Raw genomic sequence first — 55,267 nt, forward strand, 5'->3', positions numbered from 1 at the left:
GGCGCGGGGTGCGCGGGGCGCGCCCACCCCCCCACGGGTTACCCCGGCGGGGGGGGGGGGCCGCCCCCCCCGGCCCCCCCGGGGCGGGGGGGGGGGGGGGGGGGGGGGCCACCCCCCCGCCCCCCCCACCACCCGGGCCGGGCGGCCGGGAGTGCCCGGCCGCCCGGCTCACGGCTTGATGAGGACCTTCAGCGCGGTGCGCTCGTCCATCGCCCGGTAGCCGGCCGGGACCTCGTCGAGGCCGATGGCCAGGTCGAAGACGGGCGACGGGTCGATGGTGCCGGACAGGACGTCGGGGAGCAGCTCCGGTATGTAGCTGCGCACGGGGGCGACCCCGCCGCGCAGGGCGATGTTCCGGTCGAACATCACGCCGAGGTCCAGTCCGGTGCCGCTGCCGTGCGGTACGCCGACGTAGCCGATCGAGCCGCCGTCGCGGGTGATGCCGACGGCCGTGCGCATCGACTGCTCGGTGCCGACGGCCTCGATCACCGCGTGGGCGCCCTCGCCGCCGAGCAGTTCCCGTACGGCGGCGACGGCCGCGTCGCCGCGCTCGGCGACCACGTCGGTGGCGCCGAAGGTGCGGGCGATGTCGGTGCGCGCGGTGTGGCGGCCGAGCGCGATGATCCGCTCGGCGCCGAGCCGTTTGGCGGCCATGACGCCGCACAGGCCGACGGCGCCGTCACCGACGACGGCGACCGTGGTGCCGGGCTTCACACCGGCGCCGACGGCCGCGTGGTGGCCGGTGCCGAGGACGTCGGAGAGGGCCAGCAGCGCGGTGAGCAGGCGGTCGTCGGAGGCCGCGGCGGAGGGCAGCTTGACGAGTGTGCCGTCGGCGAAGGGGACGCGTACGGCCTCGCCCTGCCCGCCGTCGGAGCCGACCGAGCCCCAGAAGCCGCCCTGCGGGCACGAGGTGGTGAGGCCCTCGGCGCAGTAGGCGCAGGTGCCGTCGGACCAGACGAAGGGGGCGACGACCAGGTCGCCGACGGCGAAGCCGTTGACCCCGGAGCCGGCCTCCTCGACGATACCGAGGAACTCGTGGCCGATGCGCTGGCCGGGCTGGCGGGCGGACTCACCGCGGTAGGCCCACAGGTCGCTGCCGCAGATGCAGGCCCGCAGGACCCGGAGCACCACATCGGTGGGCTGCTGGATCTCCGGGTCCGGGACCTCCTGCACGCGGATGTCGTGGGGGGCGTGGATGACGGTGGCGCGCATGCGTGGGGTCCTTGCCGATCTCAGATGCTGATACCGCGTCCACGGTACGCCCCGGGGCCGGCACCGGGCCGTCGCGCACCGGGGGCGAGCACTCCGAGGGTCAGCAGGAGCTGGGCCGCCACGTAGGTGAGCATGACCCAGAAGTCGGGTGCGGGCAGTTGCGGCCGGTCGGCGATGCCGGTGGCGATCAGGGCGTCGGAGAGCAGGAAGAGCGCGCCGCCGGTGGCCACGTACCGGCCGAGGACGCCGGACCGGCAGGCCATGGCGGTGAGCAGCAGGCTGTAGCCCACCAGCGGGAGCCGTAGCCCGGCCGGCAGCCCGCCCCAGATCAGGGCGGTGAAGGCGGCCAGGGCGGCCGCGTACAGGAGCGCGGGCAGCAGGGCGCCGCGGGCCCGTCCGAAGAGCGTGAGGTAGCAGAGGTGCCCGGCGGCGAAGCCGCCCATCCCGAGGAGGAAGGCGAGGTCGGCGTCGGCCAGCAGGAACACGTCACCCACCCAGCCGCAGAGCAGTGCCGCGATCAGGAGCCGGGGCCCGCGCCGGGCGGCGGCGTACCCGGCCAGCAGCGGCATCAGCAGCGGCTTGGCGACGAGGTGCGCGGTACCGCTGTCGGCGAGGACCGCGACGAGGTCGGCGGCGCAGACGGCGAGGAAGGCGATGAGCAGGGGGCGTACGAGACGCTCCCGCCGGCCGGGGAAGGGTCCGGCGTTCGTCAGCCCGGCGCTCATCCGGTGCGCTCGCGTGCGGGAGCGGTGGCAGGGGCAGCGGTGGCAGGGCTAGCCGTCCGGCCCTGCGGCTGCCAGCCGGGCCCGCGGAAGACCCGCCCGGCCCGTTCGCCCCAGCTGCCCGCCGCGCGTACGTCGCGGGCGATGGCGGCGTACTCGTGGGTGGCGACCCGCAGCGGGTTGAACGTGTCGATGTTCTTGGTGAGCCCGAACACGGGCCGCTGCGTCTCCGCCGTGAAGGAGCCGAACCACCGGTCCCACACGATCAGGATGCCGCCGAAGTTCCGGTCGAGGTAGCCGCCCTGGGAGGCGTGGTGCACCCGGTGGTGGGAGGGCGTGTTCAGCACGTACTCGAAGGGCCGGGGCAGCTTGTCGATGCGTTCGGTGTGCACCCAGAACTGGTAGACGAGGTTGGCCGAGGAGCAGAAGGCGAGCGCCGCCGGGTGGACACCGCAGGCGATCAGCGGGAGGTAGAACGGCCAGACGGTCAGCGAGGTCCAGGGCTGGCGCAGCGCGGTGGAGAGGTTGAACTTCCGGCTGGAGTGGTGCACCACGTGGCAGGCCCAGAGGATCCGGATGACGTGGTGGCCCCGGTGGGACCAGTAGTAGAGGAAGTCCTGCCCCAGCAGCATCAGCGGAACGGTCCACCACAGGACGGGCACGCGCAGCGGCGTCAGCTCGTACACCGCCGAGTAGACGGCGACGATGGGCACCTTCCACAGCAGGTCGAAGGCCAGGCTGCCCAGCCCCATGGTGATGCTGGTGGCGGCGTCCTTCGCCTCGTAACCGGCGGCCTCCTCGTCGGGGTGGAAGTGGTGGAGCGCCATTTCCAGGACGGTGAGCAGGACGAAGGCCGGTATGGACCAGAGCACTACATCGGGCAGGTTCGTCGGCATGTCAGCACCGTAGAGCCGCAGGTCGGCCCGCGACCAGACGTTGTTACCAACAAGTATGCGAGACGGGCTGTCAGCAATCTTTGGTGACTTCTGACAGCGAGGCCGTCGTACGATCCCTCCACCAGGGTCCGACCGGGGGAGGAACTGCGGTGGCGGGTATGGAAGTTGCACTGGTCCGGCTCGCGACGACGGTGCTCGGCACGGTGGCCAGGTCACTGCTCGCACCGAAGCCCGGCGCGGGCCTGGTTCCGGACCCGGTGCGCCCGCTCCCCCGCCCGGCGAAGCCGGACCGGCTGGCGAAGGTGCTCGGCGGCCGGCTGGAGGCGTCGTACGCCGGCCTCCCGGAGCACGAACGGCTGGCGGCCGTGGAGGCGGTCAAGGACACCTTCACGGCGGCGGACGCGCTGACGGCGGACCGGCTGTTCGCCGTGAACCTCGATCCGGAGCGGCTGGCGGCCGGGTTGTCGGCGCCCCCGGCGGGGCTGTCGGAGCGGGCGGCCGGGCTGTACGGGGAGCTCCTGGGCCGGTGCTGCGCCCATGTGGTGGAGCAGCTGACCGCCGAGCCGTCCTTCATGGCACGGACGGCGGTGGAGCAGGTGCGCGAGGCCGGGCGGACGCGGGAGCTGGTGGAGGACGTACGGGACCGGCTCGGCCCGCGCCCGGACGCGGCGGCGCTGGACTTCGAGCGGCGGTACACGGAGTTCATGGCCGCGACGCACAGCCGGATGGGGCTGTTCGGGCTGACGCTGGGGCGGTCTGCGGGCGAGTGGCCGCTGGAGACGGCTTACATCAGTCTGGCGGTGAGTTCCGAGGAGACCGGCCCACAGCGATGGGAGGGATCCGTGCCGGACCAGCTGGTCGTCAAGGCCGAGCAGGCTCTCGCGGAGACCAACCGGCTGCTGCTGCGCGGACCGGCCGGTTCCGGCAAAAGCACCCTGGTGCAGTGGCTGGCGGTGAATGCCGCCCGGCAGACGTTCGGCGGAGATCTGGCGGACTGGAACCGCTGTGTGCCGTTCGTCCTGCGGCTGCGCGCGTTCACGTCGGACGAGAAACTGCCGGATCCGGAGGACTTCCTGCGCGCGACGGGCATCCCGCTGCACGGCGCCGCACCGGCCGGGTGGGCGGACAGGCTGCTGTCCGAGGGCCGGGCCCTCGTCCTGGTCGACGGTGTCGACGAGGTCCCGATGCGGCTGCGCAGCCGGACGGAGCGCTGGCTCAAGGACCTGATCACGGCATACCCGCAGGCCCGCTACGTGATGACGACCCGGCCGTCCGCGGTTCCCGACGGCTGGCTCGGACAGCAGGGGTTCGTCGCCCACTCGCTGCTGCCGATGGAGCGGGACGGCATCCGCGCGTTCATCCGGCACTGGCACGACGCGGCCCGGCTGGAGTGTCCGAGCCCGGAGGAGCGCGAGCAACTGAACGTGTACGAGAAGTCGTTGCGCCGCGCGGTCGGACTGCGCCGGGACCTCGGCCGGCTGGCGACCAACCCGCTGATGTGCGCCCTGCTGTGCGCCCTGAACCGGGACCGGCGGATGCAACTGCCGCGCGCCCGCAAGGAGCTGTACGACGCCGCGCTGGACATGCTGCTGGTACGTCGGGACACGGAACGCGAGATCGTGAACGTCGAGGGGGTCGACCTCACCCGGGAGGAGCAGACGGCCCTGCTCCAGCGGCTGGCGTACTGGCTGATCCGCAACGGTCAGTTGCAGGCCGATCGCGAGGAGGCGATCGGAAGGGTGACGCAGTGGCTGCAGGCGATGCCGCAGATCCGGGGGACGGCGGAGCAGGTCTTCTCGCATCTGCTGATCAGGAGCGGCCTCCTGCGCGAACCCTCTCCGGGCGCCGTCGACTTCGTGCACAGGACGTTCCTCGACTATCTGGGCGCGAAGGCCGCTGTGGAAGCGCGCGACTTCGGTGTCCTGGTGCGCAACGCGCACGACGACGGCTGGGACGACGTGGTCCAGATGGCGGTGGGGCATGCCCGGGTGGACGAACGCCGGCTGATTCTGCACAAGTTGCTGCAACGCTCCGAGGAGGAACCGGAACACCGCAATCGCCTGGTGCTGCTGGCGGCGTCGAGCCTGGACCACGCGCCGGAGCTTCATCCCGACATGCGCTCCGAGGTCCAGATGCGGACGGAGGAACTCCTGCCGCCGCTGTATCCGGAGGACGCCGACGAACTCGCCAAGGCGGGCGAGCTGGTACTGGAACTGCTTCCGCGGCCGGGCACGCTGAGCGAGGGCACCGCGGCCGCGATCGTACGGACGGCGTCACTGATCGGGGGAGACGCCGCGTTCGAGGTGATGGCCGGGTTCCGAGAGGACAAGCGTCCGGAGGTCTCCCGTCAACTGGCCCAGGGCTGGAGCGCCTTCGCGGCCGAGGAGTACGCCCGGGAGGTACTCTCCGCCCATTCCTGGGACACCTCGTATCTGTACGTACGCAGAGCCGATCAGCTCGGAGCTCTGCGTCACCTGCGCGGGGCCCGACGGATCCACGTGAGCGGTGACCACTCCGATCTCGGCCCCCTGCTCCAGCTGGACGCTCCGGAAGCGCTCTTCCTGTACGACAACTACGCGCTCCGGGACCTGTCCCTCCTCGCCTCCATGCCCTCGTTGACCGACGTGGGGGTCAGTCGCTGTCCGCGGGTACAAGACCTCAGCCCGCTGGCCGGCCCCGGGCTGACGAGCCTTCTGCTGTACGACATCAACCCCGGTGTGTCCCTCGATCCGCTGCGCGACATGACGGGGCTCAGGGACTTCACGGCCCAGCACCCCCTGCTCATCGACAACGTGGGCGAACTGCCCATCGGCCCTCAGCTCGTCAACCTCGGGTTATCCCGGCAGACCCGGTATCTGAGCCTCGACGGCATCGAGCGCTGGCCACGCCTGGCCTCGCTCACGGTCGGGGGCCGGACTCAGCTGCGCGAGCTGGAACGGCACCCGTCCCTCTCCAGGCTCAGGGGGCTGGGTGTACACGAGGTCGATCACTTCGACCCCCGGACGATTCCTGTCCTCACGGGGCTGGAGCGGCTCTTCCTGTTCCGCTGCGGGACCGTCGCCGATCTGGCTCCCCTGCGCGAACTGCCCCAGCTCACCTCGCTCAGGCTGAGCCACTGCGCCCTGGACTCTCCTCCGATTGATCTGAGCCCACTGGCCGGCGTCGAACGCCTCACTGTCACTCTGCTGGGCGGCACCCTGGCCATCGGCACCGACCTCTTCCCGCCCGACCGGATCATCCGCCTCCGCTGACGGGACAGGCCTTAGACTCCCGCCGCCCCCAGCAACTCCCCCGCCGCGTACGTCACCGCCATCGCCAGCGCTCCCCCGCCCATGTTCCGCAGCACCGCCGGGCCCACCGCCGCCTCGCCCAGCCGGGCGCTCCACCAGCCCGTCAGGGCCAGTGCGGCGAGCACCGAGAGCACGGTCACCAGCAGCCGCAGCGAGATCGGGGGCAGCACAATCGCCAGCAGGGGCAGCAGCGCGCCCACCGTGAACGCGAGGAAGCTCGCGCCCGCGGCGTGCCAGGGGTTCGTCAGGTCGTCCGGGTCGATGCCCAGCTCGACCTCCGCGTGGGCGCGCAGCGCGTCGCGTTCGGTGAGCTGGACAGCGGCCTCGCGGGCGACCTCGTGGCTCAGCCCCTTGCCCTCCAGCAGTCCGGTGAGTTCGGCGAGTTCCGCCTCCGGCATCTCCTGGAGCTCGCGCTTCTCCGTGGCGAGTGCGGCCTTCTCCGAGTCGCGCTGGGTGGAGACCGACACGTACTCGCCCGCGGCCATCGACATGGACCCGGCCAGCAGCCCGGCCAGGCCGGCGGTCAGCAGGGTGCCGCGGTCGTCGGTGGCCCCGGCGACGCCGACGACGAGACCGGCGGTGGAGACCACACCGTCGTTGGCCCCGAGCACGGCGGCGCGCAGCCAGTTCAGCCGTGCTCCCATGCCCGTGCTGTGCGGTTCGTGGTGCGCCTGGGGATCGCTCATCCGGGGATGGTCTCACCTCGTGGTGTCACCAGACGCGTACCGACCCGCCCCGGGCGAACGCGGGACTGGTCGCGCCCGCGGGGACCTCCTTCAGGGGTTCCGCGATCTCCTGGACCGTCGGGCCGACGCGGGCGGCGATCCGGTCCAGGGCCGCCAGGTCGAATCCGTAGACGCGGGCGGCGTTGCCGCCGGTCATGGCGGCGACCTCGGCGGGCGGCAGCCCGGCGTACGCGATCCGCAGGCCTTCGCGTGAGTACGGGGCGGTGCCCTCGTCGTGCGGGTAGTCGCTGCCCCACATGATCTTGTCGAGGCCGATCCGGTCGCGCAGCGGTACCTCGTGGGGGCGCATGAAGCTGGCGCCCACGTAGCAGTTCTCGCGCCATACCTCGCTGGGGCTCGCGCCCATCGAACCGGCCAGCCCCGCGCCGAACTTCGACTCCGCCGTGGCCGCGCGGGAGGCCGACGCGACCAGTCGGCCGTGGTAGTAGTCGAGCATCTCCATGATGCCCGGGATCCAGCCGGAGCCCTGTTCGGTGAGGACGAGCCTCAGCCCGGGGTGACGGCGGAACGCTCCGCCGAAGATCAGGTGCCACAGGGCCCGGTGCGAGAACCAGGTGGTCTCCACCATGAAGACGGCGCGGGCCGCCGGTTCGTCGCCCAGCGGCGGGGACGCGGAGCCGCCGTGGTGGTTGACCGGTACGTCCAGCTCGGCGCAGACCGCCCAGAGCGGGTCGTACGCCGGGGAGTGCAGCTCCGGAACGCCGGAGCCGGGTGGGGCGCCGGGCAGCAGGATGCCGCCGGTGAGTCCGGCCTCCTTGGTGCGGCGGACCTCGCGGGCCGCCTCCTCCGGGTCGTTGAGGAGGATCTGCGCGACGCCCGCGCGCCGGCCGGGCGCGGCCGCGCAGAAGTCGGCGAGCCAGCGGTTGTGGGCGCGCAGCCCGGCCCAGCGCTGTTCATACTCCGCCCGGGAGGGTGCGGGTGCCATCAGGGAGGCGGAGGGGAAGAAGGGCGGGATGGTGTTGGGGAAGACGACCTCGGCGACGATGCCGTCCGCCTCCTGGTCGGCGAGCCTGCGGTCCGAGTTCCAGTTGCGGTCGGCGGTGTCGGCCACCAGGTCCTCGTACGGGTTGACGTAGGTGGCCGCCCAGGCGTCGAAGTCGTCGTGGTGCTCCGACTCCAGGTACGGCCGGTAGTCGAGGAGGTCGGCGCCGGCGTGGCAGTCGGCGGAGATGACGGTGTAGCGGTCCGCCACGGAGCCCTCAGTACCTGACATCGCACGCTCAGGACCCGTCGTGGGGCCCTCTGAACCCGTCACCGCGCCCTCGGGGCCCGTCATGACGTCCCCAGGACCGGGAAGTCGTGCTCCGTCAGCCAGTGCCTGCCGACCTCGCGCGAGCGGGCCCAGGAGGCCTCGACCGCGCTCTGGTCGGCGCTCTGGCCCAGATCGGCGGGGGTGGGACCGATGCGGGCGGCTACGGGTGCGAGCTTGTCCGTGTCGAAGCCGAAGACCTCGGCGGCGGCCAGGCCCAGCATCCGGCGGGTCTCGGCGACGGGGATGTCGTGGAAGGTGTCGCGCAGCCAGTTCGCGGTGTTCGGCCAGGTGCCCTCGGGGTGCGGGAAGTCGCTGCCCCAGAGGATGTTGTCGACGCCGATCTCGTACCGCTGGGCGAGCTCGCGGCGTTTGGTGTTGGTGGCGCAGATGAACACCTGGCGGTCGAGGTACTCGTGCGGCGGGCGCTTCAGTTCGGCGAACGGGGAGAGCTTCTTGCCGCCGTGGGCGCCGAGGTAGAGGCGGTCCATGAACCAGAGCAGGTTGGGCAGCCACCAGCAGCCGGACTCGGCGACGCCGAACCTGAGCCCGGGGTGGCGTTCGAAGGCGCCCGACCAGAGGAGGAACCAGAGCGGGCGCGACGGCCACCAGGTGACCTCGGAGACGTAGATCCCGAGGTGGTCGCCGTACTCGTGGCGGGGCGCCGCGCCCGAGTGGGTGACGATCGGCATCCCGGTCTCGGCGGCGGCCGCCCAGACGGGGTCGTACCGGCGGTCGTGGTAGGGGGCCTTGTCCACCCACATGGAGGGGATCATCAGGGCGCCGAGCCCGGACTCCTTCGCCCGGTGGATCTCGGCGACGACCCGGCCGGTCTCACCGGTGACGGGCAGCAGGGCGACGCCGCAGTGGCGTTCGGGGTGCTGCGAGACGAAGTCGGCGAGCCAGCGGTTGTGGGCCTGCGCGCCGGCCATGCCCAGGTCCGGGTCCTGGTCGCCGGAGAGGCCGAGGCCGACGCCGAAGGGGGCGGCGGTGCGGCTGTCGACGGCGTCCGCGTCGGGGAAGACGACCTCGGCCGCCACCCCGTCGCCGTCGAGCTCCTTGAGCCGCTGGGTGACGTCCCAGCCGCCCCTGAGGCCCTCCTCGTTGTCCTGGAACCACTTGTCGGCGAAGGCCTCGTTGCGGACCCCGAGGCGGGTCATCTCCTCGCGGCGGCGGTCGCGGCCGGCGAGGAAGTCGTCGAACTCCCGGTGGAAGCGGCTGTCGAGGTAGGGCCGGTACTCCTCGGTGGGCAGTCCGGCGTGGCAGTCGGAGGAGATGATCAGGTACGGGTCGTCGTCGGTCATCGCTCACTCCTCAGTCGAGTACGAACTTCTCCAGGTACGACGGGTTGGCCCGGTCGAGCATCGACTGCGACCTGGCGCGGATCTGCCGGTCGCTGTGCTCGCTGTCCGGCAGCATCCAGAAGCGGCCGGCGAGGATGCCGTCCACGACGGTCTGCGCGACCTCCTCCACCGGGGTGAACTCCACGTCGTGGCCCGCCGCTCTCATCGCCGCCTCCCACTGGCCGAGGCTGCGGTACGGGGTCCGGCGCGGGCGCTCCTTCGCGTACCGCTCGGGGCGGTTGCGGTGCGACTCCCACAGTCCGGTGCGGAGCATGTGCGGGCCGGGGAAGAGGACAGAGGCGCCGACCGCCGCGTCCTCCGCCCGCAGGTGTGCGTAGAGCGATTCGGTCATGGTGACGACGGCGGACTTGGTGACCGCGTACACGGAGGCGGTGGGCAGCGGGGCGATCCCGCCGTCGCCGGACGAGGTGTTGACGACGTGGCCGGGGGCGCCGCCCGCGAGCATGCGCGGCACGAAGGCCTGGATGCCGTGGAAGACACCCCACACGTTGACCGCGAAGGCCCACTTCCAGTCGTTCGGCTCGTGCTCCCACATCCGGCCCTCCGCGCCCGATCCGACGCCGGCGTTGTTGCACAGCACGTGCACGGCGCCGAAGGCGTCGTAGGCGGCCTCTGCCAGTTCCCGTACGGAGTCGCGTTCGCTGACGTCGACGGGCCGGGCCAGCACCCGTGCGCCGTCCTCGCGCAGTCCGGCGGCGGCCCTGCCGAGCGCGTCCTCCTCCACGTCGGCGAGCACGACGTTCAGCCCCTCGGCCGCGAACCGGCGGGCCATGGCGAGGCCGATGCCGCTCGCGGCCCCGGTGACGACGGCGGTCTGGCCCTCCTCCAGCCTCATCGGACGCTCCCCTCGGGCGGTCCGTCGTGGATCTGCTGGGGATCGTCGTAGCGCTGGTGGACGTACGGCAGCAGCGCGTCGGCGCTGACCCGCTCCACGGCCCTGCCCTGCTGGTCGCTGGTCTTCTCGCCGATGGTGAGGCCGATCAGTCTGCGGACGGGGAGGTCGGCGACCGGGTCGTACATCGACTCGCGCAGCACCACGTCACCGGTGATCCGCTCCAGCTTGCGGACCTTCTCGTGCCGGGTGCAGTGGATCAGTACGGGGCCGGAGTCGAAGCCCTCGCCGTCCACGGCGGGCAGGAACTTGAAGTAGAAGTCGAGCTTCGTCACCGGTTCGGGCAGCGGGAGCGGGCCGTCGACCGCGCCGCGGATCTCGACGAACGCGATGCCGTGGCGGACCAGGCGGGCCCGCACGACGAGGCCCTCGCGTTCGACGCTCACCTCACCGAGCTTCTTCGGTTCGCCGAACACCTCGCGGCCGCCGGTCAGCGCCCGTTCGTGGGTCATCGGCATGACCAGCGGGTACCAGCCCTCGTGGCCGTCGTGGACGGCGGCGACGGCGACGGAGCCCGCGCCGAGCGGATAGCCGGGGAGGTCGACCTTGCTGATGCTCGCCCGGACGAGCGGGCGCCCCGAGGGTTTCAGCGGCGGCGGGAGGACGGCCGCCACCGCGTCGGGGTCGCTCTCCCAGACGGCGGTGACGCCGGTGGACCAGATGTCGGGGAGCCTGGAGCGGGCCTCGCGGGATGCCGCGATCTCGGCCTCGGTGCGCGCGCCGTACCGTACCCGTGCCATGCGGTGCCACCCTTCTCGGTCGTCCGTGGCCCGGCCCTCCGCCGGGCTCTGTAACACAGTTACACCGACGAAGATGAAGGGTAAATAGGCGTGCGTGTAACGGAGTTCTGGAATCTGGAGGAGCTGTGGCGCGATCGGCGCTGACCCGCGAGGAGGTCCTCGCGACCGCTGCCGCACTGGTGCGGCGGCACGGTCCGCAGACCCTCACCATGCGCAGACTGGCCGCCGAACTGGGCACCGCCGTCACGTCGATCTACTGGCACGTCGGCAACCGCGAGTCGCTGCTGGACGCCCTCGTCGAGCGCACCGTCCAGGAGATGGGCACCCTGCGCCCCACCGGCCGGACCCCTGCCGCCCGGATCGTCTCCGTGGCCCGCGGGCTGCGCCGCGAACTGCGCGCCCGGCCGCATCTGATCGCGATGGTCCACGAACGGGGACTGACGGAACGGATGTTCCTGCCGGCGCAGCGGGCGCTGGTCCACGAGGTGCACGCCGCCGGGCTCCGGGGCGCGCGGGCGGCGGCCGCGGTCCGGGCGGTGCAGTTCCACACCGTCGGCTTCCTGCTGGTGGAGCGCAACCGGGAGCGGTCCCCCGTCCAGTCACCGGCCGAGGGCGATCTGTGGAGCGGGTCGACGGCCGGCGGCGATCCGGCGCTGGCCCGCGCGCTGGCCCGGCCCGCCGACCCGGACCGGCTGTTCACCGCCTCCGTACGGGCGCTGGTGGACGGGCTGCTGGCGGGCTCCGCGCGGGAGCGCCGATCGGCCGGAAAGGGCCCGGGGGTGACGGCCGAATAGGGGACTGTCGGTCGTGGCCCGTATTCTCTGTGACCATGCTCGACGACCGCCAGACCGCAGCACCGTGGCCGACCGCCTACCCGCAGGGGTACGCGGTCGTCGACGTGGAGACCACCGGCCTCGCACGGGACGACCGGATAATCTCCGCCGCCGTCTACCGCCTGGACGCACAGGGCAATGTCGAGGACCACTGGTACACCCTGGTCAACCCGGAGCGGGACCCCGGCCCCGTGTGGATCCACGGGCTGACCAGTGACGTGCTCGAAGGCGCCCCGCTCTTCCCGGAGGTCGCCGCTCAGCTCTCCGAGCGGCTCGCCGACCGCGTGCTGGTCGCGCACAACGCGGCCTTCGACTGGTCGATGCTCGCCCGGGAGTACGCGCGGGCCTCGGTGATCGCCCCGGTCCAGCAGCGGCTGTGCACCATCGCGCTCTCCAAGGAGCTGCGGCTGCCGCTGCCCAACCACAAGCTGGAGTCACTGGCCGCGCACTTCGGGGTCGTGCAGCAGCGCGCGCACCACGCGCTGGACGATGCCCGGGTGCTGGCCGAGGCGTTCCGCCCGAGTCTGCACGCGGCGGCGGACGGCGGGCTGCGGCTGCCGCTGCTGGAGTGCCGGCCGCTGACCGAGTGGTCGGACTCCCCCGTCGCCCCGCGGGTCGGCCACCAGGCCCCGTACGGCGGCGGCCAGGCGAGCTGGCGCCCCTCGCGCAAGCGTCCGGCCTGCCCCTATCCGAACCCGGGGCGTTACGACAAGGACAAACCCCTCATGCAGGGGATGCGGGTGGCGTTCTCCGGGGACACCTCGATCGACCGTGAGCTGCTGGAGGACCGGGCGGTGGAGGCCGGACTGCACGTGGCGACCAGCGTGTCCCGGCTGACCAGCCTGCTCGTCACCAACGACCCGGACGCGGCGACGTCCAAGACGGTGAAGGCCAAGTCGTTCGGCACCCCGATCCTGGAGGAGAGCGCGTTCACCCATCTCCTGAGGGACGTGGCCGCGGCGTCGAAGGGGCCGTCGGCGGCGCCGTCATCGGAGTGAACCGGGGGCGACTCGCCCGCCCACCGCTCGCCCGCCGCCGCCCTCGCGTCCCACCCTGTGGCGCATGGCACGTTGCGAGGTATGCGGAAACGACTACGGGATGTCCTTCGAAGTGCACGCGCAGGGCGCGGTGCACGTCTTCGACTGCTTCTCCTGCGCGATTCACCGGATGGCGCCGATCTGTGAGCACTGCCGGGTCCAGGTCATCGGCCAGGGGGTCGAGGTCGACGGGCACTGGTTCTGCGGCGGTCACTGCGCCCGCGCGGAGGGGAAGGCGGGCATCATCGACAAGGTCTGAGCACCGGGCGCCGCCCCCCTTCCCCCACCCCCTGCGTGATGCACCCCATGCCACGGTTGTACCGTCATGGGGTGTACCGCTTCCTGTTGACCCGGCAGTGGCTGATCCTCGCCCTCCTCGCCCTCGTCATGATTCCCACGATGGTCGAGCTGGGTTTCTGGCAGCTGCACCGGCATGAGCACAAGGTCGCGCAGAACTCCCTGATCTCGCACAACCTCAAGGCGAAACCGGTGCCGGTCGCCGCGCTCACCTCGCCCGGCCACACCGTTCCGCGCTCCGACTACTGGCGTGCGGTGAAGGCCACCGGGACGTACGACGAGAAGCACGAGGTCGTGGTGCGGCGCAGGACCTCCACCGACGGCAGCATCGGCTACCACGTGCTGGTCCCGTTCGACCTCAAGGGCGGCGGCACGGTCATGATCAACCGTGGCTGGATCGCCACCGCCGACGACCAGCACGCCTTCCCCGACGTACCGGCCGCGCCGAAGGGCGAAGTGACCGTCACCGGGCGGCTCAAGGCCGACGAGACGACGGGCAGCAGCGGCATCAAGGACCTCTCGGACCTGCCGGACCGCCAGGTGATGCTGATCAACAGCGCCGAGCAGGCCAAGCTGCTCTCCCGGCCGGTGCTCGGCGGCTACCTGGAGCAGACCGGGCCCGTGCCGTCCGGCGACACCCCCGAGCTGATCGAGGCTCCCGACGACAGCTCCATCGGCCCGCACATGGCGTACGCCGTGCAGTGGTGGCTGTTCGCCGCCGGTGTTCCGGTCGGCTACGTGGTGCTGGCCCGCCGGGAGAAGCGCGACCTGGTGGCGGCCGCGGCCGCCGCCGCCGAAGCGCGGGACGCCGCGGCGGAGCCCGGGAAGCCCGAGCCCGCGAAGGCCTGACGGCGTGTCCGCACCTCGCCCGCCGGGGTGACTCCCGCCTCACGTCGGACAACGGCTGCTTAGCGAGGGCCAGGTTCGGGAACACGCCAGAGCGTGACACCACTCATCGAGGACTACGCCCTCATCGGCGATCTCCAGACAGCGGCCCTGGTCGGGAAGAACGGTTCCGTCGACTGGCTCTGCCTGCCCCGCTTCGACTCGGGCGCCTGTTTCGCCGCCCTGCTCGGTGACGAGGACAACGGCCACTGGCGCATCGCGCCGAAGGGTGCGGACACCTGCACCCGGCGCGCCTATGCGGGCGACTCCCTCGTCCTGGAGACGTTCTGGGAGACGCGCACCGGCACGGTCAAGGTCATCGACTTCATGCCGCAGCGCGACCAGGAACCCGATGTGATGCGGATCATCGAGGGGGTCAGCGGCACCGTCGACATGGCCTCCGTGCTCCGGCTGCGCTTCGACTTCGGCTCGGTCGTGCCCTGGGTGCGCCGTTCGGAGGGCCACCGGGTGGCGGTCGCGGGGCCGGACTCCGCTTGGCTGCGCAGCGAACCGCCGGTCAAGACCTGGGGCCAGCAGTTCTCCACCTGCTCCTCGTTCAGCGTCTCCGCGGGCGACCAGGTGGCGTTCGTCCTGACCTGGCACCCCTCGCACTCGCCCCGGCCCGATCTCGTCGACCCGTACGAGGCGCTGAAGAACACCCTGTCCGACTGGGCCGAGTGGTCCGCCCGCTGCAAGTACCAGGGGCCCTACCGGGAGGCCGTGATCCGTTCGCTGATCACCCTGAAGGCGCTCACCTTCGGCCCGACCGGCGGCATCGTGGCGGCCCCCACCACCTCGCTGCCCGAGGAGATCGGCGGCGTACGGAACTGGGACTACCGCTTCTGCTGGCTGCGGGACTCCACGCTCACCCTCGGCGCGCTGATCTCGGCCGGCTATCTGGAGGAGGCCGGCGCCTGGCGGGACTGGCTGCTGCGCGCCGTCGCCGGGGACCCGGCCGATCTGCAGATCATGTACGGGCTCGCGGGCGAGCGCAGACTGCCCGAGTCGGAGCTGACGTGGCTGCGCGGGTACGAGAACTCCGCCCCGGTCCGGATCGGCAACGCCGCGGTCCGCCAGCGTCAGCTCGACGTGTACGGGGAGGTCATCGACTCGCTGCGGCTGGCCCACGACGCGGGTCTGGGCGACAAGCCGCACGCCTGGAACCTCCAGCTCAGCCTGCTCGGCTTCCTGGAGTCGACCTGGCGCGAGCCGGACGAGGGGCTGTGGGAGATCCGCGGTCAGCGCCGCCACTTCGTGCACTCCAAGGTGATGGCGTGGGTGGCGGCGGACCGGGCCGTGCGCAGTCTGGAGGAGGACCCGTCGCTGACCGGCGACGCCGACCGCTGGCGGGCGATGCGGGACGCCGTGCACCGGGAGGTGTGCGAGAAGGGGTACGACCCGGTGCGCAACACCTTCACCCAGTCCTACGGGTCACGGGACCTGGACGCCGCGACACTCCTGATCGCCAGGACCGGGTTCCTGCCGCCGGACGACCCGCGGCTCATCGGGACGGTGGACGCGGTCCGCGACGAGCTGGGCAGCGACGGACTGGTGCGCCGCTACAGCACCGACGGCCCCTCGATCGACGGGCTGCCCGGCGGTGAGGGCGCGTTCCTGGCCTGCTCGTTCTGGCTCGCGGACGCGCTGCGGATGACCGGGCGCACCGAGGAGGCCACCGAACTGTTCGAGCGGCTGCTGGCGCTCCGCAACGACGTGGGGCTGCTGGCCGAGGAGTACGACACCGCCGGACAGCGTCAGCTGGGCAACTTCCCGCAGGCCTTCAGCCACGTCGGGCTGGTCGGTACGGCAGTGGCCCTGGCGGAGGCGCGGGCCCCCGAGGACACGGCAACGGGCGAAGCGGCAGGATAGAGCCATGGATCTTGGACTGAAGGACCGTGTGTACATCGTCACCGGGGCGACCCGGGGACTGGGCAACGCCGCGGCGCGGGCGCTGGTGGACGACGGCGCGAAGGTGATCATCACCGGCCGGGACGAATCGAGCGTCCGGGCCGCCGCCGAGGAGCTGGGCCCGGACGCCGTCGGGCTCGCCGCCGACAACGCGGACCCGGCCGTGGCGCAGCGGCTGGTGGACACCGCGCTGGAGGGGTGCGGCCGGCTCGACGGCATCCTCATCAGCGTCGGCGGTCCGGCGCCCGGTTCCGCCGCCGACAACACCGACGAGCAGTGGCGGTCGGCCTTCGAGTCGGTCTTCCTGGGCGCGGTACGGCTGGCCCGTACGGCGGCCGCGGCGCTCGGCGAGGGCGGTGTCATCGGCTTCGTGCTCTCCGGCTCCGTCCACGAGCCGATCGACGGGCTGACCATCTCCAACGGTCTGCGCCCCGGCCTGGCCGGGTTCGCCAAGTCGCTGGCCAATGAGCTGGGCCCGCGCGGCATCCGGGTGGTCGGCGTGCTGCCGGCCCGGATCGACACGGACCGGGTCCGTGAACTGGACGCGCTCTCGGGCGACGCGGAGGCCTCGCGCACGGCCAACGAGGCGCGCATCCCGCTGCGCCGCTACGGCACCCCGAGGGAGTTCGGCCGCACCGCGGCCTTCCTGCTCTCGCCCGCCGCCTCGTACCTGACCGGAATCATGGTCCCGGTCGACGGCGGCTCCCGGCACGGCTTCTGAACCGTCGGGGGCGGAGGTGGACGACGCCGGGCGGAGCGCCCGGCGTGTCCGCACCCATGGGGCCTGTAGTGGGTTGTCCCGCGGCGTCACGGGGCCGGGCACGCACGCTCGCAGCGTTGCCGGCCCCGCTCCTCCTTCCGCGTGACAACCCACTACAGGCCCTGGTCAGCTCACCCGCTCCGCGCGGTGCTTGACCGCCTTCAGCCGGACCTCCGCGGGCAGCCGCGCCAGGCCCGCGGAGTCCCTGGCGTGGGCCAGCGCCTCGTCGGCCAGCCGGCCCAGCGTCTGCTCCGGCGCCGCGTGCGGTTCCATCAGCAGGCGGATCCTGGCCTGCGGTGTGCTGCGCTTCCCGGTCAGCACGACCTGGGCGCGGGCCACTCCGTCCAGCGCTCCCGCCTCCGCGGCGAGCACGCCCTCCAGGGCCCGGCCGCGCAGCAGTGCGCCCTCGCCGTCCCCGCTGTCCACCAGCACCTCGGAGAGACGGGCGCGGCGCAGCTGGGCCAGCAGCCACCACAGGGCGAGCACGACGAGGACGGCGAGGACCGCGATGACCGTCGGCCACCACCAGCCGTCCGAGCGCCAGCGGTCCCGGCCGGACTCGCTGAGCAGGACGTCGTTCTTGCCGGACCAGGGCCACCAGGACGGTACGGAGAGCCCGGTCGCGGCGGCCAGCACGCCGCCGCCCACGCAGACCAGTACCAGCCCGGCGAGCCCCAGCAGTACCCGGTTGACGGTCCTGAGCACGCCGCTCACCCCTTCCTCGCCGCACGGCGGACATGGACGGACAGGCTCGGCGGCCTGGCCAGGCCGAGTTCCCCGATGCCCCTGGAGAGCACGGTGTCCAGATCGGCCCGTACGTCGTCGAGTTCACGGAAGTGCGAGACGGCCCGCACCCCCACCTTCCTGCGGCCCATCCGGACCCGGACCGACTGCACGCCGGACACCTCGACGGCCCGGTCGCGCAGGAACGTCGCGGCCGCGGTCCGGTCGAGCGCGGCCCGTACGCCGGGCCGGTCTCGGCGCATCGGCAGCAGGTCACGGAGTCCGGGCGTGAGCGCGAGGACGATCAGCCACAGGCCGATCGCCGTCGCGACCGACGCGCCGGTCAGCACCCAGACGTCGTCCAGCGGCCGCCGGGCCAGCTCGTCGGCCAGCGAGCGGCGCCACTGCATCGCCGGACGGCCGGCCCGGACCGCCGCCACGTCGTACAGGAGGAGTCCGGAGCCGCCGAGGACCACCAGGGCGAGGATGCCGGCCGGAATGCGGCGGGCGGACCAGAAGCGGCCCGCGCCACCCTCGCCCCGCTCCTTGGCGGGCACCGGGTCGTAGGCGGCGGACGACGCGGACTGGTCGAGTTCGAGCACGTCCCCGTGCTCCACCGGCTGGACCGTGGGCAGCCGCTGCGTACTGCCGTGTTCCGGGTTCTGGGGCTCGGTCATCGGATCCTCCCCTGCGCCGCGAGGCTCGTTCCTGAGGGGTGCAGGCGCTCGACCTGTACGGCCACTTCGGGCACCTCCATCCCCGCCAACGCCTTTACCCGCATCGCGACCCGGTGACGCACCGCACCGCACTGGCGGCCGATGTCACTGGGATACCCGAGCTCCAGACTCACCCGTACCCGGGCGGTGTCACGGTGCACCGTGACCGTGGCGCGCGGCGACGCGCCGTCCTTCGCCGGCTCGTCGACCGCCTCCTTCGCCGCCTGCGCGGCGATCTTCGCGACCACCCGGTCGGCGATACGGGTCTCCCCGCGCTCTCCTGCGGCGACCCTGCCGCTCGCCCCCGACACGGCCGTCACCGCCGCCGGTCGCCGCGATCGCGACTCCGGAAGAAGTCGCCGGGTTCCAGGTCACCGTCGAGGAAGCGACCGGCGATGAAGCCGATCGCCCCCAGCGCGGCCACCAGCAGAAAGGCACCGAACCCGCCGAAATATCCGGCGAACCCGAGCGCCATGCCTGCCACCATGCCGACCACAGCCATGCTCATCGTGCGCTCCTCAACTACCTCGGACGGGAGTACTACTGGAGTCGTGGCTCGGGCTGATCGTCGTCGTCCTCCTCGTCGGGCAGCTTCACATCGCTCACCGCGATGTTGACCTCGACGACTTCGAGACCCGTCATCCGCTCGACCGAGGCGACCACGTTCTCCCGTACGTCACGGGCGACGTCGGCGATCGACACGCCGTAGTCCACGACGATCTCCAGGTCGAGGGCGGTCTGCGACTCCCCGACCTCCGCCTTCACGCCCCGGGTGACGGACTTGCCGCCGCCGGGCACCCGGTCGCGCACCGCGCCGAAGGTGCGGGAGAGGCCGCTGCCCATCGCGTGCACGCCGACCACGTCGCGTGCCGCCATTCCGGCGATCTTCTCGACCACGCCGTCGGCGATCGTCGTACGGCCGCGGGTGGCGGGGTCTCCGCCGCCGCGCTTGGTCAGTGGCGATGTCCTGCTGTCGCCACCCGCCGTGTCCTTGTCGGGGTTCTCGGGCCGGTTCCGCTGTGGGGTGTCGGTCATCGCCGTTCTTCCCTTCGGGGCAGGAATGGACTTCCTTGCCCACATTAAGTGCGCTTGCCCCGTCTCGCGCCGTGGATGCGGCAGGCTGGGGCAATGACGACGGCTGACAGCCCGAACAGGGCCGACGGATGGACAGCTGCGGTCCGCCAGCGACTCGGTCTGGGCAGACTGCTCCCTTTGGGCGGTCCCGCGGACGGGGCCTGGATTTCGGAGCGGGCCGCGGTCGCGGTGCTGCGCCGGGCGGTGCGCGGCCCAGCGACCGGGCCCGTGCTCGGTGAGCTGAGGATCGCGGTGGCCGATCCGGCGACGGCCCCCGGCCCCCAGGTGCCCCCACCTCCGAGTGCGTTGCCGCCGGGCCCGCTGAGGATCGAGGCGACCATGGCGGCGACGGCCGACCAGCCCCTGCCCACGGCCGCTGCGGCACTGCGCTCCGCGCTGCTGGCGGCGGCCTCGCGGCGGCTCGGCCTGGTGGTCACCGAGGTGGACCTCCAGGTGACGGAGCTGCTGGACACCGCACCGGAGCCGGACGAGCCGGAACCGGCCGGGGTACGGGCGGCGCAGCCGGAGGACGCTGCGGGCCGGGCGGCCGCCGGGGTGGCCGGTGTCGCGACGCTGACCCGGGTGCTGGGCGCGGCGGTGCACACGGGCGCGGACCACGTACGGGTCGAGCTGGCGACGGACGGCGGCCACCGCGCGCTCGACGTGGCACGCGCGGTGCGGGCTGCGGTGACGGAAGCGGTGGACGGGCATCCGCCGGTCGCGGTGCTGGTCACGGCGGTGACGGGGCAACCGGCGCCGGACGGCGCGCCGGAAGCCCCGGAGGACTGAACCGGGCGCGGCGGACGGCCGCACGCGGCGGTCCGGGTGCGCCGCGGGACCGGAGGCGGTGTGTGCCTCCGGCCGGGTGACGTGTCAGCGGGGTGACGTGTTCAGTCGGACAGGCCCGCGAGGTCGCGCAGCCGGCGGCCCTGCGCGGCCCGTTCCGCGGTGCGCTGCTCTTCGTACGGTCGGGTGACGGCACCGCTCAGCAGGGCCTTGGTCTCGACGAGGGCGTCGCGCGGGGCGGCCAGCAGGGCGCCGGCCAGGTCGCGGGCGGCGCCGTCGAGCTCCTCGGCGGGCACCACGAGGTTGGCGAGCCCGGTGCGCTCGGCCTCAGCGGCGTGCACGAAGCGGCCGGTGGCGCAGATTTCGAGCGCGCGTGCGTACCCCACCAGGTGCACCAGGGGGTGCGTGCCGGTGAGGTCGGGCACCAGACCGAGGCTGGTCTCGCGCATGGCGAACTGCACGTCCTCGGCGACGATCCGCAGATCACAGGCGAGAGCGAGCTGGAAGCCCGCGCCGATGGCATGTCCCTGGACGGCCGCGATCGACACGATGTCGTTGCGGCGCCACCAGGTGAACGCCTCCTGGTACTCCGCTATGACCGCGTCGAGCTCGGCCTCGGGGCCACGCCCCATGTCGAGGAACGACGGCTCGCCGTCGAAACCCTCCGGGGTGAACGCCTGCCGGTCGAGACCGGCGGAGAAGGACACACCTTCGCCGCGCAGCACGACGACCCGCACACTGCCGGGCAGAGCCCGTCCGGCCTCTGTCAACGCCCGCCACAGAGCGGGGGACTGAGCGTTGCGCTTGGCCGGGTTGGTGAGGGTCACCGTGGCAATCGCGTCATCGACGGTGAGTCGTACGCCGTCCTTGTCGAGCACGGAGTCGAGCGAGGTCATGGAGCGCCTCCGGTTCGGGTGCAGTCAGCACATGGAGCTAAGTGACTGAACAGTAACCACCCGGTCGACCGCACGACCGACCGGGTGGCCACCGCCGAAACCGGTGAGCCCCGGAGCAGGCCGAACGGCCTGCTCCGATCCGCCGACGGCTCTGTCAGGCCGTAGCGGCCTTCTTGCCTCGTGTCGCGCCGCCGCGTCCTCGCAGCGTCACTCCGGACTCGCTGAGCATCCGGTGGACGAATCCGTAGGAGCGGCCGGTTTCCTCGGCCAACGCCCGGATGCTCGCACCGGAGTCGTACTTCTTCTTCAGGTCTGCCGCGAGCTTGTCGCGCGCGGCGCCGGTTACCCGGCTGCCCTTCTTCAGAGTCTCGGCCACCCGTGCCTCCTCGTGGGAAGTGCGCTCTGGACTCTCATGATCACCCCTCCGGAGCTTCCTGGCCACCCATTCGGCAAGGTCCGTGCAACCGGATTCACGCCCCGAGAGTGCGCCGGACTGATCGGAATCTCGAATTCCGCAAGGCTCGGGAGGGTCCGTGGGGAGCACTCCGGAGGGAACGTCCAGGTCAGGGCCGCACAGCTGCCGCGCCCACAAATGAGTGCGCCCGGCAGCTATGTGCCGGGCGCCGCGCCGAGGTACGAGACGTACTCACGCAGATGATGGATCACGTGTAGGCCGAATGATCCAGTGGGAGTGGATCAGTGGGCGGGCGGTCCGGTCAGGCCAGCGAAACCAGGTCCCGGTAGTCCGCACCCCACAGGTCCTCGACGCCGTCCGGCAGCAGGATGATCCGCTCGGGCTGGAGCGCCTCGACCGCGCCCTCGTCGTGCGTGACGAGGACGACGGCGCCCTTGTACGTGCGCAGCGCGCCGAGGATCTCCTCGCGGCTGGCCGGGTCGAGGTTGTTGGTGGGCTCGTCGAGCAGGAGCACGTTGGCGGAGGAGACCACCAGCGTCGCCAGGGCGAGCCGGGTCTTCTCACCGCCGGAGAGCACTCCGGCGGGCTTGTCCACGTCGTCCCCGGAGAAGAGGAACGAGCCGAGCGTCTTGCGGACCGCGACGAGGTCGAGGTCGGGCGCCGCGGAGCGCATGTTCTCCAGGACGGTGCGGTTCGGGTCGAGGGTCTCGTGCTCCTGGGCGTAGTAGCCGAGCTTGAGTCCGTGGCCCTCGATGATGTCGCCCGTGTCGGGCTTCTCCGCGCCGCCGAGGAGCCGGAGCAGCGTGGTCTTGCCTGCGCCGTTGAGGCCGAGGATGACGACCCGGGAGCCCTTGTCGATGGCGAGGTCGACGTCGGTGAAGATCTCCAGCGACCCGTAGGACTTGGAGAGGCCCTCCGCCATCAGCGGGGTCCTGCCGCACGGCGAGGGGTCCGGGAAGCGCAGCTTGGCGACCTTGTCGGAGACCCGTACGGCCTCCAGGCCGGAGAGCAGCCGGTCGGCGCGCTTGGCCATGTTCTGCGCGGCCACGGTCTTGGTGGCCTTGGCGCGCATCTTGTCGGCCTGGGCGTTGAGCGTCGCGGCCTTCTTCTCGGCGTTCTGGCGCTCGCGCTTGCGGCGCTTCTCGTCGGCCTCGCGCTGCTGCTGGTAGAGCTTCCAGCCCATGTTGTAGACGTCGATCTGCGAGCGGTTGGCGTCGAGGTAGAAGACCTTGTTGACGACGGTCTCGACCAGCTCGACATCGTGGGAGATCACGATGAAGCCGCCTCGGTAGCTCCTGAGGTAGTCCCGCAGCCAGACGATGGAGTCGGCGTCGAGGTGGTTGGTGGGCTCGTCGAGGAGCAGGGTGTCGGCGTCCGAGAAGAGGATGCGGGCCAGCTCGACACGGCGGCGCTGACCGCCGGAGAGCGTGTGGAGCGGCTGGGCGAGCACCCGGTCGGGCAGGCTGAGGGCCGCGGCGATGGTGGCGGCCTCGGCCTCCGCGGCGTATCCGCCCTTGGTGAGGAACTCCGTCTCCAGGCGCTCGTACTTCTTCATCGCCTTCTCGCGGGTGGCGCCCTTGCCGTTCGCCATCCGCTCCTCGTTCTCCCGCATCTTGCGGAGGATCTCGTCGAGGCCGCGGGCGGAGAGGATGCGGTCCCGGGCGAGGACGTCGAGGTCGCCGGTGCGCGGGTCCTGCGGGAGGTAGCCGACCTCGCCGGAGCGGGTGATGGTGCCGGCGGCGGGGGTGCCCTCACCCGCGAGGCACTTGGTGAGGGTGGTCTTGCCCGCTCCGTTGCGGCCGACGAGGCCGATGCGGTCGCCCTTGGCGATGCGGAAGGAGGCGGATTCGATGAGCATGCGGGCGCCGGCGCGCAGCTCGATGCCGGAGGCGGTGATCACGGGTAAAACTCCAGGGCGGGATGGACGGCGGAGGTACGGATAGGGCCTGTCGTCTGCATCAGGCCGGATCAGGGGCGGTGCCGGGGCACGCGAGCCCGGCCTGATGCACACGACAGGCCCTGAGGGCTGATCCGCCAGGAATTGCGGGACAGCCCTCAGCGATTCACGACGCGAACGCCGCTACTCACGCACACGCACAAGGAGAGTTGCCATGAGGACCAGTCTACTGGCGGTGTCCAATCACTGTTCCGCCTGCTCCCGCCGCGGTCGCCGGAGGCCCGCCCGGCGCTCCTGACCGGCTCCGCACCGTGAACAACGGGGTGTTTCGGTGTGAACCATCCGGTACTCGGCGCAGGGCCGCGCGCAGCCGCGGGCCGAGCGGAGGGCGGTGCCATGCGGTTCGACGACGACGCCGGTCTGGACACGTCCGAGGTCCGGGACGGACTCGACGCGGCGGCGTCGGTCGGGGACGGCCGGATCCGGGAGAGGTTCGGGGGCCGGGTCACCCCGGAGTCCTGGACGCACGGTTCGGCGGCGCAGCGCCGGCAGTGGTTCACCACCGGGTTCCGCGGCGGTGACATGGCCGGCTGCGGCACCTTCCGCTGGCAGGCGCGGCGGGTCGAGGGCGGTCCGGCAGGTCCGGGGTCTCCCCCGGCCGGCCGGACCGCCCGGTCAGGCTCCGCCGGTGTGCACCTGGAACGCCGCCTTGCGGACGGCTTTGGCGAGCGCGGGGTCGGGGTGTGCGGCGGCCAGCGCCACCAGGACCTGGACGGTGCGCGGATGGCCGACGGCCCGTACCTCGTCGAGCAGGGCAGGGACGCTGCCCTGCACGGCCGAGTCGAGGTGGCGGACCAGCAGTCCGGTCTCGCCGTGGTCGGCCACGGCCGCCGCGGTGTCGACCCAGAGCCAGGTGGCCTCCTCGCGGCTGAGGACCTCCTGGGCGTCCTCGGGGTCGGCGCCGTCGTACTCGGCGAGCCAGAGCAGCGCGTAGGGGCGCAGCGACGGGTCGGCGACGACGGAGCGCACCTCGGGCTCCGCGGGTGCGCCGACGACGCGGAGTGCCTCGAAGGCGAGCCCGCGCAGCAGCGCGTCCTCGCCCCTGGCCACTCCGAGGAGTTCGGCGACGGCGCTGCCGACGGGGCGGGCGGCGAGCCAGGCGCGGTACTCGGCTCGGGCCGGTCCGGGGGTGAGCCGGGCGCAGCCGAGGAGCATGTCGGCGGCGGACTGCTCGATGTTCCCGGCCGGGCTCTGGGCGGCGACGCAGATCTGTTCCAGCTTGACCCAGACCGCCCAGTTGCCGAGCGGGGTGAGGGTGGCGTGCCCGGAGCCGAGGGTGAGCGCCCCGACGGCGGCCAGCCCCTCCAGGGCCCAGTCCAGCAGGAGGGCGACCAGCGCCTCCGGGTGGGCGGCGGGGGCCTCCTCCGCGGGGGCGGGCAGCGGCTGCGGCCCGTACGGCACCTCGCAGCGCTCCTCGTGGAGTTCGGCCACGCGCTGGCCGAGGAGGTCCAGGAGTGCGGGCACGGTGACCGGGCCCGCGGAGAGCTGGAGGAGGGAGAGCACCTGGGGCACGGCCTCGACCGCCTCGGCGACGGCGGTGGACTCGATGTCCTGCGGAGCGGGGTGGACGAGTGACCAGGCGTCGAAGAGCGCCACCCAGCCGCGGAGCACGGCGGAGTCGTCGCGGTCCCAGGCGCGCAGTCGCCAGCCGGGCCGTGCGGTGTCGCCGTGCAGTTCGACGAGACCGGCGAGCCTGGCCCGGTCCCAGCCGGAGCGCACCTGGGCCGGGGACAACTCCAGCTCCGAGGAGGCCCGTTCGAGGGCCGTGGTGGCCAGGGGTGGGGTGCCGGGGCGGGAGCCGCCGGCCGCCCAGCGGGCGATTCGCACGGCGTCGGCGAGGGCCGCCCTGGCCTGGCGGGCCAGTTCCGCCCGGGGCGGGGTGCCCTCGGGCGGGCGGGGCGCCGGCCTGGTGCGCCGGGTGATCACGGCCTTGCGAGCGGTGGCGAGGGGTCGCGGGCGGACAAGTCGCAGCCTGGAGTCGCGCGGGGTACGGGACGTCACGGGGAGCAGTCTTGCCTCTGACAGCCCGAAAGCCCAAACGGAACCCGGATCGCCGGTGTCCCGGGGCGTTCGCACGTCCGGGACCAACCGGCCGAAGCGGCACATCAGCTCACATCAGGGGCGTGAGGAAGCGTCGCAGCGTCTCTTCGTAGTGGGCCGGGCCGGCATTCCACATCGCCGCATGCGGAGCGTGCGGTACGGGGTGCAGGGCGACCAGGTCGGGGCGGCGGGCGGCGAGCGCCCGGGAGGGCTGCCAGGGCGCCAGGGTGTCGTCGGGCCCGTGGAAGATCAGCGTGGGTACGTGCAGGGTCCGGGGCAGCGAGGTGTCCAGGAGCCGGGCGCCGTGCAGTCCGGTCTGTCCCTGGGCGGCGCGGACGGCGAGGGGCAGCAGGGCGGAGGGGACCCCGCGGGCGGCGGCCAGGGCGCGCAGGGTGGTGGCCCAGTCCATGACCGGGGAGTCGAGGACGAGGCCGCAGATCCGGTCCCGGAGCGCGGAGTTGACGGAGGCGTGCAGGGCCATGGAGGCACCGGTGGACCAGCCGTGCAGCACGACCCGCTCGGCGCCGTAGCGCACGGCGAAGCGGATGGCCGCGTCCAGGTCGCGCCATTCGGACTCGCCGAGGTGGCTGAGGCCGTCCGGGGAGCGCGGGGCGCCGGCGTCGCCGCGGTAGGCGAGATCGAGCACCGGAAGCTGCTGTCCGTTCAGGAAGCCGAGCAGGTTCAGGGGGTGTTCCCGGGTGGTGCCGATGCCGTGCGCGGTGATGACCCAGGTGTCGCGGGGGGCGGGCACGAACCAGGCGGGAAGGACGCCGAGTTCGCCGGTGATCTCGACCTCGCGGTGGTCCAGGCCGAGGGCCGTGGTGGGGTCGCCGCTGTGCGTCTCGGGCGTGAGGCGGACCTTGGCCCCGGGGCGCAGGGTGCCGCGGTTGACGCGCTCCAGCCGGCGCACGACGGTGTCGGGGGCCTGGTGGGCCTGCTCGATCACCGGGCCGACGACGGCGTGGACGTCGTGACCGACCAGCCCGTAGGTGCCGGGCCGCAGCGCGGCGAAGGACCGGGTCAGGGTGACCTGTCCCGCCGCCGTCGCGTGCACGGTGAGTCTGCGGTCGGCGGGGAAGGGACGTCCGGACGGCGCCCGGAGGGCGACGTCGCCGGCGTACCGGCCGGCCGCGACCGCTGCCGCACCGGCGCCGAGGAGGGAGGTGACGACTGCTGCCGTCGCTTTGGCCTGGCGCACGGCTTCAGTCTCCTGGGCGCTCCCGGAGTCGGCCACCGGGCGGGGGCCGTTCGATGCCGGCCCGCCGTCCGGAGGGGCGCGGGATGCGTCACGGACGGCTCTGGTCCGGCTGCCCGTACCCCTTGAGCGCCTCCCGGACGTCACTCAGCTGGTCCGGGGTGAGCAGGGCCGGGGAACGGCCGGGGACGGCGCTCGCGGCGAGCCAGAGGCGGCAGAGCCATTCGAGCTGGGCGGTGCGGTCGTACGCCTCGTCGAGGGTGGCCCCGTAGGTGACGGTTCCGTGGTTGCCGAGCAGACAGCCGGTGCGGTCCCGCAGGGCCGTCAGCATGTTCGCGGCCAGCTCGTCGGTCCCGTACCGGGCGTAGGCGGCGACCCGGACGGGGCCGCCCAGCAGCGCGGCCGCGTAATGGATCGGCGGGACCTCCGCGACCAGCGTGGAGACGGCCGTGGCGTGCACCGCGTGGGTGTGCACGACGGCGGCGGCGGCCGTGTTCCGGTAGACCGCGAGATGGAGTGGGAGTTCGCTGGTCGGGGCCAGCTCGCCGAGGACCTGGTTGCCCTCCAGATCGACGCCGACCGCGTCCTGGGGGCGGAGCCGGTCGTAGGGCACGCCGCTCGGGGTGACCAGGACGGTGCCGCCGACCCGGGCCGACACATTGCCCGAGGTCCCGACGACCAGGCCGTCGGCCGCCGTCCTGCGGGCGGTGGCGACGACCGCGTGCCAGGTCTGTTCGATGTCCTCGGCCTGTTCGACCGGGCCTCGCCGCTGATCGCTCATACGAAGATCCTTTCCACTGATGAGCGGTCCATGTTTCCGCCCGCTCCGGAAGATCGTCCGGAGCCGGATTCGGGGCCCACACCGCCCCGCGACCGTTCAGCTCTGTCGGAGCACGGCCAAGTGGAGCGGCGGGCCTCCGATTGGAGTCACCACAACGCCCTGTTCAGTTCATCTTCCGTTCACCCAGGTTGCCTACGGTCCACGTGCCACTGACGTCGAACGATTGCCTGGGTAAATGGAACACATCACGCTGCTGCTCGCGATTGTGATCGTGACAGCTCTAGTGTTCGATTTCACGAACGGTTTCCACGACACCGCCAACGCGATGGCCACGACCATCTCGACCGGCGCACTCAAACCCAAGACAGCGGTGGCGATGTCCGCCGTTCTCAACCTCGTCGGCGCGTTCCTGTCGGTGGAGGTCGCCAAGACGATCTCCGGCGGGATCATCAATGAGAACGGCCTCAGAACCGAGGTCATCTTCGCGGCGCTCGTCGGCGCCATCCTGTGGAATCTGCTGACCTGGCTGGTCGGACTCCCGTCCAGCTCCTCCCACGCCCTCTTCGGCGGTCTGATCGGCGCCGCGGTGATGTCCGCGGGCTGGTCGTCGGTCGACGGCGGCACGGTCGTCACCAAGGTGCTGCTCCCCGCGGTCGCCGCCCCGGTCGTCGCCGGTCTGGCCGCGCTGCTGGCCACCAAGCTGACGTACCGGATCGGCGGGAAGATCCGTGACGGCGCCCAGGAGAAGGCGACCGCCAAGGGCTACCGCGCCGGGCAGATCGCCTCCGCCGGGCTGGTCTCCCTCGCCCACGGCACCAACGACGCGCAGAAGACCATGGGCATCATCACGCTCGCCCTGGTCACCGGCGGGGTGCTCTCCCCCGGTTCCAACCCGCCGGTCTGGGTGATCGTCAGCGCCGGCCTGGCCATCGCGCTCGGCACCTACCTGGGCGGCTGGCGCATCATCCGCACCATGGGCAGCGGCCTCACCGAGCTCAGGCCGCCGCAGGGCTTCGCCGCCCAGACCAGCGCGGCGACGGTCATCCTGGCCTCCTCGCACCTCGGCTTCTCCCTCTCCACCACCCAGTCCTGCTCCGGCGCCGTGATGGGCGCGGGCCTCGGCCGCCGGGGCGGTGTGGTCCGCTGGTCCACCGCCACCCGGATGTTCGTCGCCTGGGGCCTGACCCTGCCGGCCGCCGGTCTGGTCGGCGCGGGGGCGGAGTTCCTCACCAAGCAGGGCACCTGGGGCGTCGTGCTCGTCGCCGTGCTGCTGGTCGCGGGCTCCGGAGCGATCTGGGTCCTGTCGCGCCGCAAGCCGGTCGGCCAGGACGACGTCGCACCCGGCGGCCAGGACGGCACTCCCGGGGACGCCGAACCCGCGGGCGTCGTCACCACCGCCATCGCGGCCGTCAGCCCGCCGCCCACCGCGGCCCAGGCGCAGCAGGACCTCAAGACCACCATCCCGGCCCCGGCCGGACCCGTAGCCGACCCGGCGCGACCCGCCACGGTGTAAGGACACATCCCCATGAACATCGACTGGGCAGCCCTCGGCACCGTCTTCGGTGTCTCTCTCGTCGCCACCGTCGCCCTGGTGGGCCTCTTCACCCTGGGCATCGTCGGCCTCTCCAAGCAGCCGGAACCGGCCGCGCGGGGCGGGCAGGCCGGCGGGTCGCTGATGCTGGCCCGCGCGGGCGCGTACGTCTGCTTCGGGCTGTGCGCGGCGGCCGTGGCCTACGGGATCTACATGATCGTCGCCTGACGGCCCAAGGACCCCCCGGGGCCCTTCCCGCTCCCGCTCATCGGGCCGGACGCACCTCGTGCGCGTCCGGCCCGATGTGGGTCTCAGCACACTGCACCGTCGCAGGTCAACGGCAGGTTGACTGACGTTCGCGGAGCGTGGTGGACTGCCGGAGCCATTACGGCGACAGCAGAGGAAGCCGGTGCGAATCCGGCGCGGTCCCGCCACTGTCACCGGGGAGCAGTCCCCCACCACCGGAAGTCACGGTCCACGCCACGTGGACCGGAAGACCGGGGGAACTGCGGATCCGGGAGCCAGGAGACTCTCGTCGCCGTCACGTCGAACCAGGGCGCGGACCCTGAGTGAGGACATATCGCCATGCCCGGCCGCCGTGCGTCCGTATCTGCGCCGCCCCTTCCACCCATTGCCCGCACGAAGGTCCTTCGAGGCGTGACGGCCGGCTGAACCGTGCGTGCCGATCGCATCTTCGCGTACGGCGCCACGGCCGGTCTGATCGGCGATCTGCTGCTCGGTGATCCCCGCCGGGGACACCCGGTCGCCGCCTTCGGGCGGGCCGCGGCAGGCGTCGAACGCCGTCTGTGGCGCGACCACCGCGGGTGGGGCGCACTGCACACCCTGGTCTGCGCCGGAGGCGCCGCGGGGGGTGCCGCGTTGGCCGCCCGCGCGCTGCGCCGCAGTCCCGCCGCGTCCGTGGCCCTGACCGCCGCCACCACCTGGTCCGTCGTCGGCGGTACGTCGCTGGGGCGCGAGGCCCGGTCCATCGGCGGCGCCCTGGCCGCCGGGGACCTCGGCCTGGCCCGTGAGCGGCTGCCCCACCTGTGCGGCCGCGACCCGCAGTCCCTGGACGGACCGCAGATCGCCCGCGCCGTGGTGGAGTCCGTCGCCGAGAACACCTCGGACGCCGTGGTCGGCGCCCTGGTCTGGGGCGCGCTGGGCGGGGTCCCCGGACTCGTCGGCTTCCGGGCCGCCAACACCCTCGACGCCATGGTCGGCCACAAGTCGCCCCGCCATCTGCGCTACGGCTGGGCCTCGGCCCGCCTCGACGACCTCGCGGGCTGGCCGGGCGCCCGGCTGACGGCGCTGCTCGCCGTGGCCGCCGGCGGACGGCCCCGGGGGGCGCTGCGGGCCTGGCGGGCGGATGCGGCCAAGCACCCGAGCCCCAACGCGGGCCCCGTGGAGGCCTCCTTCGCGGGCGCCCTCGGCGTCCGCCTGGGCGGCACCCTCGCCTACGGCGGCCGGGTCGAGCACCGCCCCGTACTCAACGGGGAGACGGGCCGGGCCGTGGAGACCGAGGACATCGAACGCGCCGTACGGCTGTCGCGCCGGATCGGTGCGCTGGCCCTCGGCATGAGCGTGGCGGCCCGCCTGGGCGTCGGCGCGGCCGCACGCCGGATCACCTCGCCGCACGGCCCGGGGCCGCACGCCCCGGGTACGCGCGCCTCAGGACGGAGACCGACATGAGCGGCGGGCTGCTGGTCGCCGGGACCACCTCGGACGCGGGCAAGAGCGTCGTCACGGCGGGCATCTGCCGCTGGCTGGTGCGCCGGGGCGTGAAGGTCGCGCCGTTCAAGGCGCAGAACATGTCCCTGAACTCCTTCGTCACCCGCGAGGGCGCCGAGATCGGCCGCGCCCAGGCCATGCAGGCCCAGGCGGCCCGGGTGGAGCCGACCGCGCTGATGAACCCGGTGCTGCTCAAACCCGGCAGCGACCGCTCCAGCCAGGTCGTCCTGATGGGGCGCGCAGTCGGCGAGATGAGCGCCCGCGGCTACCACGGCGGCAGGCAGGAAGCGCTGCTGTCCACCGTCGTGGACTGCCTGGAGCAGCTTCGGGGCACGTATGACGCGGTGATCTGCGAGGGGGCGGGCAGTCCGGCCGAGATCAATCTGCGGCGCACGGACATCGTGAACATGGGCATCGCACGGGCGGCCCGCTTCCCGGTGGTGGTCGTCGGGGACATCGACCGCGGCGGGGTCTTCGCGTCGTTCTTCGGTACGACGGCGCTGCTCGCCGCCGAGGACCAGGCGCTGATCGCCGGCTATCTGGTCAACAAGTTCCGCGGTGACGTGTCGCTGCTCGAACCCGGTCTGGACATGCTGCGCGGTCTGACCGGACGGCCGACGTACGGGGTGCTGCCGTTCGCCCACGGCCTCGGCATCGACGAGGAGGACGGGCTGCGGGTCTCGCTGCGCGGCACCGTGCGGGAGTCGGCCGTCGCCCCGCCGCACGGCGAGGACGTCCTGCGCGTCGCGGTGTGCGCGGTGCCCCTGATGTCGAACTTCACCGATGTCGACGCGCTGGCCGCCGAACCGGGTGTCGTCGTGCGGTTCGTGGACCGCGCGGAGGAACTGTCCGACGCCGACCTCGTCATCGTGCCCGGCACCCGCGGCACCGTGAAGGCGCTGGCCTGGCTGCGCGAGCGCGGGCTCGCAGACGCGCTGCTGCGGCGCGCCGCGGAGGGCCGCCCGGTCCTCGGCATCTGCGGTGGCTACCAGATCCTCGGCGAGCACATCGAGGACGAGGTGGAGTCGCGCGCCGGGCGGGTCGACGCGCTCGGGCTGCTGCCCGTACGCGTCCGGTTCGCCCGCGAGAAGACCCTCGCCCGGCCGGCCGGCGAGGCGCTCGGCGCCCCCGTCGAGGGGTACGAGATCCACCACGGCGTCGCGGACGTGCGGGGCGGCGAGCCCTTCCTCACCGACGGACAGGGGCAGCGCCTCGACGGCTGCCGGTCCGGCGCCGTGTGGGGCACCCACTGGCACGGCTCCCTGGAGAGCGACGCGTTCCGCCGCCGCTTCCTGACCGAGATCGCGCGGGCCGCCGGCCGCCGCTTCGTGCCCGCCCCCGGCACCTGTTTCGCCGAGCTGCGCGAGGAGCAGCTCGACCGCCTCGGTGACCTCATCGAGGAGCACGCGGACACCGACGCGCTGTGGCGGCTCATCGAGTCGGGCGCACCGGCGGGACTCCCCTTCATCGCCCCCGGAGCACCCGCGGTCCCCGCAGCGCGCACAGTCCCCGGAGCGCCCGAACCGCTGGAAACCGCCGCCACCAAGGAGGCCTTGTGAGTACGCCGTACCCCTTCACCGCCATCGTCGGACAGGACGATCTCCGCCTCGGCCTGCTGCTCAACGCCGTCTCACCGGCCGTCGGCGGGGTGCTGGTGCGTGGCGAGAAGGGCACCGCCAAGTCCACCGCGGTGCGCGCGCTGGCCGCGCTCATGCCGGAGGTGTCCGTCGTCCCCGGGTGCCGGTTCTCCTGCGACCCCGTGGCGCCCGATCCGGCGTGTCCCGACGGCCCCCACGCGTCCGCGTCCGGCGTGTCGCGGGCGGCGCGGACGGTCGAGCTGCCCGTCGGCGCCTCGGAGGACCGGCTCGTCGGGGCGCTCGACATCGAACGGGCGCTCGCCGAGGGCGTGAAGGCCTTCGAGCCGGGGCTCCTCGCCGATGCCCACCGCGGAATCCTGTACGTGGACGAGGTCAACCTCCTCCACGACCATCTGGTGGACCTGCTGCTGGACGCGGCCGCCATGGGTGCCTCGTACGTGGAGCGCGAGGGCGTCTCCGTACGCCATGCCGCGCGCTTCCTGCTCGTCGGGACGATGAACCCCGAAGAGGGCGAGCTGCGGCCGCAGTTGCTCGACCGGTTCGGGCTGACCGTCGAGGTCGCCGCGTCCCGTGAGACCGATCTGCGGGTCGAGGTGGTGCGCCGGCGCCTCGCGTACGACGACGATCCGGCGGCCTTCGCCGCCCGGTGGGCGGACGAGGAGGGCGCGTTGCGGGCCCGGATCGCCGACGCGCGGGCGCTGCTGCCCGAAGTACGCCTCGGTGACGGGGCGTTGCGGCAGATCGCGGCCACCTGTGCGGCCTTCGAGGTGGACGGGATGCGGGCCGACATCGTGATGGCCAGGACCGCCACGGCGCTGGCCGCGTGGGCGGGGCGTACCGATGTGCTGGCCGAGGACGTCCGGCAGGCCGCCCTGCTCGCGCTCCCCCACAGGCGCCGGCGCAATCCGTTCGACGCGCCGGGGCTCGACGAGGACAAGCTGGACGACACGCTGGAGCAGAACAGCGGCGAGGACGACGATCCGGACCCGGACGGCCCCGGTGGCGGCGGCCCGCCGCCGCAGGGCGACGGCCCCGACACGCCGCCGCGGCCCGAGGGCGGCGCCGACGACACGCCCACGCCGTCCGTGCCCGAGCAGGGCGGGGAGCAAGGCGGGGAGCGGGAACCGGGGCAGCCCCGGCCGGGCGGGGGCGGCGAGCAGCAGCCCGTGCGGGCCGGTGAGCCGTTCCGGACGAGGATGCTGAGCGTGCCGGGCCTGGGCGAAGGCGCGGCGGGGCGGCGCTCCCGGGCGCGTACCGAGCACGGGCGTACCACCGGTGCGCGGCGTCCGAAGGGCGCGCTCACCAAGCTGCACCTGGCCGCCACCGTGCAGGCCGCCGCCCCGCACCAGCGGGCGCGGGGCCGGTCCGGACCCGGTCTGGTGGTGCGGCGGGACGATCTGCGGCAGGCGACGCGGGAGGGGCGCGAGGGGAACCTCGTGCTGTTCGTCGTGGACGCGTCGGGGTCGATGGCGGCCCGGCAGCGGATGGCCGCCGTGAAGGGTGCGGTCCTCTCCCTGCTGATGGATGCCTATCAGCGGCGGGACAAGGTCGGCCTGGTCACCTTCCGGGGCAAGGAGGCGGCCGTGGTGCTGCCGCCCACCTCGTCGGTGGACGCGGCGGCCGCGCGGCTGGAGACGCTGCCGACCGGTGGGCGTACCCCGCTGGCCGCCGGGCTGCTGAAGGCCCATGACGTACTGCGGGTGGAGCGGCTGCGCGATCCGTCGCGGCGGCCGCTGCTGGTCGTGGTGACCGACGGGCGGGCGACCGGGGGCCCGGAGCCGGTGGCACTGGCCGGGCGGGCCGCCCGGCTGCACGAGGCCGAGGGCACGGCGTCCGTGGTCGTGGACTGCGAGTCGGGTCCGGTGCGGCTCGGTCTCGCGGTGAGTCTCGCGGGCGAGCTGGGCGGCACCGCCGTCACGCTCGACGAGCTGCGGGCGGACTCGATCGCCGGGCTGGTCAAGGATGTTCGGGACAACAGCAGGAGGGCTGCTTGATGCCGCAGGGACAGCCGGTCAGTGTGCCGGACGACGGACTCACCACCCGGCAGCGCCGCAACCGGCCGCTGCTGATGGTGCACACCGGTATCGGCAAGGGCAAGTCGACGGCGGCCTTCGGGCTGGCGCTGCGCGCCTGGAACCAGGGGTGGCCGGTCGGGGTCTTCCAGTTCGTGAAGTCGGCGAAGTGGAAGGTCGGCGAGGAGAACGCGCTGAAGGTCCTCGGCGCGAGCGGCGAGGGCGGGCCCGTCGTCTGGCACAAGATGGGCGAGGGCTGGTCCTGGGTCCAGCGCGACCAGCAGCTGGACAACGAGGCCGCGGCCCGCGAGGGCTGGGAGCAGGTCAAGCGTGATCTCGCCGCCGAGACGCACCGGCTGTACGTGCTCGACGAGTTCGCCTACCCGATGCACTGGGGATGGGTCGACACCGACGAGGTCGTCGAGGTGCTGCGCGACCGGCCCGGTTCGCAGCATGTGGTGATCACCGGGCGCAACGCGCCCGCCGCGCTGCTGGACGCGGCGGATCTGGTGACCGACATGTCGAAGGTCAAGCACCCGATGGACGCCGGACAGAAGGGCCAGAGGGGCATCGAGTGGTGACGGTTCCCCGCCTGGTCGTCGCCGCGCCGTCGTCCGGCAGCGGCAAGACCACCGTCGCGACGGGTCTGCTGGCCGCCTTCGCCGGGCGGGGGCTCGCCGTGTCCGGGCACAAGGTCGGGCCCGACTACATCGACCCGGGCTACCACACCCTCGCCACGGGGCGGCCGGGGCGCAACCTCGACGCGTACATGTGCGGGCCGGAGCTGATCGCCCCGCTGTTCGCGCACGGTGCGCGGGGCTGCGACCTGGCGGTCGTCGAGGGGGTGATGGGGCTGTACGACGGGGCCTCCGGGCTCGGTGAGCTCGCGTCCACCGCACACGTCGCGAAGCTGCTGCGGGCGCCGGTGGTACTGGTCGTGGACGCGTCGTCGCAGTCGCGGTCGGTGGCGGCGCTGGTCCACGGTTTCGCCTCGTGGGACCCGCGGGTGCGGATCGGCGGGGTGATCCTGAACAAGGTCGGCTCCGACCGGCACGAGGAACTGCTCCGCGAGGCCCTGGACGAGTCCGGGGTGCCGGTCATGGGGGTGCTGCGGCGGGCCGAGCAGGTGGCGGTGCCCTCGCGGCACCTGGGGCTGGTGCCGGTGGCCGAGCGGCGGGGCGACGCGGTGGCGGCCGTCGCGGCGATGCGGGAGCAGGTGCTGGCGGGATGCGATCTGGACGCGCTGCTGGCGCTGGCCCGGTCCGCGCCGTCCGTGCCGAGCGAGGTGTGGGACGCGGCGGGGGCCGTGGCAGCCGGCGGCGGGCCCGTGCCGGGAGCGGGAGGGGTACGGGTCGCTGTCGCGTCCGGGGCCGCCTTCACCTTCTCCTACGCCGAGCACAGTGAGCTGCTCACCGCCGCCGGGGCCGAGGTGGTGCCGTTCGACCCGTTGCGGGACGAGGCGTTGCCCGAGGGGACCCGGGGGCTGGTCATCGGGGGCGGGTTCCCCGAGGTGTACGGGCCCGGCCTGTCCGCCAACGAGCCGTTGCGCGGGGCCGTCGCGGAGCTGGCGGCGTCCGGGGCACCGGTGGCCGCCGAGTGTGCGGGGCTGCTGTATCTGGCGCGGTCGCTGGACGGGCTGCCCATGTGCGGGGTGCTGAACGCCGAGGGGCGGATGTCCCAGCGGCTGACGCTCGGTTACCGGGACGCCGTGGCGCTCCGCGACAACGTGCTCGCGGCGGCCGGTACGCGGATGCGCGGGCACGAGTTCCACCGCACCGTGCTGGAGCCGGGCGCCGGGGACGAGCCGGCCTGGGGCATGCACCGGCCGGAGCGGCGTGTGGAGGGGTTCGTGCAGGGGGGCGTGCACGCGAGCTATCTGCATACGCACTGGGCCTCCGCGCCCGGTACGGCCCGCCGGTTCGTCGAGCGGTGCGCGGAATGAACGCCGGGCACCGCACGGGGCGGGAAGCGGTGGGCCGGTCAGTCCGCGATGCCCACGACCAGCCAGATGAAGCCCACTCCGGCGACCGTGCAGAGCAGTGTGGAGCGGGCCGGGTGGTCGTGGTGCGCCTCGGGCAGGATCTCGGCGGCGGCGAGGTAGAGCAGCGCTCCGCCGAAGAAGCCGAGATAGCAGCCGAGGAGTTCCGCCGGAAGGGTGAACAGAAGCGTCGTCGCCGCGCCGACGACGGGCGCCGCCGCGTCCGCGTAGAGCATCGTGAGGGCCTTGCGGCGGGCGTTCCCGTACAGGCTGGTGATCGTGTACGTGTTGAAGCCGTCCGCGAAGTCGTGGGTGATGACGGCGAGGGCGACGGCCGCGCCCATGCCGCCGCCGACCTGGAAGGCGGCGCCGAGCGCCACGCCGTCCATCAGGCTGTGGCCGACCATCGCCGCCGCCGCCGTCAGCCCGACCTGGGGCACCCGTTCCTCGCCCGCGCCGTGTGCGGCCTGGCGTACCGCGAGCAGCCGCTCCACCAGGTGGGCGACCAGGAAGCCGCCGACGAACAGCAGCAGGGCCGCCGGTACGCCGAGGACGAGGCCGCCGGCGGCCTCGATCGCCTCCGGCAGCAGGTCCAGGCCGACCACGCCGAGCATCAGTCCGCCGGCGAAGCCGAGCACGAGGTGGCGGCGGTCGGTGACGCGCTGGGCGACCCAGCCGCCGGCCAGGGTCATCAGGAACGCGCCGAGCGCGACGAACACCGCCATGGGCTCTTGCTAGCCGATTGACCCCGGTGCCCGCATCTCAGATCGCCCCTGCCAGGCCCCGCTCCCTCACCCGTCCAGAAAGGCTCGCTCCATGACCGGAACAGTCACCGCGGCCGTGCCGGCGGCGACGGACGCGGTGGGGGGCCCGGTGGAGGGCGCCTCGCTCGCCGTCGGGGTCGGCGCGTCCAGGGGCGCGCCCCTGGACGAGGTGCTCGGGCTGATCAGGGACACCCTGGCCGGGGCGGGGCTCTCGCCGTCGGACGTCGCGGAGCTGGTGAGCGTCGACGCCAGGGCCGAGGAGCCGGGGATCGTGGCCGCCGCCGCACGGCTCGGTGTGCCGCTGCGCACGTATACGGCCGAGGAACTGGCCCGCGTCGAGGTGCCGCATCCGTCCGGCGCGCCGCTCGCCGCCGTCGGCACGCCCTCGGTGGCGGAGGCCGCGGCGCTCGCCGCCGGCGGCGAACTCCTGGTGCCGAAACGGAAGTCGCGGCCCAAAGGGCGCGCGGCGATGGTCACCTGCGCGGTGGCCCGCCTGCCGCGCACGGTGCACGGCAGGGCCTGGACCGTTGCGTGAAGCCGGGTGCGGGGCGCATAGTCGTTCTGCCGTACTTCCTCTGTACCGGCGGCGCCACCGGGAGGCCGTCAGGAGCGATCCGCGGATGAACGGCGACTCCTGCGTGTACCGATTCCACTGCCGGGCCTCTAGGACAAGGTGGGACCGCCGCACCAGCCGCGCTTCCACCCTGACGCCGACGGCCATCACCACCACCCCCCACCATGGCGGTCATGCACACTCCCACTGAGAGCCCCGACGCAACCGGCGCGGGCGCCCACGATCTGCGGCATCACGGTGACGCGGAGGTACGGGGACGGGGCCGGGATCTGACCGATCTCGCCGTCAACGTACGGGCCGGCACCCCACCGGCCTGGCTGAAGGAGCGGATAGCCGCGTCGCTGGGCGCGCTCTCCGCCTACCCGGACGGACGTCCGGCGCTCGCGGCGGTCGCCGCGCGCCACGGGCTGCCGCCCGAGCGGGTCCTGCTGACGGCGGGTGCGGCGGAGGCGTTCGTGCTGATCGCACGCGCGCTGCCGGCCCGGCGGCCGGTCGTGGTCCATCCGCAGTTCACCGAGCCCGAGGCCGCCCTGCGCGCGGCCGGGCACGAGGTGGGACGAGTGCTGTTGCGGGCCGAGGACGGCTTCCGGCTGGATCCGGCCGCCGTTCCGGCCGACGCGGATCTGGTGGTGGTCGGCAATCCGACCAACCCGACGTCCGTGCTGCACCCCGCGGCCGTGCTGGAGCGACTGGCGCGCCCCGGGCGGACCCTGGTGGTCGACGAGGCGTTCATGGACGCGGTGCCCGGTGAGCGGGAGGCGCTGTGCGGCCGCACCGACGTCCCCGGGCTCGTCGTCCTGCGCAGCCTCACCAAGACCTGGGGGCTCGCCGGGCTGCGGATCGGTTACGTCACGGCCGCGCCGGAGACCGTGCGCAGGCTGGCGGAGGCGCAGCCGCTGTGGCCGGTGTCGTCACCGGCACTGACGGCCGCGGAGGCGTGCATGGAGCCGAGGGCACTGGCCGAGGCGGCGGCCGCGGCGGACCGCATCGCGGTGGACCGGTGCCATCTGGTCGCGGGGCTCCGCGAGTTCACCGAGATCCAGGTGGTGGAGCCGGCCGAGGGGTCGTTCGTCCTGGTCCGGCTGGAGCGGGCCGCCGAGATACGGGAGCGGCTGCGGATGCTGGGCTTCGCGGCCCGGCGCGGCGATACGTTCCCGGGGCTCGGCACCGACTGGCTTCGGCTGGCCGTGCGCGACCGGACGACGACCAACCGCTTCCTCCAGGTGCTCGACCAGGCGCTCCAGGCGCTGACCGCCGTCAGCCGGTGACGGCCCCGCCCGGTCCGGTGTCGCGTCGGGGGCGGGGAGCGGTGCTCCACTCATGGAACACCGCTCCCCGCCCCCTGTTCTCCCTACGACCCCCCGGCCGCCCCCTCGGGCCCTGACGCGCTCCCCCGCGCGTCAGCCCCGCGCACGCCGCCGGGTCACGACCATCGCGCCGGCGCCGACAGCCAGCAGCAACGCCGCACCGCCCGCGATGTACGGGGTGCTGGAGCTGGAGCCCGTCTCGGCGAGATCGGCGCCGGAGGCCGCGGGTGCGTTGCCGGTGCCGGTCTGCGTCTTCACATCGCCGCCGGAGTCACCGGCCGTGGAGCCCCCGTTGCCGGAGCTGCCGGAACCGCTGGTGCCGCTGGTGCCGCTGGTGCCGCCGCCGTCGGTCGAACCGCCGTCGCCGGAGCCGCCGTCCGACGAACCGCCGTCGGTCGAACCGCCGTCCGACGAGCCGCCGGTGGAACCAGCCGGCGCGGGCGCCTTCGGCGTCTCGCAGGTGGCCTCGGCGAGCGTGACCTCGCCCCGCACGTCGGCGACGTTCAGCTTGAGCGGGTTCACCGAGACCTTCAGCTGAAGTGCCGAGGCCGCCGCGGTGCGCGAGGTGGTGTGCGTCTTCGACAGGTCGAGCGTCACCTCGCCGACGCCCGGCACCTTGACCTGGGTGGTGCCTGAGGCAGTGAGGGTGACGCGCTGGCCGAGGACCTTCACGTACCCCAGCACGTTCGATTCGGCGACCGGCTTGTGGCCCACCTCGCAGACCGCCCTGGACGTGATCTGCTCGACCTCGATCAGCGAGAGCAGCGGCAGACCGGGCAGGTGGAGCCGGGCCTTCGCGATGTTGGTGTGGCCCTCGGCACGACGCTTGTCGACGGTCGCGTTCGCCGTGGCGACATCGGCACGCAGCACGTGGACCGGCTGTCCTTCGTCCACACCGTCGAGCCGCACGCTGAGCGCGGTCTGCTTCGCGGTGGCCGGGGCGTGCACCTCGTTGAGCGTGGCCGTGAGCGGCACTTCGATCGACTTGTTCAGGAGCGAGACGTCGAGTGCGGTACGGAGCACTACCGCGCTCGCCTTCCCGTCGCCGGCGGTCGTGGCGGTGGTCGCGGTGGCGGCCTGCGCGGGGACGGCGACCAGCAGTGCGACGGGAGCGGCGGCGACCGCCAGGGCAGCGAGGCGGAAGGTGTTGCTGTTCAAGATGGTGGAACCCCCACAAGAGACTTTGGAGCCACCGGCGCCGTCCAATGGGGGACATCGCGGGCACCGGTGGCCTCGACTCCGTGAATCTTTACGCACAGAGGGTGAACTGGCGGACACCTGAGGTGAGTTCACCCCAAAGGGGGGTTTCCGTGTATGTATTCGAATATCTCGGCACGTGCGTTCCTCGGGTTCACCCGTTTCACCCGTTTCCCTGAGCGTGGGCGGCTCGAAGGCGACCGCCCCGGCGCACACGCGGAGATGCTCAACGAACGGGCCCACCCCCGGTAACTGCCGGTCAACACGGTGCACCCCGGGCCGGTCATGGCCCGGGGCCCGTCCGTCAGCCGATCACGCGCCCGTTCAGTACGACCCTGCGGGGCGCGGCCAGCACGCGCACGTCCGCCCGCGGGTCCTCGTCGTACACCACCAGGTCGGCCGGTGCGCCCTCCTCCAGTCCCGGCCTGCCGAGCCACGCGCGGGCGCCCCAGGTCGCGGCGGACAGCGCGGTCAGGGCCGGGATGCCCGCCTTCACCAGTTCGGCGACCTCGTCGGCCACCAGCCCGTGGGCGAGCACACCGCCCGCGTCGGTGCCGACGAAGACGGGGACACCGGCGTCATGGGCGGCGCCCACCGTGTCGTAGCGGCGCTCGTGCAGCCGGCGCATATGGGCCGACCACCGCGGGTACTTGGCGTCGCCGCCCTGTGCCAGCGCCGGGAAGGTGGCGATGTTGACCAGCGTCGGGACGATCGCGACCCCGCGCTCCGCGAAGAGCGGGATCGTCTCCTCGGTCAGCCCGGTCGCGTGCTCGACGCAGTCGATCCCGGCCTCGACGAGGTCGCGCAGCGAGTCCTCCGCGAAGCAGTGCGCGGTGACCCGGGCGCCCAGCCGGTGCGCCTCCGCGATGGCCGCCCCGACCGCCTCGCGCGGCCAGCACGCCGTCAGGTCGCCCACCTCCCGGTCGATCCAGTCGCCGACCAGCTTCACCCAGCCGTCGCCGCGGCGCGCCTCCTGCGCCACGTACGCCACCAGCTCGTCCGGCTCGATCTCGTACGCGTAGTTCCTGGTGTACCGCCGGGTCCTGGCGATGTGGCGGCCGGCCCTGATGATCTTCGGCAGGTCCTCGCGGTCGTCGATCCACCGGGTGTCGGCGGGCGAACCCGCGTCCCGCAGGAGCAGCGCGCCGGCCTCCCGGTCGTCGACGGCCTGCTTCTCCGTGGTCGCCGTGTCGACGGCCCCGTGGTGGTCGAGCCCGACGTGGCAGTGGGCGTCGACCAGCCCCGGCAGCGCCCATCCGCTGAGGACCGTCGCCCCGTCCGCACCGGCGGGCCGCTCGTACGTGACGCGTCCGCCGACCGCCCAGAGCTCGTCCCTGACCTCGTCGGGGCCGACGAGCACCCGCCCCTTCACATGCAGCACCCGCGGCGCCTCGTGATCACTCATGCACAGCACTGTACGAGGGACCCGCAAGGCCGTTCGCGAGGTGCTGGGTACCCTCGGTGCGGGCCCGGTCCGCAGGCCGGCCGCACACCGATCCGATCCCGAAGAGAGCACCACCGTGACGCACCCCTTCCTCGACCTCACCCCGCTCACCCCCGCGCATTTCGCGGCCGTCGAGCGGCGGGTGGCCGGTCTCCTCGCCACCGAGCAGGATGTCGTCATCATGCAGGGCGAGGCCCTGCTCCCCCTCGAAGGCTGCATCCGGGGCGGCGCCCGGCCCGGTTCGACCGCGCTGAACGTGGTGACGGGTCCGTACGGGCAGACCTTCGGCAACTGGCTGCGTGACTGCGGTGCCGAGGTCGTCGACCTGGCGGTGCCCTTCCACACGGCCGTCACCGCCGACCAGGTCGCACAGGCGCTGGCCGCGCACCCGGAGATCGACTTCGTCTCGCTGGTCCACGCGGAGGCGGCCACCGGCAACACCAACCCGGTCGCGGAGATCGGCGAGGTCGTGCGCGCGCACGGGGCGCTGTTCATGCTGGACGCCGTCGCCTCCGTGGGCGCGGAGCCGCTGCTGCCCGACGCGTGGGGCGTCGACCTGTGCGTGATCGGCGCGCAGAAGGCGATGGGCGGTCCGGCCGGGGTGTCCGCGGTGTCGGTGAGCGCCCGCGCCTGGGAGCGGCTCGCCGCCAACCCGCAGGCCCCGCGCCGCTCCTACCTCTCCCTGCTGGACTGGAAGGAGCGCTGGATCGACGGCGGCCGCAAGGCGCTGCCGCACGCGCCGGCCCAGCTGGAGATGCTGGCGCTGGAGGCCTGTGTGGAGCGGATCGAGGCGGAGGGCCCGGACGCCCTCATGGCCCGTCACTCCGCGGCGGCCGCGGCCACCCGGGCCGGGGCGCTCGCGCTGGGCGGCGGTCTGGCCCCGTATGTGCGCGAGGCGAAGGACGCGGCGCCGGTGGCGACCACGCTGCGCACCCCGGAGGGGGTGGACGCCGCGGGCCTGGTGGCACGGGCGCTCGCCGCGGACCCGTCGCTGCCGCTGATCGCGGGCGGCGGGGCGCTGTCCGGGGAGATGATCCGGGTCAATCACTACGGGGTGGACGCGACGCGGGGCGCGGTGCTCTCCTCGCTCGCGGCCCTGGGGGCGGCGATGGCCGATGCGGGATGTCAGGTCAATTTCGAAGCTGCCCGCAAGGCGGTTTCGGAAACCTGGCTCAGCGAATAAATCCGAAGACAATCCAATAATGCGGGGAGCCGCCTCATGGAGAGCAGCTCCCCGCATTCTTCTTCCCGCTTCTTCGAAGGCTAAACACCCCAGTTTTCACAGGTCCTCCTCACTCAATTCAGTGATGTCTCACGAGAGTTACCACCTTGTGACCGACTCCACACCGAGGGCGTTTTGCCGGATAAATGCGGGGCAAATCGGGAGGAAGGGTGAGCGATTCGCGCTGGGGCGCGCACCCGCGTGATAGCACAACAAGGCTCTTCACCCAACCCCTTTCCTCGATGCAATTTCGAAACTTGCTGGGTAAATTCAATTCCCATGACCGCCGCACCAGCAGATTTTGCACGTGCCCGAAGCGAATTCATCACCATCGACACCCCACGAGTGGAGGACGGAGCCGCGATCTGGCGCATAGCCCGCGACTCCAAGGTCCTGGACCTCAACTCCTCGTACAGTTACCTGCTGTGGTGCCGTGACTTCGCGGCGACCTCCGTGGTCGCCCGCGACGAGACCGGCAGCCCGGTCGCCTTCGTGACGGGGTACATCAGGCCAGACCGCCCCGAGACGCTCGTCGTCTGGCAGGTGGCCGTCGACCACGGCCACCGCGGCACCGGCCTGGCGGCGAAGCTGCTGGACGAGCTGACCGCACGGGTCGCCGCGAACCAGGGCCTCGCCTCGGTCGAGACGACCATCACGCCGGACAACACCGCATCGGACCGCCTGTTCACCTCCTACGCCCAGCGCCACGACGTGGCACTGGAACAAGAGGTGCTCTTCGACGGCGGCCTGTTCCCGGAGGGCACTCATCTGCCGGAAGTGCTCTACCGCATAGGCCCGTTCCACGCCTGAGCGCGCACTTCCGCCGACGGGCGCCGTACCCGTCGCGATCCCTTCACCGCCGCCCGTCACACCCCCCTCACGCAGGAGACCCGCTGTGACCATCACCCCGCCCGCCCTCAGTGTCTTCGAGACCCTGGAGTCCGAGGTACGTAGCTACTGCCGCGGCTGGCCCGCCGTGTTCGACCGCGCGCAGGGCGCCCGGCTGACGGACGAGGACGGCCACTCCTACCTCGACTTCTTCGCCGGAGCCGGCTCGCTCAACTACGGCCACAACAACCCGGTGCTGAAACGCGCGCTGATCGACTACATCGAGCGCGACGGGATCACGCACGGCCTCGACATGGCGACCACCGCCAAGCGGGCCTTCCTGGAGACCTTCCAGAACGTCATCCTGCGGCCGCGCGACCTGCCGTACAAGGTGATGTTCCCCGGCCCGACGGGCACCAACGCCGTCGAGTCGGCGCTGAAGCTGGCCCGCAAGGTGAAGGGCCGCGAGTCCGTGGTCTCGTTCACCAACGCCTTCCACGGCATGTCGCTCGGCTCGCTGGCCGTCACCGGCAACGCCTTCAAGCGGGCCGGCGCCGGTATCCCCCTGGTGCACGGCACGCCGATGCCGTTCGACAACTACTTCGACGGCACCGTCCCGGACTTCCTCTGGTTCGAGCGGCTGCTGGACGACCAGGGCTCCGGGCTCAACAAGCCCGCCGCCGTGATCGTGGAGACGGTCCAGGGCGAGGGCGGCATCAACGTCGCCCGCGCCGAGTGGCTCCGCGCGCTCCAGGAGCTGTGCCAACGCCAGGACATGCTGCTGATCGTCGACGACATCCAGATGGGCTGCGGCCGGACCGGCGGCTTCTTCTCCTTCGAGGAGGCCGGCATCACGCCGGACATCGTGACCCTGTCGAAGTCCATCAGCGGCTACGGGATGCCCATGTCGCTCTGCCTGTTCAAGCCCGAGCTGGACATCTGGGAGCCCGGCGAGCACAACGGCACCTTCCGCGGCAACAACCCGGCGTTCGTCACCGCGGCCGCCGCGCTCGACGCCTACTGGGCGGACGGCCAGATGGAGAAGCAGACGCTGGCCCGCGGCGAGCAGGTCGAGCAGGCGCTCCTGGCGATCTGCGGCGAGCACGACAGCGCGCAGTTCCGCGGCCGCGGACTCGTCTGGGGCATGGAGTTCAACGACCCGAAGCGCGCGTCGGCCATCTGCGCCCGCGCGTTCGAGCTGGGGCTGCTGCTGGAGACCTCCGGTCCGCAGAGCGAGGTCGTCAAGCTGCTGCCGCCGCTGACCATCACCCCCGAGGAGCTGGACGAGGGCCTGCGCACGCTGGCCCGCTGCGTCCGCGAGACCGCCTGACCCGGGGCCGCCCCGGGCGGGCCCGATGAGATACACCGCTGCAGAGAGAAAGGCACCGAACCACCGTGATTGTCCGATCGTTCAGTGACGTCGAGAACACCGACCGGCATGTGAAGTCCGCCTCCGGCACCTGGGAGAGCAAGCGCATCGTGCTCGCCAAGGAGAAGGTGGGCTTCTCGCTCCACGAGACCGTGCTGTACGCGGGCACGGAGACGTCGATGTGGTACGCCAACCACATCGAGGCCGTGCTCTGCACGGAGGGCGAGGCAGAACTCACCAACGACGACACCGGTGAAAAGCACTGGATCGCCCCCGGAACGATGTACCTGTTGAACGGGCACGAGCACCACACGCTGCGCCCCAAGACGGACTTCCGTTGCGTGTGCGTCTTCAACCCTCCCGTCACCGGACGGGAGGACCACGACGAGAACGGTGTCTACCCGCTGCTGACCGAGGAGGGCTGAACCATCATGACCGCTGATGCACGTGCCGACCTGTACCCATCGCGCGGCGCCGCCGAGATGACCACTCCCCGCCAGGACCCGGTCATCTGGTCCGCGCCCGGCGCACCGGGTCCGGTCGCCGCGAAGGACCTCCAGGGGTTCGAGCGCGACGGTTTCCTCACCGTCGACCAGCTGATCGCGCCGGACGAGGTGGCCGGCTACCACGCCGAACTGGAGCGGCTGATCGCCGATCCGGCGGTCCGCGCCGACGAGCGCTCGATCATCGAGCCGAAGTCGCAGAGCGTACGGTCGGTCTTCGAGGTCCACCGGCTCAGCGAGGTGTTCGCCCGGCTGGTCAGCGACGAGCGCGTGGTGGGCCGGGCCCGCCAGCTCCTGGGTTCGGACGTGTACGTCCACCAGTCCCGGATCAACGTCAAGCCGGGCTTCGGTGCCTCCGGGTTCTACTGGCACTCGGACTTCGAGACCTGGCACGCCGAGGACGGTCTGCCGAACATGCGGGCGGTGTCCGTCTCGATCGCGCTGACCGAGAACTACGACACCAACGGCGGGCTGATGATCATGCCCGGCTCGCACAAGTCGTTCCTCGGGTGTGCGGGCGAGACGCCGAAGGACAACTACAAGAAGTCGCTCCAGATGCAGGACGCGGGCACCCCGTCCGACGAGGCGCTGACGAAGATGGCCGACCGGCACGGCATCAAGCTCTTCACGGGCCGGGCGGGTTCGGCGACCTGGTTCGACTGCAACTGCATGCACGGCTCGGGGGACAACATCACCCCGTACCCGCGCAGCAATGTCTTCATCGTGTTCAACAGCGTGGAGAACAAGGCCGAGGAGCCCTTCGCGGCTCCGATCCGCCGCCCGGAGTTCATCGGGGCGCGGGACTTCACGCCGGTGAGGTAGGCCCGGTCCGCGGTGCGCAGGGGGTGGGACGGTGATGCCGTCCCACCCCTTTTGCCGTGTCCCGTGGCGGTGCCGCGCCGGGACACCGGCGTGCGGACGTCGGCCGAGCGGGCCGCTGGGTCTCACGCTCGCGGCGCCTCGGCCCGGGTGCGTGCCGGGCGCCGCTCAGGCCTCGGCGGATGTGCCCGTCGCCGCCGTGATCAGGGCGGTCGCCGCCGCGCGGGAGGCCGCGGCCACCGCGGGGTCGTGGTCCATCAGGGCGGAGATGCCCGCGCCGTCGTAGAGGAGCTGGAGCTGGTGGCCCAGGGCGCCGGGGTCGGCGGCGCCGGCTTCGGCGGCGAGGCGGGTGAAGAGCTCGCGCATCCAGCCGCGGAAGGTGTCCGCCGCCTCCTGGACCATCCCGCCGGGGTTGGCCTCCGCGCCGGCGCGGATGAAGGCGCAGCCGCGGAAGTCGGGCCGGTCGAACTGCCGCGCCTGGGACTCGAAGACCGCCAGCATCCGCTCGCGGGGCGTGTCGCGCTCCGCGACGGCCCGGGTGATCCGGTCGACGGTGCCCGCGTGCCGGGTGTCGAGGTACGCCCGGACGAGCTGCTCCTTGCCGCCGAAGGTGTTGTACAGCGACGCCTTGGCCACGCCCGCGTGCTCGATGACCCGGTCGATCCCGACGCTCTGCACGCCCTCGGCGTAGAACAGCTCGTTCGCGGAGGCGAGCAGGCGCTCACGCGCCGACGGCTTCGCGGTGCTCCGGACACTCGCCATGACGGTCACTCCTTCAGACAGATCTGTCTACATTATGCCCCGGCCGGCGCCCGCCCCTCAGGCGTTGCCGCCGACCCGCTCGCCCGGCAGGGCCACCGCCCCGTCCCGGCCGCCGCGCACCAGCCCGAGCAGCGCGAACGCCGCGAGGACGATCACGGCGACGCCGTACTCCTGCGCGGTGGCGGTCAGTCCGCCCGCGTGGACGACGAGGAACCCGGCGATCACGGCGGGCACCCCCATGCCCAGGTAGGAGACGACGAAGAGCAGCGACAGCACCCCGGAACTCTCGTGCGGCCGGGCCAGCGGCATCACCGTCCGGATGCCGCCCTGGAACCCGCTGCCGAAGCCGACGCCCGCGATGGCGGTGCCGGCGAAGAAGCCGGTGGGGGAGGATCCGTGGATCGAGACGAGGGTGAGGGCCACCCCGGCGATCAGCGCGAGGATGCCGGTGAGCATCACCGTCCGGGTCGCCGCCTTCCGCAGGACCAGCACCGAGACGACAGCCACCCCGGCGAGCACGAACAGGCTCAGCCCGCCGAGCACTTCGGACCTGGAACCGGTCAGCTGCCGCGCGAGGGACGGGCCGAGTGACCCGTACAGCCCGGCCAGCGCCCAGACGGCGAACAGCACCGGCGCGGCCACCAGCATCGGGCGGCGTACGGCGCGCGGCAGCTTGATCTCCGGCGCCAGGCTGGCCAGCGCCCCCGGCTTGCGGGTCACCGTCTCCGTCATCAGCGCGACGGCGACGGCCTGGAGGACGAAGACCGCCAGCAGTCCGAGGTAGACCAGATGCGTGGGGGCGGGCAGGAACTGGACGACGAGGCCGGAGACCAGCGCGCCGGTCGCCGTGCCGATGCCCGGGACGACCGCGTTGGTGATCGTGCCGCGCGGCCGGTCGATGTCCATCATCCCGGCCCCTATCGCGCCGAGCGCGGCGCCGGTGGACAGACCCTGGACGATCCGGGCGACCACCAGTCCCGACACGCCGTCGGCGGTGGCGAACACGACCATGGAGGCGGCCTGCGCCGCCAGCGCGGCCAGCAGCACCGGCCGCCTGCCGACGTGGTCGGAGAGCTTGCCCAGGGTGAGCAGCCCGAGCAGTACGGCCACCGCGTAGACGCCGAAGACCGCGGTGGTGGTGATCGGGTCGAAGCCCCATTCGGCCTGGTAGACCGCGTAGAGCGGGGTGGGCGCGCTGGAGGCCGCCAGGAACGAGATGGTGATCGAGGCGAGTACGTACAGCGCCACGTTGGGCGGCAGTCGCCTGACCCGCGCGGCTCCGGCGCCGGCGGACGCGTTCGAGGTGCGCGCCGGTTCGGACGCCGGAACGACCGAGAGATTCGTCATGACCGTTCCCGTCCGAAGCATGAGTAGACCTGTCTGTTCAATAGCGCCCCAGATTAGACAGACAGGTCTACTCAGGTCAAGCGGGGGCTACCGTTCCCCGGCGGGCTCCCCGCGGCGGGTGGCGTGCAGGCTGCCGAGCAGGGTGAGCGCCTGGGCGTCGGCGCTGTCCGGCTCGGCGTGGTAGATCACCAGCAGCTGTCCCGGCGCTCCGCGCACATCGAAGGACTGGTAGGTGAGCGAGAGGGGCCCGACGTCGGGGTGGTCGAGTTCCTTGGCGTCCTGGGTCTTCCCGTAGACGGTGTGCGAGGCCCAGAGCGCGGCGAAGTCCTCGCTCGCCCCGGTCAGGGTGTCGATCAGCTCGTACAGACGCGGGTAGTGGGGGCCGAGGCCCGTGGCGTGGCGCAGCCCGGCGACGACCGCCTCGGCCGATCTGTCCCAGCGGGTGAAGAATCCCCGTGCCGCCGGGTCGAGGAACGTCATGCGGGCGAGGTTGTCCACTGCTTCGAACGGGGAGAACAGCGCCTCGGCCAGGGCGTTGGCCGCCAGGAAGTCCTTCGCCGGATTCAGGACGAACGCCGGGGCGTTCGTGTAACCGTCGAGGAGCTGCCTCAGCGGTGTACCGACCGCCTCCCTCGGCAGGTCCCGGTTGTCCTCCCGTACCACGCCCGCCAGCCGGTACAGGTGCTCGCGCGCCGCGTCGTCCATGCGCAGGGCGCGGCCGATCGCGTCGAGGATCTGCGGGGAGGGGCCGCGCTCGCGGCCCTGTTCCAGCCGGGCGTAGTAGTCGCTGTTCATTCCGGCCAGGACGGCGACCTCCTCCCGTCGCAGCCCCGCCACCCGGCGCGCGCCGTACGAGGCGAGGCCGACGTCACCGGGTCGCAGGCGGGCACGGTGGGCGCGCAGGAAGTCTCCGAGATCGTTGCGGGTCACCCGTCCAGGCTATGCCGCCCCCCGGTGGTGTGCCTGGGTACGCCGTACCCAGGCACAGCCTGTCCTGGCTCCCGCTCCCGCCGCGGCACAGGCTGGCCCGAAGACACCTGCGGACGAAGGAGAACGTGATGGGCCAGCAGCCAGCAGCCCCGGCCGGTGAGCGGGCGGACGTGGTCGGTATGTGGGTGACCGCGGACGGACACATCCGCCAGGAACTGCGCGCCGACGGCCGCTACGACGAGGCCCGCGGCAACCGCCCCAGCGCCTACACCGGCCGGTACACGGTGACCGGCGACCACCTCGACTACGTCGACGACACCGGCTTCACCGCCACCGGCGACATCCGCGACGGCGTGCTCTTCCACGAGCACCTCGTCCTGCACAAGGAGGACCAGGCGTGACCCACACGGCCAAGACCATCCTGATCACCGGCGTCAGCGGCGGCCTCGGCCGCGCTTTCGCCACCGCGGCCCTGGCGGCCGGCCACACCGTCGTCGGCACCGTCCGCAACGGTACCGACGCGGCGGCCTTCACCGCCCTTCACCCGGAACGCGCCCACGCCCGCATCCTCGACGTGACCGACGACGAAGCCGTGTTCGCCGTGACGGGCGAGGTGGAGGAGGCCATCGGCCCCGTCGACGTGCTGATCGCGAACGCCGGCTACGGCCTGGAAGGGACCTTCGAGGAAACCTCCCTCGCCGACCTGCGCGCCCAGTTCGACGTCAACGTCTTCGGCGCCGCCGCCACCATCCAGGCCGTCCTGCCCTTCATGCGCCAACGGCGCCGCGGGCACATCCTGGCCGTCACCTCCATGGGCGGCCTGGCCGGCTTCCCCGGCGTCTCCGCCTACTGCGGCAGCAAGTACGCGGTCGAAGGCATCCTCGAAGCCATCGGCAAGGAAGTCGCCGCCTTCGGCATCCATGTCACCGCCATCGAGCCGGGCTCCTTCCGTACCGACTGGGCCGGGCGCTCGATGATCCGCGCACCGCGCACCATCCCCGACTACGACGACGTCTTCGAACCCATCCGCGCCGCCCGCCAGAAGGCCGACGGACACCAGCTCGGCGACCCGGCCCGCGCCGCGGAGGCGCTCCTGCGGATCCTCGGCACACCCGATCCGCCCGCCCACCTGGTCCTCGGCTCCGACGCGCTGCGCCTGGTCCGCGCCGGCCGCGAAGCCGTCGACCACGACCTCGACACCTGGAAGGACCTCACGCTCTCCACCGACTTCCCGCAGACCGGCCGGTAGGGGCCGGGGGCCTCCGCGGACAGACCACCTAGTCCTGCGGGAGATCCTCGAACTCCCAGGAGTGTCCGGGCTCGTGGCCGGTGAACAGCCAGCACGCCTGTCGCAGTCGGGGGGCGACGGCGGGGTCCACCTGTTCGCAGGGCGCGGCGCAGACGTAGGTGAATTCGCCCTCGTTCCAGCGCAGCCATACGTCAAAGGTGCCGCGTCCCATGCTGTCCAGGCAGTCGGCGTGCTCACCGGTATGGCCCTTGCCGAGTTCACAGGTGAGCCAGTCGGGGAGTTCCTCGGTCTCCGCGGTGTCCGCTCGGCGGTGTGCTTGCGCGGTCCGGAACCAGGGCGGGCGGACGGGTGAGTTGCAGTGGATCACCATGGGCTCTCCGGTTGAGGTGGACGGTCCCGGCCCGGACGGTCACGGGGTGGCTGTGGCGCGGCCGGCCGTCTGCGGCGCGGCGTGGGCGGAGCGGCCGTCCGGTGAGCGTCACCAGCAGGCCGACAGCGGGGTCGAGCACGGTGAGCACGTCGGGCCCACCGGCTTCCAGACGCGCTATCGCCTGCTCCTGCTGGTCCGGATCGTGTGCCCACGCCCGGAGTCCGTCCGGGGCGGCGGAACCCCGAAAGCCGATCGGCCGGACGTCCCGTGGGCCGCGGGGCGTGAGATCGGGGACGCCGGGCCCGTCCGCGAGCCGATGCGCCTGTCGTCGAAGCCACCGGAGCGCGAACCGGCGGTTCGCCACGGTCGCCCTGCCGAGCGAAACCGCCCTCCCGCCGGCCGTCGCCGTGACCTCCACCAGGTAGGCCGCGCCGGTCAGCGGGCTCACAGCACCTCACCCCGACTCCGCGCGTTGCGCCGTGCGTTCTCCGCTCGCAGCCGCTCTATGGCATCCGCGGGACGCAGGTGCTCGGGCCCGGCTTCCCACTCGGTCCCGCCGCAGACCGGCCGCAGCGACCAGTACGGGCCGGCGACTCCTCGGAACTCACCCACGCGGCCTTGACGGCTGGTGTCCACCAGGAGCGTTCCGGGGGCGGGAAGGTGGTGAGGTCGTCCGTTCAGAGAAACGTTTTCCGTGCACACGATCGTGCCTCTCCGTAGCCGTTCCACTACCAAGGCGGCCCAGCGTGGCCTACCGTCGGGCGGTACTCAACGTGGCAGGTACGGAGAACACATTGGTAAACATCAAGGAGTTGAACCCGGACGCGTCACCGGAAGCGGCGTACGGTGCCCGGTTACGCAGGGCACGAGAGGCGCGCGACTGGAAGCAGGACGACCTCGGCGGACGGATCGGGTACACCGGACGGCACGTCTCCGGCGTCGAGAATGGTCGTAAACCGCCAACCCGCAGGTTTTCGATCGGTGTTGATGCCGCACTGGGGCTCGAAGGAACAGCTGATTCCTTCGAGCGCGAGTGGCGGGACATCCGGCACGGCAGTCTGCTGGAAGGCTTCCCGGAGTACGTGGGATACGAGGGCAGGGCAGCGGAGATCCGGCTGTACGAGGTAGGCGTCCTGCCCGGTCTGCTCCAGACCCCGGAGTACGCGACAGTCCTCGCCGAGAGTGCCGTCAAGCGGAGAGCGATCAGCACCGAGCAGGCGCACGAGCGGATCAGCCTCGTCGCGGAGCGGCAAGCCGCGCTCGTACGGAAGTCCGCTCCGCCGCTTGTCCTGGTGGTGCTGGACGAGAGCTGCCTCCGCCGGCCCGTGGGTGGATCAGCCGTCATGGAGGCGCAGTTGGCGCGGCTGGTGGAATTCGCCGAGCTGCCGAACACCGTGCTCCAGATCGCCCCGTTCAGCATGGGGGAGCGCCGCCCGTTCAACCTGCCGCTGTACATCCTGACGCTCTCGGACCGCCAGCTCATGTCGTACGCGGAGTCCGCTCAGCAGGGCCACCTCGACCGGGAAAACACTTCCGTGGTGCCCCTGTTGACCGCCTACCATCAGTTGCAGGCTGAAGCGCTCTCACAAGCGGCATCCGTGGCCATGATCGAGCAGTTACGAAAGGGCACCCCGTGACAACCGACTCCCCCCGCTGGTTCAAGTCCTCCTACAGCGACAACGGCGGCGCCTGCGTCGAGGTTGCCGCCAACGTCGCCGCCTCGCGTGGCATGGTCCCCGTCCGTGACTCCAAGGATCTGAGCGGCCCCGTGCTGACCGTCCCCGCCAACGCCTTCGCCTCCTTCGTGGCAGGCGTCAAAGCCGGAGAGTTCGGCACCGTCTGACCGACCGGTTCAGCGGAGCCCCATCATGCGTCGCGTGGTGGGGCTCCGCCGTACCCGGAAGTCCCCCGCGTCGCCCGGACCCCAGGACAACTGGACCGAAAACCAGCATCCCTGCGACCGCGCGGGCGTCCTAGCATCAGCTACAGGCCGAATCGCTCTCCCAGGCGGCATCCGTGGCCATGTTCAAGCAGCTACGAAAGGGCACCCTGTGACGACTGAATACCCCCATTGGGCCAAGTCCTCCTACAGCAACAACGGCGGCGCCTGCGTCGAATGGGCCCCGTCCAACGCGTACGCGACCGGCACCGTCCCCGTCCGCGATTCCAAGCACCCGAGCGGCCCCGTGCTGACCGTCCCCGCCAACGCCTTCGCCTCCTTCGTGGCGGGCGTGAAGGCCGGGGAGTTCGGCACCGTCTGAACAACCGAGCACCCGGAGGCCCGTCACGCACCGCGTGGTGGGTCTCCGCGTATCTCGTTGGACCCGGCGGCGCTCACCGGCGACAGTGTGGCCCATGACTTCTCATGTACATCACGTCACCGTCGACTGCGCCGACGCCTACCAACTCGCCACGTTCTGGGCCGAGGTGCTGGGCGCCTCCCTCGCCGACGACGATTTCCCCGGTGACCCCGAGGCCCTCGTCGAGACCCCCGGTGCCGCGCTGCTGTTCATCACCGTGCCCGAACCGAAGAGCACCAAGAACCGAATTCACTTCGACATCCAGCCGGACGACCGCACCCGGGACGAGGAGGTCGAGCGGCTGCTCGCCCTCGGTGCCACGCTCGTCGCGGATCACCGCAAGCCCAACGGGCGGGGCTGGGCGACCCTGGCCGATCCGGAGGGCAACGAGTTCTGCGTGGAGTGCAGTGCGCGCGAGCGGGCGCTGCTGACCGGGACGCGGCTGCCGGTCACGGCGGACGACGTGACCTCTGCCGTGCGCCTGGCGGTGGCCGCACTCAAGGAGGCTCCGGCGGCCGGCTGGCACACCCCGGCGGGGACGCTCACCTGGACCTGCTGGGAGACCGTGGAACATCTGAGCGACGACCTCTTCTCGTACGCGGCCCAACTGGGGCCGCAGTCGCCGCCGTTGGACCAGGTTGTGCCGTTCCACTGGGCCGTGCGCCACGAGGGCGGGCCGGCCAACGCGATCTTCGCCGACCCCGCGGCCGGTACCGCGGGCCTCTTGCAGGCGCTGGAGGCCACCGGGGCCATGCTGGCGGCGATGGTCCGCTCGACGGCCCCGGAGGTCCGCGCCCACCACAGCTACGGGATCTCCGACGCGGAGGGATTCGCCGCGATGGGCATCGTGGAGACCCTGGTGCACACCCATGACCTCGCGGCGGGCCTCGGCGTCGGCTGGACGCCGCCCGCCGACCTCTGCGACCGGGTGCTGGCCCGGCTCTTCCCCGACGCCCCGGACGACAGCGACCGGTGGACCGTACTGCTGTGGTCCACCGGCCGCGCGGATCTGCCGGGGCGTGAGCGGGTCACCTCGTGGAAGTGGCACGGGGCGCCGCTGGAGGAGAAGCCGCAGCCGTAGCCCCGGACCGCCGCTGGTGGGGGAACCAGTTCGCCGCTCTCGCCTCCCGGCCGACGCTGCTGACGTTCCGTCACCGGTCAGCCGGCCGCGGCGGCCGGTCTCCGTTCGGGCCTCACGCGCCCAGCGCCGGGTAGTCCGTGTAGCCGCGGTGGTCGCCCCCGTAGAAGGTCGCCCGGTCCGCGGGGTTGTAGGGGCCGCCGGCCCGCAGCCGCTCCGGCAGGTCCGGGTTGGCCAGGAACAGCGCCCCGTACGAGATGACCGACGCCACGCCCTCCTCGACCAGGGCCAGCGCCTCGGGGCCGGTCGGGCCCTCGCTCGCCGGGTTGAGGACGAGCGTGCCGTTGAACTCCTTGCTCAGCGTGGCGGTCAGCGCCCGGTCGTCGGCCTTGGCCTCGACGATGTGCAGATAGGCGAGCCCGACCGGTTCGATGGCCTGCACCAGCGCCCGGTACGTGGCCTCCGGTGCGGGCTCGTCGATGTCGTTGAACGGGTTTCCGGGCGAGATCCGGATCGCGGTGCGCGCGGCTCCGATCCCGGCGGCGACGGCGCGCACGGTCTCGGCCGCGAACCGGACACGGCCCTCCACGGAGCCGCCCCATTCGTCGGTGCGCAGGTTGGAGTTGGGGGCCAGGAACTGGTGGATCAGGTAGCCGTTGGCGCCGTGCAGCTCCACGCCGTCGAACCCGGCGTCCACCGCGTTGCGCGCGGCGGTCACGAAGTCGGCGATCGTGGTCCGGATCTCGGTGCCGGTCAGCTCGCGCGGGGTGACGAAGTCCTTCGGGCCCTCCTGGGTGAAGACCTGGCCCGACGCGGCGACCGGGGAGGCGCCGACCGGGGTGAGCCCGTCGGGCAGCAGGACCGGGTGGCCGATGCGCCCGGCGTGCATGAGCTGCGCGAAGATCGTGCCGCCCCTGGCGTGCACGGCGTCGGTGACCGCGCG

General features: G+C 72.5%; 55 protein-coding genes, 2 pseudogenes and 1 riboswitch (1 of these 58 cut by a window edge). Of the genes and pseudogenes, 29 read left to right on the forward strand and 28 right to left on the reverse strand.

Annotated features, from left to right (window positions below):
* Window positions 1-168: 168 nt before the first annotated feature.
* Genes ACIO3R_RS03685 through ACIO3R_RS03695 form a run of 3 tightly spaced genes read right to left on the reverse strand, consistent with a single transcriptional unit; the run spans window position 169 to window position 2,830 of the window.
* Window positions 169-1,212 (reverse strand): zinc-dependent alcohol dehydrogenase family protein, encoded by a 1,044-nt coding sequence (locus ACIO3R_RS03685; protein WP_402102984.1) that lies wholly within the window; start codon window positions 1,210-1,212, stop codon window positions 169-171.
* 20 nt (window positions 1,213-1,232) lie between these two features.
* Window positions 1,233-1,937 (reverse strand): lysoplasmalogenase, encoded by a 705-nt coding sequence (locus ACIO3R_RS03690; RefSeq protein WP_402102987.1) that lies wholly within the window; start codon window positions 1,935-1,937, stop codon window positions 1,233-1,235.
* A complete protein-coding gene (locus tag ACIO3R_RS03695; protein WP_402102990.1) occupies window positions 1,934-2,830 on the reverse strand; it encodes a sterol desaturase family protein in 897 nt (298 codons plus the stop codon). Before ACIO3R_RS03695 ends, ACIO3R_RS03690 begins: the two co-directional genes overlap by 4 nt.
* 158 nt (window positions 2,831-2,988) lie before the next feature.
* Here ACIO3R_RS03695 and ACIO3R_RS03700 point away from each other — a divergent pair, with 158 nt between their 5' ends.
* The gene (locus tag ACIO3R_RS03700) at window positions 2,989-6,081 is read left to right on the forward strand and encodes an NACHT domain-containing protein (RefSeq protein ID WP_402102992.1); all 3,093 of its coding nucleotides are present in this window, start codon (window positions 2,989-2,991) and stop codon (window positions 6,079-6,081) included.
* 11 nt (window positions 6,082-6,092) lie between these two features.
* Here ACIO3R_RS03700 and ACIO3R_RS03705 read toward each other — a convergent pair whose 3' ends face one another.
* The 5 genes from ACIO3R_RS03705 to ACIO3R_RS03725 are packed head-to-tail and all read right to left on the reverse strand — an operon-like array spanning window position 6,093 to window position 11,111.
* A complete protein-coding gene (locus tag ACIO3R_RS03705) occupies window positions 6,093-6,806 on the reverse strand; it encodes a VIT family protein (RefSeq protein ID WP_385038600.1) in 714 nt (237 codons plus the stop codon).
* Window positions 6,807-6,831: 25 nt separating this feature from the next.
* On the reverse strand, window positions 6,832-8,079 hold the full coding sequence (locus ACIO3R_RS03710; protein ID WP_402102995.1) for an amidohydrolase family protein: 1,248 nt from the start codon (window positions 8,077-8,079) through the stop codon (window positions 6,832-6,834).
* Window positions 8,080-8,138: 59 nt separating this feature from the next.
* On the reverse strand, window positions 8,139-9,419 hold the full coding sequence (locus ACIO3R_RS03715) for an amidohydrolase family protein (RefSeq protein ID WP_402102998.1): 1,281 nt from the start codon (window positions 9,417-9,419) through the stop codon (window positions 8,139-8,141).
* A 10-nt stretch (window positions 9,420-9,429) separates the two neighbouring features.
* The gene (locus ACIO3R_RS03720; protein ID WP_385038592.1) at window positions 9,430-10,314 is read right to left on the reverse strand and encodes an SDR family NAD(P)-dependent oxidoreductase; all 885 of its coding nucleotides are present in this window, start codon (window positions 10,312-10,314) and stop codon (window positions 9,430-9,432) included.
* Complete coding sequence (locus ACIO3R_RS03725) at window positions 10,311-11,111, reverse strand: acetoacetate decarboxylase family protein (protein ID WP_363028335.1); 801 nt, start codon at window positions 11,109-11,111, stop codon at window positions 10,311-10,313. The genes ACIO3R_RS03720 and ACIO3R_RS03725 overlap by 4 nt, the downstream gene beginning before the upstream one ends.
* Before the next feature lie 125 nt (window positions 11,112-11,236).
* On the opposite strand from ACIO3R_RS03725, the gene ACIO3R_RS03730 reads away from it, so the two are divergent.
* The 6 genes from ACIO3R_RS03730 to ACIO3R_RS03755 all read left to right on the forward strand — a co-directional run bounded on the left by ACIO3R_RS03730 (window position 11,237) and on the right by ACIO3R_RS03755 (window position 16,792).
* The gene (locus ACIO3R_RS03730) at window positions 11,237-11,905 is read left to right on the forward strand and encodes a TetR/AcrR family transcriptional regulator (protein ID WP_402103003.1); all 669 of its coding nucleotides are present in this window, start codon (window positions 11,237-11,239) and stop codon (window positions 11,903-11,905) included.
* 29 nt (window positions 11,906-11,934) lie between these two features.
* On the forward strand, window positions 11,935-12,942 hold the full coding sequence (locus ACIO3R_RS03735; RefSeq protein ID WP_385038585.1) for a DEDDh family exonuclease: 1,008 nt from the start codon (window positions 11,935-11,937) through the stop codon (window positions 12,940-12,942).
* 64 nt (window positions 12,943-13,006) lie between these two features.
* On the forward strand, window positions 13,007-13,240 hold the full coding sequence (locus tag ACIO3R_RS03740) for a hypothetical protein (protein WP_363068689.1): 234 nt from the start codon (window positions 13,007-13,009) through the stop codon (window positions 13,238-13,240).
* 71 nt (window positions 13,241-13,311) lie between these two features.
* Window positions 13,312-14,127 (forward strand): SURF1 family protein, encoded by an 816-nt coding sequence (locus tag ACIO3R_RS03745; protein ID WP_402103006.1) that lies wholly within the window; start codon window positions 13,312-13,314, stop codon window positions 14,125-14,127.
* A 93-nt stretch (window positions 14,128-14,220) separates the two neighbouring features.
* Window positions 14,221-16,032 (forward strand): glycoside hydrolase family 15 protein, encoded by a 1,812-nt coding sequence (locus tag ACIO3R_RS03750; RefSeq protein WP_385038579.1) that lies wholly within the window; start codon window positions 14,221-14,223, stop codon window positions 16,030-16,032.
* A 4-nt stretch (window positions 16,033-16,036) separates the two neighbouring features.
* A complete protein-coding gene (locus ACIO3R_RS03755) occupies window positions 16,037-16,792 on the forward strand; it encodes an SDR family oxidoreductase (protein ID WP_402103010.1) in 756 nt (251 codons plus the stop codon).
* A gap of 165 nt (window positions 16,793-16,957) precedes the next feature.
* Here the strand turns inward: ACIO3R_RS03755 and amaP are convergent, their stop codons facing one another.
* From amaP to ACIO3R_RS03780, 5 genes are read right to left on the reverse strand one after another with little or no spacing between them, the layout of a single operon-like run.
* On the reverse strand, window positions 16,958-17,545 hold the full coding sequence (gene amaP, locus ACIO3R_RS03760) for an alkaline shock response membrane anchor protein AmaP (protein ID WP_385036894.1): 588 nt from the start codon (window positions 17,543-17,545) through the stop codon (window positions 16,958-16,960).
* Complete coding sequence (locus ACIO3R_RS03765; RefSeq protein ID WP_385036892.1) at window positions 17,542-18,231, reverse strand: DUF6286 domain-containing protein; 690 nt, start codon at window positions 18,229-18,231, stop codon at window positions 17,542-17,544. Before ACIO3R_RS03765 ends, amaP begins: the two co-directional genes overlap by 4 nt.
* Window positions 18,228-18,581: a hypothetical protein gene (locus ACIO3R_RS03770; RefSeq protein ID WP_362961664.1), complete on the reverse strand. Its 354-nt coding sequence runs from the start codon at window positions 18,579-18,581 to the stop codon at window positions 18,228-18,230. The genes ACIO3R_RS03765 and ACIO3R_RS03770 overlap by 4 nt, the downstream gene beginning before the upstream one ends.
* A 5-nt stretch (window positions 18,582-18,586) precedes the next feature.
* Entirely contained in the window at window positions 18,587-18,778 is a 192-nt protein-coding gene (locus ACIO3R_RS03775; RefSeq protein ID WP_136330255.1) for a hypothetical protein, read from the reverse strand.
* Window positions 18,779-18,810: 32 nt separating this feature from the next.
* On the reverse strand, window positions 18,811-19,305 hold the full coding sequence (locus ACIO3R_RS03780; RefSeq protein WP_385036890.1) for an Asp23/Gls24 family envelope stress response protein: 495 nt from the start codon (window positions 19,303-19,305) through the stop codon (window positions 18,811-18,813).
* A gap of 93 nt (window positions 19,306-19,398) precedes the next feature.
* On the opposite strand from ACIO3R_RS03780, the gene ACIO3R_RS03785 reads away from it, so the two are divergent.
* Complete coding sequence (locus ACIO3R_RS03785) at window positions 19,399-20,133, forward strand: hypothetical protein (protein ID WP_402103018.1); 735 nt, start codon at window positions 19,399-19,401, stop codon at window positions 20,131-20,133.
* A gap of 101 nt (window positions 20,134-20,234) precedes the next feature.
* Here ACIO3R_RS03785 and ACIO3R_RS03790 read toward each other — a convergent pair whose 3' ends face one another.
* The 3 genes from ACIO3R_RS03790 to ACIO3R_RS03800 form a co-directional block, all read right to left on the reverse strand.
* A complete protein-coding gene (locus ACIO3R_RS03790) occupies window positions 20,235-21,026 on the reverse strand; it encodes an enoyl-CoA hydratase/isomerase family protein (RefSeq protein ID WP_363028357.1) in 792 nt (263 codons plus the stop codon).
* 154 nt (window positions 21,027-21,180) lie between these two features.
* Entirely contained in the window at window positions 21,181-21,402 is a 222-nt protein-coding gene (locus ACIO3R_RS03795; RefSeq protein ID WP_018518904.1) for a helix-turn-helix domain-containing protein, read from the reverse strand.
* A gap of 340 nt (window positions 21,403-21,742) precedes the next feature.
* The gene (locus ACIO3R_RS03800) at window positions 21,743-23,341 is read right to left on the reverse strand and encodes an ABC-F family ATP-binding cassette domain-containing protein (RefSeq protein ID WP_402103021.1); all 1,599 of its coding nucleotides are present in this window, start codon (window positions 23,339-23,341) and stop codon (window positions 21,743-21,745) included.
* Window positions 23,342-23,758: 417 nt separating this feature from the next.
* Between ACIO3R_RS03800 and ACIO3R_RS03805 the strand changes: the two are divergent.
* Window positions 23,759-23,941, forward strand: a pseudogene (locus ACIO3R_RS03805) (neutral zinc metallopeptidase); the annotation flags it as partial.
* Between the two features lie 72 nt (window positions 23,942-24,013).
* On the opposite strand, the gene ACIO3R_RS03810 reads toward ACIO3R_RS03805, so the two are convergent.
* From ACIO3R_RS03810 to ACIO3R_RS03820, 3 genes are all read right to left on the reverse strand, one after another.
* Window positions 24,014-25,324 carry a hypothetical protein gene (locus tag ACIO3R_RS03810; RefSeq protein WP_385036896.1) on the reverse strand — a complete coding sequence of 437 codons (1,311 nt, stop codon included), beginning with the start codon at window positions 25,322-25,324 and terminating at the stop codon, window positions 24,014-24,016.
* Window positions 25,325-25,508: 184 nt separating this feature from the next.
* Window positions 25,509-26,636, reverse strand: coding sequence for an alpha/beta hydrolase (locus tag ACIO3R_RS03815; protein ID WP_385036887.1), 1,128 nt, complete (start codon window positions 26,634-26,636; stop codon window positions 25,509-25,511).
* A gap of 88 nt (window positions 26,637-26,724) precedes the next feature.
* Window positions 26,725-27,414: a class II aldolase/adducin family protein gene (locus tag ACIO3R_RS03820; RefSeq protein WP_402103024.1), complete on the reverse strand. Its 690-nt coding sequence runs from the start codon at window positions 27,412-27,414 to the stop codon at window positions 26,725-26,727.
* Window positions 27,415-27,649: 235 nt separating this feature from the next.
* Between ACIO3R_RS03820 and ACIO3R_RS03825 the strand changes: the two genes are divergently transcribed.
* The 7 genes from ACIO3R_RS03825 to ACIO3R_RS03855 all read left to right on the forward strand — a co-directional run bounded on the left by ACIO3R_RS03825 (window position 27,650) and on the right by ACIO3R_RS03855 (window position 36,225).
* The gene (locus tag ACIO3R_RS03825; protein ID WP_385036884.1) at window positions 27,650-28,927 is read left to right on the forward strand and encodes an anion permease; all 1,278 of its coding nucleotides are present in this window, start codon (window positions 27,650-27,652) and stop codon (window positions 28,925-28,927) included.
* Between the two features lie 12 nt (window positions 28,928-28,939).
* Complete coding sequence (locus ACIO3R_RS03830; protein WP_385036882.1) at window positions 28,940-29,173, forward strand: hypothetical protein; 234 nt, start codon at window positions 28,940-28,942, stop codon at window positions 29,171-29,173.
* Window positions 29,174-29,343: 170 nt separating this feature from the next.
* Window positions 29,344-29,477, forward strand: a riboswitch (cobalamin riboswitch).
* Window positions 29,478-29,620: 143 nt separating this feature from the next.
* On the forward strand, window positions 29,621-30,634 hold the full coding sequence (locus ACIO3R_RS03835; protein WP_402103028.1) for a cobalamin biosynthesis protein: 1,014 nt from the start codon (window positions 29,621-29,623) through the stop codon (window positions 30,632-30,634).
* Window positions 30,631-32,232: a cobyric acid synthase gene (locus ACIO3R_RS03840; RefSeq protein WP_402103031.1), complete on the forward strand. Its 1,602-nt coding sequence runs from the start codon at window positions 30,631-30,633 to the stop codon at window positions 32,230-32,232. Before ACIO3R_RS03835 ends, ACIO3R_RS03840 begins: the two co-directional genes overlap by 4 nt.
* Window positions 32,229-34,265 carry a putative cobaltochelatase gene (locus tag ACIO3R_RS03845; RefSeq protein ID WP_385036876.1) on the forward strand — a complete coding sequence of 679 codons (2,037 nt, stop codon included), beginning with the start codon at window positions 32,229-32,231 and terminating at the stop codon, window positions 34,263-34,265. Before ACIO3R_RS03840 ends, ACIO3R_RS03845 begins: the two co-directional genes overlap by 4 nt.
* Window positions 34,265-34,864, forward strand: a complete 600-nt coding sequence (cobO, locus tag ACIO3R_RS03850; RefSeq protein ID WP_362961689.1) for a cob(I)yrinic acid a,c-diamide adenosyltransferase — start codon at window positions 34,265-34,267, stop codon at window positions 34,862-34,864. Before ACIO3R_RS03845 ends, cobO begins: the two co-directional genes overlap by 1 nt.
* A complete protein-coding gene (locus tag ACIO3R_RS03855) occupies window positions 34,858-36,225 on the forward strand; it encodes a cobyrinate a,c-diamide synthase (protein ID WP_385036874.1) in 1,368 nt (455 codons plus the stop codon). Before cobO ends, ACIO3R_RS03855 begins: the two co-directional genes overlap by 7 nt.
* Before the next feature lie 38 nt (window positions 36,226-36,263).
* On the opposite strand, the gene ACIO3R_RS03860 is transcribed toward ACIO3R_RS03855, so the two are convergent.
* Window positions 36,264-36,986 (reverse strand): ZIP family metal transporter, encoded by a 723-nt coding sequence (locus ACIO3R_RS03860; RefSeq protein ID WP_385036872.1) that lies wholly within the window; start codon window positions 36,984-36,986, stop codon window positions 36,264-36,266.
* Between the two features lie 160 nt (window positions 36,987-37,146).
* Between ACIO3R_RS03860 and ACIO3R_RS03865 the strand changes: the two are divergent.
* Both ACIO3R_RS03865 and cobC read left to right on the forward strand, forming a co-directional pair.
* A pseudogene (locus ACIO3R_RS03865) lies at window positions 37,147-37,524 on the forward strand (cobalamin biosynthesis protein); the annotation flags it as partial.
* A gap of 248 nt (window positions 37,525-37,772) precedes the next feature.
* Window positions 37,773-38,867: an Rv2231c family pyridoxal phosphate-dependent protein CobC gene (gene cobC / locus ACIO3R_RS03870; protein ID WP_402103039.1), complete on the forward strand. Its 1,095-nt coding sequence runs from the start codon at window positions 37,773-37,775 to the stop codon at window positions 38,865-38,867.
* Between the two features lie 132 nt (window positions 38,868-38,999).
* Here cobC and ACIO3R_RS03875 read toward each other — a convergent pair whose 3' ends face one another.
* Complete coding sequence (locus tag ACIO3R_RS03875; protein WP_402103042.1) at window positions 39,000-40,064, reverse strand: SCO1860 family LAETG-anchored protein; 1,065 nt, start codon at window positions 40,062-40,064, stop codon at window positions 39,000-39,002.
* 343 nt (window positions 40,065-40,407) lie between these two features.
* Window positions 40,408-41,508 (reverse strand): amidohydrolase family protein, encoded by a 1,101-nt coding sequence (locus tag ACIO3R_RS03880; RefSeq protein WP_402103045.1) that lies wholly within the window; start codon window positions 41,506-41,508, stop codon window positions 40,408-40,410.
* A 115-nt stretch (window positions 41,509-41,623) separates the two neighbouring features.
* Between ACIO3R_RS03880 and ACIO3R_RS03885 the strand changes: the two genes are divergently transcribed.
* From ACIO3R_RS03885 to thpD, 5 genes are all read left to right on the forward strand, one after another.
* Entirely contained in the window at window positions 41,624-42,730 is a 1,107-nt protein-coding gene (locus ACIO3R_RS03885) for a pyridoxal-phosphate-dependent aminotransferase family protein (RefSeq protein WP_385035296.1), read from the forward strand.
* 384 nt (window positions 42,731-43,114) lie between these two features.
* Window positions 43,115-43,579: a diaminobutyrate acetyltransferase gene (gene ectA, locus ACIO3R_RS03890; RefSeq protein ID WP_385035351.1), complete on the forward strand. Its 465-nt coding sequence runs from the start codon at window positions 43,115-43,117 to the stop codon at window positions 43,577-43,579.
* A gap of 85 nt (window positions 43,580-43,664) precedes the next feature.
* Entirely contained in the window at window positions 43,665-44,927 is a 1,263-nt protein-coding gene (ectB, locus tag ACIO3R_RS03895) for a diaminobutyrate--2-oxoglutarate transaminase (protein WP_385035298.1), read from the forward strand.
* A gap of 65 nt (window positions 44,928-44,992) precedes the next feature.
* Window positions 44,993-45,391: an ectoine synthase gene (locus ACIO3R_RS03900; RefSeq protein WP_362961705.1), complete on the forward strand. Its 399-nt coding sequence runs from the start codon at window positions 44,993-44,995 to the stop codon at window positions 45,389-45,391.
* A gap of 6 nt (window positions 45,392-45,397) precedes the next feature.
* A complete protein-coding gene (gene thpD / locus ACIO3R_RS03905) occupies window positions 45,398-46,291 on the forward strand; it encodes an ectoine hydroxylase (RefSeq protein WP_385035300.1) in 894 nt (297 codons plus the stop codon).
* Between the two features lie 165 nt (window positions 46,292-46,456).
* On the opposite strand, the gene ACIO3R_RS03910 is transcribed toward thpD, so the two are convergent.
* From ACIO3R_RS03910 to ACIO3R_RS03920, 3 genes are all read right to left on the reverse strand, one after another.
* Window positions 46,457-47,050 carry a TetR/AcrR family transcriptional regulator gene (locus ACIO3R_RS03910; RefSeq protein ID WP_402103050.1) on the reverse strand — a complete coding sequence of 198 codons (594 nt, stop codon included), beginning with the start codon at window positions 47,048-47,050 and terminating at the stop codon, window positions 46,457-46,459.
* Between the two features lie 57 nt (window positions 47,051-47,107).
* Window positions 47,108-48,397: an MFS transporter gene (locus ACIO3R_RS03915; protein WP_402103053.1), complete on the reverse strand. Its 1,290-nt coding sequence runs from the start codon at window positions 48,395-48,397 to the stop codon at window positions 47,108-47,110.
* Between the two features lie 87 nt (window positions 48,398-48,484).
* Window positions 48,485-49,327, reverse strand: a complete 843-nt coding sequence (locus ACIO3R_RS03920) for a helix-turn-helix transcriptional regulator (RefSeq protein ID WP_385035306.1) — start codon at window positions 49,325-49,327, stop codon at window positions 48,485-48,487.
* Between the two features lie 128 nt (window positions 49,328-49,455).
* Here ACIO3R_RS03920 and ACIO3R_RS03925 point away from each other — a divergent pair, with 128 nt between their 5' ends.
* Together ACIO3R_RS03925 and ACIO3R_RS03930 are read left to right on the forward strand one after the other, a co-directional pair.
* Window positions 49,456-49,728, forward strand: coding sequence for an Atu4866 domain-containing protein (locus ACIO3R_RS03925; protein ID WP_402103056.1), 273 nt, complete (start codon window positions 49,456-49,458; stop codon window positions 49,726-49,728).
* Complete coding sequence (locus ACIO3R_RS03930) at window positions 49,725-50,576, forward strand: oxidoreductase (RefSeq protein WP_402103059.1); 852 nt, start codon at window positions 49,725-49,727, stop codon at window positions 50,574-50,576. Before ACIO3R_RS03925 ends, ACIO3R_RS03930 begins: the two co-directional genes overlap by 4 nt.
* 28 nt (window positions 50,577-50,604) lie before the next feature.
* Here ACIO3R_RS03930 and ACIO3R_RS03935 read toward each other — a convergent pair whose 3' ends face one another.
* Together ACIO3R_RS03935 and ACIO3R_RS03940 are read right to left on the reverse strand one after the other, a co-directional pair.
* The gene (locus ACIO3R_RS03935; RefSeq protein ID WP_385035312.1) at window positions 50,605-50,946 is read right to left on the reverse strand and encodes a hypothetical protein; all 342 of its coding nucleotides are present in this window, start codon (window positions 50,944-50,946) and stop codon (window positions 50,605-50,607) included.
* A 444-nt stretch (window positions 50,947-51,390) separates the two neighbouring features.
* Window positions 51,391-51,648: a hypothetical protein gene (locus ACIO3R_RS03940; RefSeq protein WP_385035313.1), complete on the reverse strand. Its 258-nt coding sequence runs from the start codon at window positions 51,646-51,648 to the stop codon at window positions 51,391-51,393.
* Between the two features lie 92 nt (window positions 51,649-51,740).
* Between ACIO3R_RS03940 and ACIO3R_RS03945 the strand changes: the two genes are divergently transcribed.
* The 4 genes from ACIO3R_RS03945 (at window position 51,741) to ACIO3R_RS03960 (ending at window position 54,327) form a co-directional block, all read left to right on the forward strand.
* Window positions 51,741-52,583, forward strand: coding sequence for a DUF5753 domain-containing protein (locus tag ACIO3R_RS03945; RefSeq protein WP_385035353.1), 843 nt, complete (start codon window positions 51,741-51,743; stop codon window positions 52,581-52,583).
* Window positions 52,580-52,789: a DUF397 domain-containing protein gene (locus ACIO3R_RS03950; protein WP_385035315.1), complete on the forward strand. Its 210-nt coding sequence runs from the start codon at window positions 52,580-52,582 to the stop codon at window positions 52,787-52,789. The genes ACIO3R_RS03945 and ACIO3R_RS03950 overlap by 4 nt, the downstream gene beginning before the upstream one ends.
* Before the next feature lie 208 nt (window positions 52,790-52,997).
* Window positions 52,998-53,207: a DUF397 domain-containing protein gene (locus ACIO3R_RS03955; protein ID WP_402103063.1), complete on the forward strand. Its 210-nt coding sequence runs from the start codon at window positions 52,998-53,000 to the stop codon at window positions 53,205-53,207.
* A 94-nt stretch (window positions 53,208-53,301) separates the two neighbouring features.
* Window positions 53,302-54,327 (forward strand): VOC family protein, encoded by a 1,026-nt coding sequence (locus ACIO3R_RS03960; RefSeq protein ID WP_385035319.1) that lies wholly within the window; start codon window positions 53,302-53,304, stop codon window positions 54,325-54,327.
* A gap of 112 nt (window positions 54,328-54,439) precedes the next feature.
* Here ACIO3R_RS03960 and ACIO3R_RS03965 read toward each other — a convergent pair whose 3' ends face one another.
* Window positions 54,440-55,267, reverse strand: the 3' portion of a protein-coding gene (locus ACIO3R_RS03965; RefSeq protein WP_402103067.1) for an alkene reductase. The gene runs 243 nt beyond the window's last position; the window shows 828 of its 1,071 coding nt (coding positions 244-1,071); its start codon lies beyond the right edge, outside the window; the stop codon is at window positions 54,440-54,442.

This window comes from Streptomyces sp. NPDC087428 (assembly GCF_044744085.1).
Taxonomy (GTDB): Bacteria; Actinomycetota; Actinomycetes; order Streptomycetales; family Streptomycetaceae; genus Streptomyces.

Excerpts from the sequence above, each read along its gene's own strand:
- ACIO3R_RS03685 (WP_402102984.1), bottom strand. The coding sequence starts at position 1,212 with ATGCGCGCCACCGTCATCCACGCCCCCCACGACATCCGCGTGCAGGAG.
- ACIO3R_RS03690 (WP_402102987.1), bottom strand. The coding sequence starts at position 1,937 with ATGAGCGCCGGGCTGACGAACGCCGGACCCTTCCCCGGCCGGCGGGAG.
- ACIO3R_RS03695 (WP_402102990.1), bottom strand. The coding sequence starts at position 2,830 with ATGCCGACGAACCTGCCCGATGTAGTGCTCTGGTCCATACCGGCCTTC.
- ACIO3R_RS03700 (WP_402102992.1), top strand. The coding sequence starts at position 2,989 with ATGGAAGTTGCACTGGTCCGGCTCGCGACGACGGTGCTCGGCACGGTG.
- ACIO3R_RS03705 (WP_385038600.1), bottom strand. The coding sequence starts at position 6,806 with ATGAGCGATCCCCAGGCGCACCACGAACCGCACAGCACGGGCATGGGA.
- ACIO3R_RS03710 (WP_402102995.1), bottom strand. The coding sequence starts at position 8,079 with ATGTCAGGTACTGAGGGCTCCGTGGCGGACCGCTACACCGTCATCTCC.
- ACIO3R_RS03715 (WP_402102998.1), bottom strand. The coding sequence starts at position 9,419 with ATGACCGACGACGACCCGTACCTGATCATCTCCTCCGACTGCCACGCC.
- ACIO3R_RS03720 (WP_385038592.1), bottom strand. The coding sequence starts at position 10,314 with ATGAGGCTGGAGGAGGGCCAGACCGCCGTCGTCACCGGGGCCGCGAGC.
- ACIO3R_RS03725 (WP_363028335.1), bottom strand. The coding sequence starts at position 11,111 with ATGGCACGGGTACGGTACGGCGCGCGCACCGAGGCCGAGATCGCGGCA.
- ACIO3R_RS03740 (WP_363068689.1), top strand. The coding sequence starts at position 13,007 with ATGGCACGTTGCGAGGTATGCGGAAACGACTACGGGATGTCCTTCGAA.
- ACIO3R_RS03755 (WP_402103010.1), top strand. The coding sequence starts at position 16,037 with ATGGATCTTGGACTGAAGGACCGTGTGTACATCGTCACCGGGGCGACC.
- ACIO3R_RS03765 (WP_385036892.1), bottom strand. The coding sequence starts at position 18,231 with ATGACCGAGCCCCAGAACCCGGAACACGGCAGTACGCAGCGGCTGCCC.
- ACIO3R_RS03775 (WP_136330255.1), bottom strand. The coding sequence starts at position 18,778 with ATGAGCATGGCTGTGGTCGGCATGGTGGCAGGCATGGCGCTCGGGTTC.
- ACIO3R_RS03780 (WP_385036890.1), bottom strand. The coding sequence starts at position 19,305 with ATGACCGACACCCCACAGCGGAACCGGCCCGAGAACCCCGACAAGGAC.
- ACIO3R_RS03785 (WP_402103018.1), top strand. The coding sequence starts at position 19,399 with ATGACGACGGCTGACAGCCCGAACAGGGCCGACGGATGGACAGCTGCG.
- ACIO3R_RS03790 (WP_363028357.1), bottom strand. The coding sequence starts at position 21,026 with ATGACCTCGCTCGACTCCGTGCTCGACAAGGACGGCGTACGACTCACC.
- ACIO3R_RS03820 (WP_402103024.1), bottom strand. The coding sequence starts at position 27,414 with ATGAGCGATCAGCGGCGAGGCCCGGTCGAACAGGCCGAGGACATCGAA.
- ACIO3R_RS03825 (WP_385036884.1), top strand. The coding sequence starts at position 27,650 with ATGGAACACATCACGCTGCTGCTCGCGATTGTGATCGTGACAGCTCTA.
- ACIO3R_RS03830 (WP_385036882.1), top strand. The coding sequence starts at position 28,940 with ATGAACATCGACTGGGCAGCCCTCGGCACCGTCTTCGGTGTCTCTCTC.
- ACIO3R_RS03840 (WP_402103031.1), top strand. The coding sequence starts at position 30,631 with ATGAGCGGCGGGCTGCTGGTCGCCGGGACCACCTCGGACGCGGGCAAG.
- cobO (WP_362961689.1), top strand. The coding sequence starts at position 34,265 with ATGCCGCAGGGACAGCCGGTCAGTGTGCCGGACGACGGACTCACCACC.
- ACIO3R_RS03860 (WP_385036872.1), bottom strand. The coding sequence starts at position 36,986 with ATGGCGGTGTTCGTCGCGCTCGGCGCGTTCCTGATGACCCTGGCCGGC.
- cobC (WP_402103039.1), top strand. The coding sequence starts at position 37,773 with ATGCACACTCCCACTGAGAGCCCCGACGCAACCGGCGCGGGCGCCCAC.
- ACIO3R_RS03880 (WP_402103045.1), bottom strand. The coding sequence starts at position 41,508 with ATGAGTGATCACGAGGCGCCGCGGGTGCTGCATGTGAAGGGGCGGGTG.
- thpD (WP_385035300.1), top strand. The coding sequence starts at position 45,398 with ATGACCGCTGATGCACGTGCCGACCTGTACCCATCGCGCGGCGCCGCC.
- ACIO3R_RS03910 (WP_402103050.1), bottom strand. The coding sequence starts at position 47,050 with ATGGCGAGTGTCCGGAGCACCGCGAAGCCGTCGGCGCGTGAGCGCCTG.
- ACIO3R_RS03915 (WP_402103053.1), bottom strand. The coding sequence starts at position 48,397 with ATGACGAATCTCTCGGTCGTTCCGGCGTCCGAACCGGCGCGCACCTCG.
- ACIO3R_RS03925 (WP_402103056.1), top strand. The coding sequence starts at position 49,456 with ATGGGCCAGCAGCCAGCAGCCCCGGCCGGTGAGCGGGCGGACGTGGTC.
- ACIO3R_RS03935 (WP_385035312.1), bottom strand. The coding sequence starts at position 50,946 with ATGGTGATCCACTGCAACTCACCCGTCCGCCCGCCCTGGTTCCGGACC.
- ACIO3R_RS03960 (WP_385035319.1), top strand. The coding sequence starts at position 53,302 with ATGACTTCTCATGTACATCACGTCACCGTCGACTGCGCCGACGCCTAC.